Origin of the sequence: Holdemanella sp. MSK.7.32 (assembly GCF_024460475.1) — a bacterium.
Classification (GTDB): domain Bacteria; phylum Bacillota_I; class Bacilli_A; order Erysipelotrichales; family Erysipelotrichaceae; genus Holdemanella.
Map to the genome: position 1 here is coordinate 1 of NZ_JANFYN010000020.1, position 42,165 is coordinate 42,165.

The 42,165-nt window shown below is 29.4% G+C and carries 46 protein-coding genes; 15 read left to right on the forward strand and 31 right to left on the reverse strand.

Features of this window, described 5'->3' with window-relative positions; all coding sequences use genetic code 11:
* The first annotated feature begins 240 nt into the window (after window positions 1-240).
* The 4 genes from NE544_RS06175 to NE544_RS06190 all read left to right on the forward strand — a co-directional run bounded on the left by NE544_RS06175 (window position 241) and on the right by NE544_RS06190 (window position 4,529).
* Window positions 241-666, forward strand: coding sequence for a hypothetical protein (locus tag NE544_RS06175; RefSeq protein WP_256268712.1), 426 nt, complete (start codon window positions 241-243; stop codon window positions 664-666).
* A gap of 633 nt (window positions 667-1,299) precedes the next feature.
* Window positions 1,300-1,653: a hypothetical protein gene (locus NE544_RS06180; RefSeq protein WP_256268713.1), complete on the forward strand. Its 354-nt coding sequence runs from the start codon at window positions 1,300-1,302 to the stop codon at window positions 1,651-1,653.
* Between the two features lie 179 nt (window positions 1,654-1,832).
* Window positions 1,833-2,549, forward strand: coding sequence for an ABC transporter ATP-binding protein (locus NE544_RS06185; RefSeq protein ID WP_256268714.1), 717 nt, complete (start codon window positions 1,833-1,835; stop codon window positions 2,547-2,549).
* A gap of 1,269 nt (window positions 2,550-3,818) precedes the next feature.
* A complete protein-coding gene (locus NE544_RS06190; RefSeq protein WP_256268715.1) occupies window positions 3,819-4,529 on the forward strand; it encodes a hypothetical protein in 711 nt (236 codons plus the stop codon).
* A 340-nt stretch (window positions 4,530-4,869) separates the two neighbouring features.
* Here the strand turns inward: NE544_RS06190 and NE544_RS06195 are convergent, their stop codons facing one another.
* The 3 genes from NE544_RS06195 to NE544_RS06205 form a co-directional block, all read right to left on the reverse strand.
* Entirely contained in the window at window positions 4,870-5,250 is a 381-nt protein-coding gene (locus NE544_RS06195; protein WP_256268749.1) for an ATP-binding cassette domain-containing protein, read from the reverse strand.
* An 18-nt stretch (window positions 5,251-5,268) separates the two neighbouring features.
* Window positions 5,269-5,538: a helix-turn-helix transcriptional regulator gene (locus NE544_RS06200; RefSeq protein WP_256268716.1), complete on the reverse strand. Its 270-nt coding sequence runs from the start codon at window positions 5,536-5,538 to the stop codon at window positions 5,269-5,271.
* A gap of 122 nt (window positions 5,539-5,660) precedes the next feature.
* Window positions 5,661-5,924, reverse strand: a complete 264-nt coding sequence (locus tag NE544_RS06205) for a CHAP domain-containing protein (RefSeq protein ID WP_256268717.1) — start codon at window positions 5,922-5,924, stop codon at window positions 5,661-5,663.
* 366 nt (window positions 5,925-6,290) lie between these two features.
* On the opposite strand from NE544_RS06205, the gene NE544_RS06210 reads away from it, so the two are divergent.
* The 8 genes from NE544_RS06210 to NE544_RS06245 all read left to right on the forward strand — a co-directional run bounded on the left by NE544_RS06210 (window position 6,291) and on the right by NE544_RS06245 (window position 14,158).
* Entirely contained in the window at window positions 6,291-7,706 is a 1,416-nt protein-coding gene (locus NE544_RS06210) for a radical SAM protein (protein ID WP_256268718.1), read from the forward strand.
* Window positions 7,696-8,715, forward strand: a complete 1,020-nt coding sequence (locus tag NE544_RS06215; protein ID WP_256268719.1) for a hypothetical protein — start codon at window positions 7,696-7,698, stop codon at window positions 8,713-8,715. Before NE544_RS06210 ends, NE544_RS06215 begins: the two co-directional genes overlap by 11 nt.
* Window positions 8,705-8,986, forward strand: coding sequence for a hypothetical protein (locus tag NE544_RS06220; RefSeq protein ID WP_256268720.1), 282 nt, complete (start codon window positions 8,705-8,707; stop codon window positions 8,984-8,986). Before NE544_RS06215 ends, NE544_RS06220 begins: the two co-directional genes overlap by 11 nt.
* Window positions 8,970-9,845 (forward strand): ABC transporter ATP-binding protein, encoded by an 876-nt coding sequence (locus NE544_RS06225; protein WP_256268721.1) that lies wholly within the window; start codon window positions 8,970-8,972, stop codon window positions 9,843-9,845. Before NE544_RS06220 ends, NE544_RS06225 begins: the two co-directional genes overlap by 17 nt.
* Window positions 9,842-10,915, forward strand: coding sequence for a hypothetical protein (locus tag NE544_RS06230; protein ID WP_256268722.1), 1,074 nt, complete (start codon window positions 9,842-9,844; stop codon window positions 10,913-10,915). The genes NE544_RS06225 and NE544_RS06230 overlap by 4 nt, the downstream gene beginning before the upstream one ends.
* Window positions 10,916-12,199, forward strand: coding sequence for a hypothetical protein (locus NE544_RS06235; RefSeq protein ID WP_256268723.1), 1,284 nt, complete (start codon window positions 10,916-10,918; stop codon window positions 12,197-12,199).
* A gap of 32 nt (window positions 12,200-12,231) precedes the next feature.
* On the forward strand, window positions 12,232-12,417 hold the full coding sequence (locus NE544_RS06240; RefSeq protein ID WP_256268724.1) for a hypothetical protein: 186 nt from the start codon (window positions 12,232-12,234) through the stop codon (window positions 12,415-12,417).
* A 70-nt stretch (window positions 12,418-12,487) separates the two neighbouring features.
* Window positions 12,488-14,158, forward strand: a complete 1,671-nt coding sequence (locus NE544_RS06245; protein ID WP_256268725.1) for an ABC transporter ATP-binding protein — start codon at window positions 12,488-12,490, stop codon at window positions 14,156-14,158.
* Window positions 14,159-14,546: 388 nt separating this feature from the next.
* Here NE544_RS06245 and NE544_RS06250 read toward each other — a convergent pair whose 3' ends face one another.
* The 3 genes from NE544_RS06250 to NE544_RS06260 form a co-directional block, all read right to left on the reverse strand.
* A complete protein-coding gene (locus NE544_RS06250) occupies window positions 14,547-15,104 on the reverse strand; it encodes a DUF3267 domain-containing protein (RefSeq protein ID WP_256268726.1) in 558 nt (185 codons plus the stop codon).
* 757 nt (window positions 15,105-15,861) lie between these two features.
* Window positions 15,862-16,077, reverse strand: coding sequence for a hypothetical protein (locus NE544_RS06255; RefSeq protein ID WP_256268727.1), 216 nt, complete (start codon window positions 16,075-16,077; stop codon window positions 15,862-15,864).
* 32 nt (window positions 16,078-16,109) lie between these two features.
* Window positions 16,110-16,670 (reverse strand): hypothetical protein, encoded by a 561-nt coding sequence (locus NE544_RS06260; protein WP_256268728.1) that lies wholly within the window; start codon window positions 16,668-16,670, stop codon window positions 16,110-16,112.
* A 702-nt stretch (window positions 16,671-17,372) separates the two neighbouring features.
* Here NE544_RS06260 and NE544_RS06265 point away from each other — a divergent pair.
* Genes NE544_RS06265 through NE544_RS06275 form a run of 3 tightly spaced genes read left to right on the forward strand, consistent with a single transcriptional unit; the run spans window position 17,373 to window position 19,061 of the window.
* A complete protein-coding gene (locus NE544_RS06265) occupies window positions 17,373-17,738 on the forward strand; it encodes a BlaI/MecI/CopY family transcriptional regulator (RefSeq protein WP_256268729.1) in 366 nt (121 codons plus the stop codon).
* Window positions 17,738-18,835 (forward strand): M56 family metallopeptidase, encoded by a 1,098-nt coding sequence (locus tag NE544_RS06270; protein WP_256268730.1) that lies wholly within the window; start codon window positions 17,738-17,740, stop codon window positions 18,833-18,835. Before NE544_RS06265 ends, NE544_RS06270 begins: the two co-directional genes overlap by 1 nt.
* Before the next feature lie 7 nt (window positions 18,836-18,842).
* Complete coding sequence (locus tag NE544_RS06275) at window positions 18,843-19,061, forward strand: hypothetical protein (protein ID WP_117924904.1); 219 nt, start codon at window positions 18,843-18,845, stop codon at window positions 19,059-19,061.
* 643 nt (window positions 19,062-19,704) lie between these two features.
* Here NE544_RS06275 and NE544_RS06280 read toward each other — a convergent pair.
* From NE544_RS06280 to NE544_RS06400, 25 genes are all read right to left on the reverse strand, one after another.
* Window positions 19,705-20,349, reverse strand: coding sequence for a putative bacteriocin export ABC transporter (locus NE544_RS06280; protein ID WP_256268731.1), 645 nt, complete (start codon window positions 20,347-20,349; stop codon window positions 19,705-19,707).
* Between the two features lie 2 nt (window positions 20,350-20,351).
* Window positions 20,352-22,472, reverse strand: coding sequence for a hypothetical protein (locus tag NE544_RS06285; RefSeq protein ID WP_256268732.1), 2,121 nt, complete (start codon window positions 22,470-22,472; stop codon window positions 20,352-20,354).
* Window positions 22,473-22,526: 54 nt separating this feature from the next.
* Entirely contained in the window at window positions 22,527-22,868 is a 342-nt protein-coding gene (locus NE544_RS06290; protein ID WP_256268733.1) for a hypothetical protein, read from the reverse strand.
* A gap of 824 nt (window positions 22,869-23,692) precedes the next feature.
* The gene (locus NE544_RS06295; protein ID WP_256268734.1) at window positions 23,693-25,174 is read right to left on the reverse strand and encodes a lysozyme family protein; all 1,482 of its coding nucleotides are present in this window, start codon (window positions 25,172-25,174) and stop codon (window positions 23,693-23,695) included.
* A gap of 161 nt (window positions 25,175-25,335) precedes the next feature.
* Window positions 25,336-27,672, reverse strand: a complete 2,337-nt coding sequence (locus NE544_RS06300) for a VirB4-like conjugal transfer ATPase, CD1110 family (protein WP_256268735.1) — start codon at window positions 27,670-27,672, stop codon at window positions 25,336-25,338.
* Complete coding sequence (locus tag NE544_RS06305) at window positions 27,614-28,042, reverse strand: PrgI family protein (protein ID WP_117992572.1); 429 nt, start codon at window positions 28,040-28,042, stop codon at window positions 27,614-27,616. The genes NE544_RS06300 and NE544_RS06305 overlap by 59 nt, the downstream gene beginning before the upstream one ends.
* Complete coding sequence (locus NE544_RS06310) at window positions 28,029-28,262, reverse strand: hypothetical protein (protein ID WP_256268736.1); 234 nt, start codon at window positions 28,260-28,262, stop codon at window positions 28,029-28,031. The genes NE544_RS06305 and NE544_RS06310 overlap by 14 nt, the downstream gene beginning before the upstream one ends.
* Window positions 28,263-28,304: 42 nt before the next feature.
* Window positions 28,305-29,084, reverse strand: coding sequence for a hypothetical protein (locus NE544_RS06315; RefSeq protein WP_256268737.1), 780 nt, complete (start codon window positions 29,082-29,084; stop codon window positions 28,305-28,307).
* Complete coding sequence (locus NE544_RS06320; RefSeq protein ID WP_256268738.1) at window positions 29,074-30,189, reverse strand: ATP/GTP-binding protein; 1,116 nt, start codon at window positions 30,187-30,189, stop codon at window positions 29,074-29,076. Before NE544_RS06320 ends, NE544_RS06315 begins: the two co-directional genes overlap by 11 nt.
* A 164-nt stretch (window positions 30,190-30,353) precedes the next feature.
* Entirely contained in the window at window positions 30,354-31,184 is an 831-nt protein-coding gene (locus tag NE544_RS06325; protein ID WP_117924922.1) for a hypothetical protein, read from the reverse strand.
* Between the two features lie 14 nt (window positions 31,185-31,198).
* The gene (locus tag NE544_RS06330) at window positions 31,199-31,504 is read right to left on the reverse strand and encodes a glutamyl-tRNA amidotransferase (RefSeq protein ID WP_117924924.1); all 306 of its coding nucleotides are present in this window, start codon (window positions 31,502-31,504) and stop codon (window positions 31,199-31,201) included.
* Entirely contained in the window at window positions 31,482-33,269 is a 1,788-nt protein-coding gene (locus NE544_RS06335; protein ID WP_256268739.1) for a VirD4-like conjugal transfer protein, CD1115 family, read from the reverse strand. Before NE544_RS06335 ends, NE544_RS06330 begins: the two co-directional genes overlap by 23 nt.
* Window positions 33,256-33,462, reverse strand: coding sequence for a hypothetical protein (locus NE544_RS06340; RefSeq protein ID WP_117924928.1), 207 nt, complete (start codon window positions 33,460-33,462; stop codon window positions 33,256-33,258). The genes NE544_RS06335 and NE544_RS06340 overlap by 14 nt, the downstream gene beginning before the upstream one ends.
* A 5-nt stretch (window positions 33,463-33,467) precedes the next feature.
* The gene (locus NE544_RS06345; protein ID WP_256268740.1) at window positions 33,468-34,190 is read right to left on the reverse strand and encodes a PcfB family protein; all 723 of its coding nucleotides are present in this window, start codon (window positions 34,188-34,190) and stop codon (window positions 33,468-33,470) included.
* On the reverse strand, window positions 34,187-35,524 hold the full coding sequence (locus NE544_RS06350) for a relaxase/mobilization nuclease domain-containing protein (RefSeq protein ID WP_256268741.1): 1,338 nt from the start codon (window positions 35,522-35,524) through the stop codon (window positions 34,187-34,189). The genes NE544_RS06345 and NE544_RS06350 overlap by 4 nt, the downstream gene beginning before the upstream one ends.
* A complete protein-coding gene (locus NE544_RS06355; protein WP_256268742.1) occupies window positions 35,497-35,856 on the reverse strand; it encodes a hypothetical protein in 360 nt (119 codons plus the stop codon). The genes NE544_RS06350 and NE544_RS06355 overlap by 28 nt, the downstream gene beginning before the upstream one ends.
* A gap of 216 nt (window positions 35,857-36,072) precedes the next feature.
* The gene (locus tag NE544_RS06360; RefSeq protein ID WP_256268743.1) at window positions 36,073-36,282 is read right to left on the reverse strand and encodes a hypothetical protein; all 210 of its coding nucleotides are present in this window, start codon (window positions 36,280-36,282) and stop codon (window positions 36,073-36,075) included.
* Between the two features lie 17 nt (window positions 36,283-36,299).
* Window positions 36,300-36,998, reverse strand: coding sequence for a DUF5688 family protein (locus NE544_RS06365; RefSeq protein WP_256268744.1), 699 nt, complete (start codon window positions 36,996-36,998; stop codon window positions 36,300-36,302).
* 86 nt (window positions 36,999-37,084) lie between these two features.
* Complete coding sequence (locus tag NE544_RS06370) at window positions 37,085-37,414, reverse strand: hypothetical protein (protein ID WP_118325428.1); 330 nt, start codon at window positions 37,412-37,414, stop codon at window positions 37,085-37,087.
* Window positions 37,398-37,946, reverse strand: coding sequence for a hypothetical protein (locus tag NE544_RS06375; protein ID WP_117924942.1), 549 nt, complete (start codon window positions 37,944-37,946; stop codon window positions 37,398-37,400). Before NE544_RS06375 ends, NE544_RS06370 begins: the two co-directional genes overlap by 17 nt.
* 65 nt (window positions 37,947-38,011) lie before the next feature.
* On the reverse strand, window positions 38,012-38,326 hold the full coding sequence (locus NE544_RS06380) for a type II toxin-antitoxin system RelE/ParE family toxin (RefSeq protein ID WP_256268745.1): 315 nt from the start codon (window positions 38,324-38,326) through the stop codon (window positions 38,012-38,014).
* Window positions 38,316-38,609 carry a type II toxin-antitoxin system RelB/DinJ family antitoxin gene (locus NE544_RS06385; protein ID WP_117992559.1) on the reverse strand — a complete coding sequence of 98 codons (294 nt, stop codon included), beginning with the start codon at window positions 38,607-38,609 and terminating at the stop codon, window positions 38,316-38,318. The genes NE544_RS06380 and NE544_RS06385 overlap by 11 nt, the downstream gene beginning before the upstream one ends.
* Before the next feature lie 358 nt (window positions 38,610-38,967).
* Window positions 38,968-39,891, reverse strand: a complete 924-nt coding sequence (locus NE544_RS06390) for a DUF3991 and TOPRIM domain-containing protein (RefSeq protein ID WP_256268746.1) — start codon at window positions 39,889-39,891, stop codon at window positions 38,968-38,970.
* Window positions 39,888-41,567, reverse strand: a complete 1,680-nt coding sequence (locus tag NE544_RS06395) for an ArdC-like ssDNA-binding domain-containing protein (RefSeq protein WP_256268747.1) — start codon at window positions 41,565-41,567, stop codon at window positions 39,888-39,890. Before NE544_RS06395 ends, NE544_RS06390 begins: the two co-directional genes overlap by 4 nt.
* A 251-nt stretch (window positions 41,568-41,818) precedes the next feature.
* A complete protein-coding gene (locus tag NE544_RS06400) occupies window positions 41,819-42,127 on the reverse strand; it encodes a hypothetical protein (RefSeq protein ID WP_256268748.1) in 309 nt (102 codons plus the stop codon).
* Between the last annotated feature and the right edge of the window lie 38 nt (window positions 42,128-42,165).

The window sequence follows — 42,165 nt, forward strand, 5'->3', positions numbered from 1 at the left end:
ACTTTTTCTCAGAATAGCCTCTAAACATTCATGGTGCAAACCTCTAAAGACGGGTAAAACCACTAATTGCTAAAACCAATTTACAATTTACTTACTATTAGTATATAATAGTAGTAAATTAAAGTTCTAATTTAAATAATAATCTGTAAAGGCTAATTATTTTTACATTCATATAAAAAAACAATTTATAAGGGCAAAAATGGTTGAAAACTATAATAATATAATAGTAGGAGGACAAATATGAATTTATCATGTTGGAACGATTTGGACTTTGATGATTATTTCATTTTTAAAGATGATTATATTTTATCAAATGAAAATGTTAATATTATAAAGAAAGCATTAGTAACTATAGGCACAGCTCTTTTAATATTAGGCGGAATGCTTATTGTAAGTATGACTTCAGTTACTTTATATAAAACGTATACAGATGGAAAAGCGGTAGAATCAGCTTTGCAATTGGCTAAAAATGAAAATAGGCAAATAGATCTTTACACTTCAAATAAATATACAATGACTGTTAACGTTAATCATAGTAGTTCATTAAGTGTTGCTGGAGAATCATCATCAATTAATAGAATCACAGTTTATCCAAAAAATTATAAAGCTGAAAGAATTATTACTCCAAGCGGACAAATATTAATGCCTTATTCCTTACAAGAATAAATAAATTACATTTTAACCATTTTTGCATTATATACAAAACGAGATAAATTGAGCGTTTTATAAGTCACATAGATGAAATATACCATGTAAAAGCATCTAACTTAAGATTCTTTAAAAGAGAAAACGGCTAATATTGAAAAATTTCCAAACGCATAAGCATATGTTTCATATACAGTGCTTACAATTGGAGAACATTCTAATGGTGACAAAATAACAGAATTGGTATTAAAAGCAAGGAAATACAATGATAAAAAAACTCTACTAGAATACGCTCAGTCTTTAATGAAAGGAGAAATGAAAAAAGGCTTTTAGAAAGACAAACAATCGAGGGGTTAGAAGAACTTCATAAATAATGAAACAGTCTAGTTATTTACAATATAGCTTCTTAAGCAAGAATAATACAAAAATCAAGCATTAGAAGGATTGTAAAAAAACTATTGATTCACAATACGAAATTTTCCAAAACCTGTGCAACAGACCATTAACCTTAGGTGTCCAATCCACAAACAACCTAGCGGTTAACTGTCGACAGCTTTGTTTAAAAATTTTTGTATATCATCAATCTAAAACTGAATATTATTGAATATAAGTTTAATTTTGTCTTGACAAGGGTCACTTCATAGCAGGTGCTTTATGAAAAAAATTAAACATCAAACATTATTTATCAATGTTTTAATATTGTTTTTTACTTTTTTTATGGGATTTATTGGATCAATATTATTATTAAATAAAAGAATTACAGAAACAGTAAAATCATTGATAGATGGTACTATTACTGGAAAGCAGAGTGTTTCTTTATTTGGCCTAAATATAGTAAATTTTGAAAGCATAAAAAACAAAGAAATCTATGACATAAAAATTATAAAAACAGGCATTTATAATTATATTCCTTTTATTGTTGGGATTCTGTTTGTTCTTATTGTTATTTTACTAACTTTAATTTTTAAAAGATTGATTATAAAACTTAAAAAAAAAACCAATAATTAATTGTAAGTACCCATCTAATAACCCCTAGGCATTTTCCTGCTGTCTAGCTATAGCATATTCACTTGATTTACTAACTGTTTATTAACGTTCTTAATGTTAATTTATTAAATGGGGATGTCATGTGGGTACTCACATAATTAATTTGAATTTTTATTAAGTGATTATTCAGGAGAATTAGTATGAATGAAATTATTAACATTAATCATTTTACATTTAGTTATGATACTAAAATAATACTTAATGATATTAATATCCAAGTATTCGAAGGAGAAATTGTTGGATTGTTAGGAGAAAATGGTGCAGGTAAAACAACTTTATTAAATTGTATTTATGGTTTTTTGGGGGAACAAAAGGAAATAAAAATTTTATCCAGTACTCCATGTTTGGATAATGAGATTATCAAAAACAATGTTGGATTTATAGAAGATACACCTGTTTTATTAGATTATTTAACAGCCGATCAATACTTAAGGTTTATTTGTAAAATAGAGAATATTAGTATAGATAATGTACAGAATAAAATCGATGAGCTAATCCTTAAATTCAAATTAAAGGAAGAGTATACAAATAAACTATTAAAAGATTATTCTTTTGGTATGAAGAAAAAAATTCATTTTATAGGTAATTTAATTAAGGATAACAGTATATTACTAATTGATGAGCCAACTAATGGATTAGATATAACTGCAATTATTTATCTAAAACAAATAATCAAAAATCTAAGTCAAAAAAACAAAACAACAATATTAATTTCTAGTCATAATCTTGATTTTATTAATGCCGTATGTAATAGAGTACTGATATTTAATAATGGAAGGATAAACAAAGATTTATCTTTAAATGAAAATATTAATTTAGAGCAAGAGTTTTTGGATACAAAATTGAAAGGAGAGTAAATTTATGCAGCAAATGATTGAGTTAAATAAAATAAGATTTAAAACATTTTTTAACTATATAATTTATAATTTAATCAAAACTCCTAGTCTAATTTCAATTTTTTTTATTATACCAATGTTTCTCTATTTTACAGGCGAATTATTAGTCTCCAGTGAAATTGCACATTATTCTTTAAATCCAAATGTGTGTGAATTAATTAAATCGTACAATGTATTCTTGTTTCGTTTATTATATTATATCATCATCATTTCAGGACCTATATATTTTTTCATGAGCAAAATTAATATAAAAAGCTATTATAAATACTGTCATTATAAAATTTCATTTAAAGACATAAATAATGCAAACTATCATTTGTTTCTTCAATTATTAGATGTTTTTTTTCTTATAGTTTTTTTATTTATTCTTTCACACACTGAGTCCTCGTCATTTTCTATTTTAGTTTTTTTTTGTATGTTTTTTCCATCAGTCAACATATTAATACTAAGTCTATGCTATTTCTATCAACTTACTTTATCATTGCTTTTAAAATGTTTTAAAACTTACATAAATATAAGTGTTTTAGAATTACTTCTAGTTATAAGTTTCACTTATTTTTCAGTTTCTATCATTGAAGGGATATCTTTATCTACTGTCATAAACATACCTATTATATTTATTCTTTTTTCATTGATTTCTGTATTTTTTATTATTAAAGTTTTATATAAAACAATTTATTTAGAAGGATCAGTTACAATCTTCAATCAACGGAAATCGAGATCTAAAGTTATTAATTTTAAAGGTTCAATAAATATTTTGAAAAACTATTTCCTTTTACTTTTTAATATAAAAGAAATTTTTTTAGAATATATATTTTCGTTTTTAATTATTTTTATAATAGTAATTAGAACAGAATTAAAAAGTAGTCCAGAAATTATTTTTCAATTTATAGTTTTATTTTCTTTAATATCAAACGGAGTTATTTACTCATATAAAAGATGGTATTCTTTTCATCCCAAAAAAATTATCAATACTATATTAAAATTAGACACTGTTATTTTTACCATTACCAATATTTTAATTAGCACGACAATTTCTCTGATTGTTTTACATGAATTTAAATTTGACTATATTGCATTTAATTTCATGACTTACATATTATTGACTTTTATTCAAAAAAAGTTGAATTTAGAGTATGTAAACGACGGTAAGTCATCAGTCATATTTATTCTTTTATATGGTGTAATATCATTTGTTTCTTTTATTATTTTACAAAATGGGGTAAGTCTATGTATAAATTATCTAAAGGGATAAAAATATTGAACGAGAATGAAATTATCGATTCTAGGCTTGACATAAAATATAATGATAAAATATTATATAAACTTTTAATGAACATTAAGTTAAATAACTTATTGAATTTAGATAGTTATATAGAAGGTTTGAACATTTCTGAAAAAAACAAAAAATGTTTAAGATTATATTTTGATTTTTGCATAAAGAGAAAACTCATTAGCAAAACTAGCATCATTACAGATGGTATAATATGGAGAAATTCAAGAATAGCCATGGTTTTTGAATATTTTTTTCGCATGCTAATCTGGCTCATTCCAATCTTACCTTTTATTTATATAAATATCTACTACTGTAATCAAAAAATTAGTTTTCTTATTAATTTATATACAATCTATCTTTTCTCAATTACAATACATGAAATAGGACACGCTCTATCCTATTTTCTATTTCAAAAAGATATAAATGGATATTTTAATATTAATCATATTACAACTTCATTCAATTACAGTGAATCTAAACTTAGCCCGCCACAAAGAATCGCAGTTGCTATTAGTGGTTTTTTTGCTTCTATGATTTTTTTACTTTTTGCTCATATTAAAGTTAACGTTAATTGTTATATAATTTTAATTAACATCATATATCAATGCTTTTCATTTATTCTTGGAACAGATGCAGCTATAGTATTAAATGCTTTAAAAAAATAACTGAATATTACGTATGGGAAAGCCCTTCTAATACGATAAAATAAGTCCAGTTGATACGATGGCGAAGTCCATTGAATTAGTATTCCATGGTGGCAGAGCCACCCAATCCATGAAAATAGAGCCACCGAATCCATTTGGACAGAGCCACGCAATCCATTACTGATTCATAAATAAATGGTAAAAATAATTCTTCTTGCAAAGCAAATCTTCAAATGATCCATGTTCTACGAGTTTGACATGTGATAAAGCCAATATATCATCAAATTCCTGTAGCATTTTCTTATGTATCTTATGTGTTACATAAATTATGGTTTTATCAGTCTATTCTATGAATATTACATCAAGTCTTGACAGTATTAATACTATCAAGACTTGATGTAATCTCATCACACAACGATAAATTATGACAATGTAGTTTTGCTCTTGCGATAGATATTCTTTGGATTTGTCCTACTGATAAATTGCCTGCATCTTCAGAAACAAATTGATTCAAATCTAAATCTGAAATATTCGCAAATTCCATCGCACTTGTCAAATCTTCTTCAGAAGAATTTTCTCCTAAACACAAATTTTCTCGAATAGTTCCTGAAAATAAATGTTCTTCCTGCCGGATGATTATCGGTTCTTTATCAAATGAAATGATTCTTCCTTTTTGAATTGAATAATAACCCAAAATCAATTTTAATAAAGTCGACTTTCCTAATCCACTGTCACCAACAATCGCATATTTTTCCCTTTATCAAGTTGGAAAGAAAAAACCTTGAATAGTTTTATTCAACTCTTCTTTTTTTAAATCTGTGTACAAATCATAAATATCATATACACGATCCATTATTAGATTTCTATCCAAATCAAAATTAAATGTTTGCCCACATATTTCTGTAAACAAAGCAATCTTCTCATTTGTTGGTTTATTCTTACCAGTTTCAAATCGTGAAATTGTTGTTTCGCTCACATCCATATTCTGTGCAACTTTTTTTAGGAATCTTTTTCTCCTATCACTACTCATTTTACATTTCATTCAATTCGCAATATTTAATTAAGATAACATAGTCTATTTAGATTATTTGGTAATATATGCTTATTATTTTTCATATCATCTTCAATCGATGTACTTTGAAAATCATACTTTTATTTAGGATTAGCAAACACCACTCCACCATATATAGATCTTAATTGATCTAACGTATATGATTTTGTTTGCCAATCTTTTTTTGCATCTTGAAATGTATTTGTAACACCATCAAGATTCCCTTCTTGAACAGTTATGGTATTATCTTTTACTGCAATGACTATACCAACATGATTATGTCCAATAGCAGAGAATACTGCACCAGCTTTTGGTGAAGAAGATCGTTCAAATTTATCTGGATGTGCTGCCACCAATTTCTTCACACAACTGCTTCCATCACCGCTAAAGCCAGAATCATAACCATATAATTCATAAAATCTTCACCAAGTAAACCATGTACATTGCCCATATAATCCAGCCTGTGCATAAGGATTCCTTGTCACCCAGGCTTCTAGATTATTAAAATTAGGATTTGTGCCTCCTCTAAAAGTAATCCCTACATATCTCATAACGTGATCAACATAAGAAGGATCACCATATCCTGCTGAAACAGAGATCTGTACTAATAAATTATAAATAATTCGGGTAGAGAATAAAAATATTATATTAATAAAATAAATATTGAAAAATGAATAAGTACATGATATATAATATGTAAGTGGTTTCAGAAAATAAGGAGGTGCTTACATATGTTCTATCATTTATTTCAGAACAGAGATAAAAAATATATTTACGATGTTAATAGTAATTTGGTTTCTTATATATCGGATGAACTCTTCACAGATTTGCAAAAACAACATTCGTGTAATGAGCTATGTGAAAAAGAATACGAAATATTATTAGAAAAAGGATTTTTTAAAGATTATCAATTTAAACAACTCTACAATCCTCTTTCAAAGCGAATCGACTATTTGAATGATAGAAATTTATCTTTCTTTATTTTCCAGGTGACTCAAGGTTGTAATTTACGTTGTGCATACTGTCCTTATTCTCAATCTAATGAAAAGATAAGGCATCATAAGAACGTAAATATGACTTGGGAAGTTGCTAAAAAAGGTTTAGATTTTTATTTTCAACATTCAGTAGATTCTAATTTTATTGGAATTGGTTTCTATGGAGGAGAACCGTTACTTAATTTTGAATTGGTAAATCGTATTGTAGATTATTCAAATAGATTATTTGAGGGTAAAGATATTCATTACTCAATAACAACAAATGGCACTTTGTTAACAGATGAAATTATTTCTTTTATGGAAAAAAACAATTTTCAATTGTTAATAAGTTTAGATGGTGATAAAGATTCCACGGATAAAAATAGACATTTTGCAGGTAATGATTTGAGTGTTTTTGATGTAGTTTTGAAAAAGATTAAAATGATTCAAGAAAAACATAAATTACTGTTCAAAAAAATGACAATAAATATGGTGTTGGATCCATCTTTAAACATGGAAGTCTATGAAAAACTATTGGATAAATATCCTTTTTTAGAGAATACAAATCTATATACTGTAAAAATTGATGATTCTTATTCGGACAAGAAAAATATAATAAGTAATGATTTTATAAATTCATACAATTACAAGATATTTCTGTGCTTGTTAGAAACAATTGATAATTTTCATTTTGAAAAAGAAACAAAATTATTTGAGTCACAAAAAAAGTTGTTAAAAGATGAATTTAATAATGGAACTAGAAATAAAGTTGCAGAATATATTGAAAAGGATTTTATTACTTCAGGAATGTGTTTACCAGGTATGACAAAAACATTTGTTTCTGTAAATGGTGATTTTTATCCTTGTGAAAGAGTTAATGAAAAATTAAAAGATATGATTATTGGAAATGTAAAAGATGGATATAATTTAAAGAATATTAACAATTTAATGCATTTTAATAGAAAATTTGGGAACAGATGCATAAATTGTTTTGCTGTTCGTGAGTGTAATTTATGTCCAGAACAGTTTGGTGTAAGTGGTCTAGAAGAGAATGAAGAAAGCTTACAAGTATGCAGAGTGCAACGGGAAAATTTCGTTCAGGCATTAAAAGATAGAATGTCATATAATGAAATACTTTCGTTAATCGATGGAGGAAAGATATATGGCAATTAAAACTACATTGTTTTTCCCTTTTAATGATTATTCATTTTCACTAATTGACTATGTAAAAAAGATAAATGGTGATTTTGTTGTTGCAAGTTGTAAAGGTACTGGACTTATTGGAAGAGACGTTGCTTATTCGGTTAACATGCCAGATATAGGAGTAAATGTGCTAGATATTGCAGATGTTAGTTGGGATCAAATTACAGATTTTGTAATTCTTAATCCTGGTGATAATTTGGCTTTGTATAAGCAAATAAAAAAAGTATACATTTTAGCAAAGGAGAATAAGATAACTATTCACGATTTAACTGGTTATTTTGATACTAAAATAAAGCAAAAAAAAGATAATGAATCTTTTAGTCCTCGTCCAATTAGTCCAATTGAAAAACCAATTATTTATATTTCAGGAATATTTGACTCTATACATAACAGTTTGATTAGTTTGAATTTAAAATTTTATTTAAAAGAAGCAGGATATAATTCAAAAATAATGACTTATAATAAAAATTTAAAATATTCTAATGATATTATTTTTGATTCATCTTTTTTGGAAAAACCAGAAAAGCTTTATTTTACCCAATATAAATTGTATGAGCAAATTAAAAGATTGGATGACGATATGAATGTCGATTTAATTATTGTTCAAGTACCCGGTGGTTTTTCGCAACTCAATAATTATGTATTTAATGATTTTGGGATTTATTTTGCTTTTCTTAACAATTTAATTCGACCTGATTATTTAATAGTGTCTTTACCTTATGATTTTATTGATAGAGATATGGTAAAAGAAATTGAAGATGTTTCAGAGTCAAAATATAATAAGAAAATTGATGCTTTTGTAGTTAATAATGGTTATTGGCGATTCGGAGAAGGAACGACTTTATCTAGTCAACCTAAAGATACATATCTTCCGTTTAGTCTTTTAGATTCAATTAAAGAAGACGATATGTATACTATAAATTATTCTGAACTGGTAGATAGTATTATTAATGTTTTAGGAGAATATGATGATAGATAATTTACAAATATATGGTAAAGTTAAAGGACTTATTAAAGCATATTATGGAATTGAAGAAAATATTATTGATAACAATTATAAAGTATCATTATTTTTAAAACCGTTTGAATTTAGCCCTATAGAGTTGGTAAAGTTATATATTTTGATTAAGCAATCATTTAATATGGACTTTATTGAAGAGGATTTTCTAAATTATAATTTTTTGAGTATTGATTCTATCGTTGTTATGATAAAAAGAAAGTTGGATGAGAAAGATGAAAAATGTAGTTGAGGTGAAGAATGTAGTTAAGAGTTTCAAAGATAAAATTGTATTAAATCATGTTTCTTTTAGTATGAAACCTGGTGAAATAGTTGGCTTTGTTGGACAAAACGGTGCAGGGAAAAGCACACTAATGAAATGTATGTGTAATTTGATAAATATGGACGAAGGAACTATTTCTATTTGTGGAGAAGATGTAGTTAAACAAAGGGAAAAAGCATTATCATATGTTTCGTGTATGATTGAAGGTCCTGGATTATTTGAAAATATGACAGGTAAAGAAAATCTAGAATTAATGGCCACTTTAAATCATGCTTCAAAAGAAAAGCTACATGAAATGATGGTGTTTACTCAGATTGGTTCTCAGCTGAAAACTAAGGCAGTATCCCAATATTCCATGGGCATGAAACAAAGAACAGGTTTAGCTGTGGCTTTAATGAAAGAACCCAAAGTATTGTTACTAGATGAACCAATGAATGGACTGGATGCTACAGGGATTCAAGGCTTACGCGAAGAATTGATACGTTTGGCCAAGGAAAAGAATGTAGCTTTACTAATTTCAAGTCATCAGTTAGGTGAAATTGAAAAGATGGCAGATCGAATCATAGGTATCCATTTTGGGAAAATCAAAGAGATTTCCATGGAAGAAAAAGAAAATGTATATGTATTAGAAACGGATAGAAAAATACCAGATCAATCAGACTTGCAAATCATAGAACAAACAGGAAACACCTATAAATTAGAAGTAAATTCTGTTATGGAAGTACTCTCAAATTTAGAAAAGCAAGGGGTTCAAGTGAAGAATATTACTCAAATACACAAAACATTAGAAGATGTCTACAATGAGTTTATTCAAGAGGCATCATTATGATGTACGAACTTAAAAAGTTTATCTTTAATAAACGAAATGTCGGTGTATTTGGATTTCTAGTATTCTTTCTCGTTTGTTTTATTGGTTATAACGTATATATGGATAAGCATTATAATGAATCTCAAATCAAAATCTACCAAAAGGCCTATCGAATTTCTGAAAACAGAATGGATGAAGCAGGAAGTGAAGAAGAGTCTGAATTTTGGAAAAAGGTTTATCGCAATGCGAGCGGTCTGATCCACTTTTACTACAACAGTGAAAATAAAACAGATGAATTTATAGAATCAAAATTGAGCTGGAATCATTTGATGTTACAGGCAAATAATGAGGGGTATATCATCAATGATTTTGAGAAAAGAGATGTTCAAACTTTGCAGAATGAAACAAAGCAGTTGAAATATCTAAAGAAGAATCATATTAAAATGTTGAATAGTCCATATGAACCTAATACTTTTAATATATTCAATGAACTGTTTAATCAAAAATTGTATTTGGTTGTCATGTTGATCCTATGCATATTATTATGCGATATATTCGGTTTGGAAATGGAAAGTGGGTTTTATAAAAACTTATATGTTTCAAGAATTTCAAAGCAAAAAATACTGTTGAATAAGATAAAGTTTTCATTGTTTGCAGCTATTGTTTTGATAATGGCGATGTTTTTGATTATCGTTCTTTCTGGATTGATTTTTGGAATTGGAAATTGTGATTATCCGTACTTTTACCTTGATCAGATGTATACAGTGAAAGAGATTGTTGCGAAAAGTATTATTCTATTAGTTGTAGAAAATATATTTGTGGTAGGTATATCTGCATTGTTATTTACATTCAGTTTAAATAATGGATTTATTGTAGCTGTAAATCTAATTCTATATGCACTTTGCTTTGTCTTAGGAAATGTAACAGGCTATTCTAGATTCTTTGTGTATATTCCATTTTTACATATTGATTTTGTGAACCTGATTATCCATAAGCAGGTTGTCCTGGCTGCTATTATAAGCTTGATGTATTTTCTGTCTTGTAGTTTGATTTCATTACAATGTTTCAAAAAAAGAGAGTTGGTGAGATAAATGTGGACTTATGTGCTTTTCAATATCAAATCTAATTTAAAAAGAAAAGAAAATCTGATTCTAGTCGTACTATTCATCATTTGTGAGATTGCTTTGTTGTTTATTTTGAATACAAAATCATTTACGGAAAGTCCATATCAAACATCACTAGGCATTAGTATAGCAAGTGTTTCACAAAAGAATGATCCCAAACTTTACCAAGAATTTATGGATGAAGTAAATTTGATACGTCAGGCCATTTATAAGGGTGAGCAGGATGGAAAAGAAAAAAATTGGAAGTCATATTGTGAATATAAAGTAAAGGTGAGTGTGTTGGAAGCACAGTGGTATATGGTGACTTCAAGCATGCCTAATGATTCCTATTTTGAACATGCAGATGTTCTAGAAGAATTAAGGAAGGAATATGGATTACCTGATTTGTCGCAATACGAGAAATTAATTGTACAAAAATCAAATGATATTAATTTATATTTTTGTTCAATGCAGCAGGCTCGTTACTTTGACTACTTGCTAAAACATGATCTTACTCCAATAACATATTCATATGTGGACGCATCCAGTGCTTCACTACAAATAGCTCGATATATATTACCTGTAGTTTTACCTTTGCTGGTTGGACTTCTATTGTTTCAACAAAGAGAAAGACGAGCAAAGACAGAAAAAACAATTCTAACTATTTCTGGAGTAAAGAAAAAATATGTGAGATGGAATTTGATTTCTGACGTGCTTTTTGTTCTATTGGTTGTTTTCATGCCTATTTTAGTTTATATGATAGTTCTTGTACCTTTTAAAGGTGTATCGAATCTGATCTATCCGGTTTTATATTATAAGCCTGGATTTACTGGTTTTCATTATTGGGATACACAAGGATTGGATCATATTGTGCTTGTGGCAAGTGGACTAACGAATATGAGTGTCAATCAGTTTACAACGCCAGGAATGGAATTGATGCCATTGTGGCAATGTACACTATTTGTAGCATTTGGACTTGTGCTATCTACAATATTTTATGTCCTACTCATAACTGTATTATCTAAACTTATGAAAAACAAATACTTATCTTTGCTTGTATTTTTAGTTGTCTTGGGTCTTTGTTCTTTGGCATCGCCATTAGGAAACATGCAGAAGATCAATACATTCAATCCAATGTCATACAGAGATTTTGGAATGAACCTATTAGGTACTAGTTATTTTGGATATTTTGCAGGAATTGTAATTATTGGACTATATAGTGTGATTTTGTATTTAGTTTTGAAGTGGTGTGCTAAGAAAGTGCACGCTTGACATATCATGGAAAATAGAAAGGAGACAGCAAGATGATCAAGTTAAAGAAAACTGTAATCGGAAAAAGTACATTGTCTAGTGTTCAACCTAGAGCTTGCGCATGCCGAAACGTTTGCACAGGTGATGCAACTACAACACCTGGTCAATGGATTAGAAAAGATCAAAATGAGTATATGCGTAATACGGCCAGTGCTGCTGGTGCAGTAACACCAAGATAACATTAAGTTATAAGCAGTTATTCACGGTGAATAACTGCTTACTTGATTGGATAGAATGGATGGAATATATATGAAAAAAATAAAAGTCTTTTACAAAAATGTATTTTATGCAATCAAGTATATATATAAAATAGACAAATCTTATATTTTTCTTGAATTTTTAAATGTCATTTTAACTGCTTTTTCATCAATATTTTCTGTTTATTCATTAAAAGTATTATTGGATGTTTTTGTGCAAAAAAAAATAAATGTATTAACTATTATGTTGTTTATAATCTTTACAATTTCTATAATTGTTGATTATTTGCAAAATAAAATTGAAAAGCAATCGATAGAACTTAAAAAGATAATTATGTCAGAACGCACAAACTTTGATTTATATAATTCAATTTTAAATAAAAATGTTTTAATTTTTGAAGATAAGGAATATTACGATAAGATATATTTGAATATGACACAAGGTTTATCTAATATATTATCTTTACAAAATAACTTGGGTAAATTATTGACCCAAATTTTATCAATTATTGGAATTGGGTCTATTGTCATACAATATGATTTTCGGATTATAGTATTAGTCCTTATTGTTGTTTTATTTAGTGTAATGTTGAACTTTTACCAAGCAAAATTAGATTTCAAAAAAAATATAGATAGCATATATCCATCGCGAATATTTGATTATACTACAAGAACTGTATATCTAAAGCAATATTCAAAAGAATTAAGAAAATTTAAAATATTTGAAGTAATTAAAGCAATGTATAAAAAGTCTGTTGATGATATATATCATATTAATGAGAAATATGCAAAAAAAAGTATTCAAGTAACCATGATGCAAGATATACTGGAATTTATTCTTCAATTTTGTACAATTATTATTTTATTCTTTAAATATATTGTCAATGAAATTTTGATAAGTGATTTTTTAGTTTTATATAATAGCACCATGGATTTATGTTTATATATAAAATCAATATTTAATATTATTCCAGATTTTTACCAAAATTCTTTATATATTTCGGAATTTAAAGAAATCATTGAATCAAAAAAATCAGAATCAGATAATGATTGTCTAAATAATTATCCTTTTTTGTTAGATTCGCTAAAGTTAGAGAACATTTCTTTTTCTTTCAAAAACAGAAGAATTATAGATAATTTTAATTATGAATTTCAAAATAATAAGATATATTTGATACAAGGGAAAAATGGAGCAGGAAAATCTACACTATTAAACATTATATGTGGCTTGTACAAGACAGCTTGTGGTGATATTTATATAAATGGTGTAATAAAAGCTGAACAAAAATGGCTAAAAGAAAATGTAAATGTAATGTTTCAAGATGGTCAACTTTATGCATTACCGTTAATTTATAATATTATCATGCGTCCAATTCAAAATAAGGATGCAGATGAGAAACTTGTATGGGATTTATTAGATAAAGTTGGAATAGCTTCAAAAATACAAAAACTTCCATTGACTATATACACCCCTATTTCTAATGAATTGGATGATTATGGTACATCATTTTCTGGAGGAGAAACGCAAAAAATATTACTTGCACGATCTTTAGCTAATACTAAATTGATCAATATCTATGATGAGGTTTCAAATGCATTGGATGTAGAGTCAAAGAAGGATGCTGTAAAATTAATTAGAAAATACAATAAAAATACAATAACTATCGTCGTATCTCATGATAATGAATGGAATGATTATGTAGATCAGATAGTTAAATTATGAGAAATCTAAAGACGGATTATAAGGATTATCAAATGAAATCATAAATAGTGTATTGCTGCGCTCTAAACAGCAGCCAAAGAATCTATATGTAAAATAGAAAAGATCCATTTGGCAATGACATTGTATCATTTCAAATTGGATCTTTTAATATGGGCTCTATTTGACGCTTACCTCTTCGTGGATTTAGTGGCTCTGAGCAATGGATTGCATGGCTCTGTCCAAATGGATTCGGTGGTTCTATTTTCATGGATTGGGTGGCTCCGCCACCATGGAATACTCAATTTAGGATTAAATAGTTTCTGTTTTTGTAATTATTAATTATATTTTTAGTAAATTCTATAAATTGATATTCCATAATCATATTCTCCTTCACACACTGAAAAAAACTTCATTTTTTTAAAATATAAATCTTATTATCTTCTTGATAAAAAAGTTCGTTATTTCTCATTTTTAACAATATAACAATAAAAAAATATATATCACTTACCGACATTGCTAAGCTTGAAAAGCCAAAAAAAATAAGAAAAGTCATAAGAATCAAATTTTTTATAATGAATGATAAAAAAATAGGAATAATTGCCAAGACAAGCGTCGGAGATATTAACATTATTAGAGTTCTACACTTGCTCATCCTCGCATCACTTTCAACAGATATTATCGGTTGTAAGTTCTTCATTTTGAATATTATTTTTTTTCTACTTTTTTTCGGATATGATAGCAAATGTATATATTCATGTATAATACTAAAAGGAAAAACAGAAATAAGCACAGCTCCAAATGCAGAAAAAAACAAGCCTATATCATTAATATAAAATCTTTTAATCTTTAAAAAAAATACCAATAGTAGCAATGTACATAACACAATGATCAACATACTAATATTTTCTGTTTTTTTGTTTATTTTAAGTATTTTAAAATTTCTATTATCACAAAACTTTTCTACCATACACATAAATCCTCTCTACTCATCTATACGAATTTGGAGCAGCGATTCGAATAGACGTGGGAATACATCCAATTAACTAGCACTGCTCTGGACTAGTAGTAAAATATGAAATAGACACTAATGATACCAAAACAGTCGTAATGATAATGTTAGAAATAGAACATCTGGGTTCTGGATTTCCATCATTACCACCAACAATTGATAATTCATTCAATTCTTCAACGCTAACTTTTCTCTTTGTATTCTATTCTATTCCATGTTTTTTTTCCTTGTTTTCATCATGAACCTATTCCCTAGTACTATTATACAATTCTATGAGTATTTAATCTATCTAAAGACATAAATTATGTCGCAATTTCGCAGATTTGTAAACGTTCACCTTTTTTCGATTACATGTGTAAAATATATCTTTAATTAGTTTATCAAAATGGAACCATTGTAAGACAAATTCATGATTATATTACTATCAATAGGTCTTCCAATAAGTCTTCAAGAAAAGGTTATTAATGTTTACCTAAAATATGAAAAAATTCATCAAACAGTTTAAACATCTCTGCTCCCTAGTTAATAATCCTTTAAACACTCATAGGGTTTTCAACCCTACAATTTTTGAAGCCAACTTTTAGTCGACCCTATCTAATTGCGGATTACCCTTATTTTCTACTTAAACCAAAGTTACGAAAGAGTATCACCGCAACAAGTGATACTCTTTTATTGAGAAATTTAAATTTATACAAAAGAATCAATAATAATTGGATTAATGTGCATCAGGAAAATCATTTTTGAATTTGCCACCATAATGATTGTTCTTATAGTTTCTAATATATAGTAATAAAACCATTATCACTAAAACAATTCCACAGATGGCATACATTGTAGTTGGATTTAAATTATAGAATAAATAACAGATTACTGTCCCAACAATAATTAATAATCCAATAATCACAAGGAATGCATCCACATATTTTTTCATTTTTTACACCCTCTTTCTTATTATAAATAATATTATCGAATTTTAATGGTTGCACCACTATACCAATAACCTCCACCTACTAAACAAGAATATGGATCATTTACAGAAGAACGATAGTTAATACTATGTGTTAAGCTAGAACCACTAATATTGTGCCATTGTGAATTAATAGAAACAGTCCATAATGTAGGCACATATGTAATTGCGGCATTTAAACTAACATTTGAAATTTTCCCGTTATTATATGTATATGCACCCGTTACAGTGACTTTAGCACTTGATACACAACTACCACCTTGATCTTGAATGCGAATACTATATGACTTATTTACATTTATTCTTGATGCAGCGCGGTTTACATCAGATAAAGCAGAAATTTCAGATCCATATAATGGTTCAATCGTTGAGTTATCTTCTAGTAGAATAACTTCACCTTTGTCTGGAATAGGATACATAGTTCCTGCTTCACAGGCGCGTTGTTGAGAATGAACAGGCACATCAATTTCTTTAGCACTCAACATATTTGTGTTAAAAAATACTGACAAAACCATACTAAACACAAGAATCGATAATCGTTTAATTTTTCTATTCATAAGTAAATACACCTCCTAATTTTAACATTAAACAATTGAAATTAAACTCGTCTAAAAACTGCACGTGCGATTTTCCCACATACAGTTCCACTGCTACATTTAAACATTTTTTAATAAATATGGCTTCTTCATCACAATCCATATATCTACATGGATATATGGGTGAATGATTCTTTCCTGCCAAATTTCAAAGAACCTTTCCAATTTAAAACTTTTTTGAACATTTCTACAAATCAGGCTAAATCATTTTTTCATTTCCGACTGATTTTTTAATCCACAATGTAGTAACCCTTCCATGTCTTACTATTGAAATGAGTAAACCCAGAAAATCAAATGTTTCTCTTGTGACACAACATCTTTCAAACTGGAGATTAGTGTACTTTTATGGGAAAGTTATGATTTAAAAAATCCCATTCTTTTAAATACAACTTCATACACTCTTTGTGTATCTCTTTCATATTGAAATATTATCAGGAAAATCATCAACATACTTTACCAAGTATGCTTATCCCTTTTTCAAAGATAGCGCTATCTCTAACTCAAATATAATATAAAACCCATGAAAATACAATATAAATATTCATATCTGCTATATTTTTTTATATTCGTTATATTTAATTATATTCGAATTGAAAAAATAAATATTTATTCATATAATATAAGAGAAGATATACACAAAAAAATTTAAATGGAGGAACGCACATGAAATATATACAATTTACTAAGAAGGAAAATGAGGTCATGGATATCTTATGGAAGCATGATATTGCAATGTCTGCAAACGATATTAAATTAGCTTCCAAAGATTTGAGTATCAATACGATTCAGCAAACGTTACAAAAATTATTGGAGATTAAATATATCAAAGTAGCAGGAATTGGACAGAACAAGAAGGCAATCACAAGATTATATAGACCAGTTATATCCGAAGCTCAATATGTGAATTCATTTATTGGCGAAGATACACGTGCAAAAATTTCAGCTTATTTTGTTGAACACACAAATGATTTAGAAATGATTGAACAATTAAAGAAATTGATTCAAGAAAAAGAGAAAGAGTTAAAATAATGCGATTTTCTGCATCATCTCTTTTCATTACTTTGTGCATCAGTTTTTTATTGATTCTTCTTTTAGACATATTACTTTCATACAAGAAAAGTTATAAATTATTTCGGACAGATTTTATAACAGTGTTAGTTGTTGTTGTCGTAGTAAGAATGTTTGTGCCACTTGAATTCAAATTTACTAAAACCATTATAGTGCCCACAATCATGAATCCAATCATTGTACTGTTACAATATAAGATCTATGCAAATGTGCAAGTATATCAATTCTTATTATTGGTTTGGGCATTAGGCATTATATGGAACCTGATTAAATGGATTCGCGCAATTCAAATTGCCAAAGACATGTACAAACGTATTGAAAATCATTCAGAACATTATCATATAAGCGATTTTATAGATGACTATCAAGAAGAAAATTATGTGGTGTTAAAAACAAACTATGTTTCTTCCCCGATGGTCATGGGCTTTAATAAAACTATATTGATACCAGACGTATACCTTTCACAAGAAAATTTAAAAAATATATTACTTCATGAAACATGGCACATTAAAAATCATGATGTGTGCACTAAACAAATTATCAATCTATTAGTTATCATGTATTGGTGGTTTATTCCAGTATATAGATTAAGAGATAAAATTGATTTATTTTTGGAAATGCGTGTAGACTATCAAACAACAAGTCCATTTTCTAAAGAGGAAGTAATGAAATATATGTATACACTTATAGAAATCCAAAAAAACATTCAAAGTAAAAATGAATTCAAGGGACAATCTACACATTTCATGATTCAAGATAATGCACATGTATTAGAATACCGTATAAATTATTTAATTGATGGAATGTATCGAAAAAAAACGAGCAAAATTCTAATGATTGTCGTATTAACTCTTCCATTACTTACAAACAGCATTATTTTGGAGTCTGCATTTGAACCTCCAAACAATGAAGATATGTATGATCAATCAGATATAGATAAGGGATATATTATTAAACATAAAGATGGAACATATGAATTAGTATTTGGCAAAAAGCGAGTTGAAATATCAAATCCAAAAATTGAATGTTTTAAGGATATTCCGATTATAGAGGAGTAAATAATTTATGAAAAAAATAATGATTATGTTAGTGTTGATCGCATCTATGAATATAGTAACACCTGTTTTAGCAAATGAAACTGAAGTCACTGCAAATATTGATGTTACTATGCCATACAAAGATCAGCTAGTCTGGAAATACAAATTTATAAACGGAAAATTGTATAGAAGATTATGGAATCAAACATTGAATAAATGGGTTGGAGACCATTGGATTCCTTGTTAATAAATTTAAAATAGTCTTTTAATATCTTTGTATAAACGGGAATTGACATAAGTTTACTGCTTATGTATATATTCAAATTGGTATCCCTCTCCGTCTTTAAACAACGGAGTCTTGGATACCTTTTTATTTTTTAATCATATGCATTCAATCCATCACATTTCAAATTATAACTTACTCTGATTGGTAAATGAATCGGATAGTCGAAATCCAACTCACACTAAATTAACTGCAAAATTTTATCAAAAAATTTTAAAAAAAAGATAAAAACCATAGGATTTTATGCATTTTCTTGAATTATTGCACCTTTATATAAAGCAGAAACAACAATATAATCCACTCTAAACAAAAGCGCTTTTCAATTCCGACTGAGACCACCATTTGTCAAAGATTGCACCTAGCATTTGCCAGGTGCTTTTTTTATACCTTATTTCCCACTTAAACCAAAGTTACGAAAGAGTATCACCGCAACAAGTGATACTCTTTTATTGAATATATAAAGAATATATAAAATTGGATAGGGATAAATCTACCTTTAAAAGTCACAGGGATTTTTGCTTTTAGAAAGCAATAACCTTAAAACACTCATAGTATTTTAAACCCTACAACTTTTAATCTAGCTGGTATCTAATTGCGGATTACCATTTTAACTATAACCATTCAAATCTATCACACGATCACATTCTTCAGCTAATTGTATATCATGTGTAACCATTATAATTGTACATCCTTCTTTTTTAAATTCTTTGAGTAATTTTATAACAATTTGTTTATTTTCTTCATCTAGTGATCCGGTTGGCTCATCAGCTAAAATCAATTCACATGGCTTAACTAATAATCTAGCAAGGGCTATACGTTGTTGTTCTCCCCCAGAACATTCATATATGTATTTTTTTGAATATCCATTTAAGCCAACTTTTTTTAACGCGTCTTCAATGTACTTATTTACGGTCTTATTATTTTTTTCATTTATCGCCATCTGTAGATTTTCGTATACAGTTTTATTTTCGATTAATGCAAAATTCTGGAACAAATATCCTATTTTTGATTTTAAGAGTAAAGTGGCTTTCTTTGAAAATGGCTTAATTCCTTTTTCTCCAAACAAAATGATTTCTCCTGAATCTGGACTATCTAATAAGCCAATCATATTTAACAATGTTGATTTACCACACCCGGATTTTCCAATTATTGCAACAAACTCATTTTCATATATGGTACAAGAAAATGAATCAAAGATTACTTTCTCTTTAAATTTCTTTTGAATCGAATCTAATTCTACAATTTTCTTCATAACTATCTGGCTCCTTTCAATGAATCTACACATTCAGCATATTCTTTTTTCTTTAACGTGAAAATGGTAAATATCAAATCTATTCCAAGTATTAAAAAGCCAATTTCAAAAGATTCTAATATTCTTTTAGAATATAATGCATAGAAAATAATCACCGATAGATAAAGAGATATATTTATACTTAAGTATAATGAATATCTTTCGTAGAAAGATTTCCCTAAAAGATATTGAATAGACAAATAGTATCTTTTTTCAAACAAGAAAATGACAATCGCTTGAAGTTGGTAAACAAATAAAATTATGCTTATTAAAACGATTAGTATAGTTAATGAAATCAATTCATATGTTTTTTTGTTCTTGACCTGTGCAAAATAAGAATCACTTAAATAAAAATTTACTTTTTTGTCCATATTGTTCTGAATTAAAAATCTTTTAAAATTTGAAACACTTTTTTTTGTATCGATTGGGATAAAATAATTATCAGATGAAATTCTTGCATTTTCCATCCAATTATGGTCTATAAAAATTACCGGATTTATTTTTTCTAAATCTTTCGTATTTTCTACATAAGGCATATGTCTTACAAACCTAAGATTTGGTTCGATTCGAATTACCTTACAATCTTCATAATTTGAATAATAGCTTATCTGATCTTGATTGAATGAATAATTTTCAGGTATCAGTAAAATAGATTCTTCTATCTGATTAAAATCTAAAGGATTTCCAAATTCATCGCGAATCGTATAATCTTTTAAATAATTATTATTTACAACTATATATGGTATTTCATTTGAAACAGGTATTTCTAAATCACTGTCCATATGATTTTTTAAGAAGTCAATTTGTTTGTTTATATCGAAATCCTCATATATTCCATTATGTTCCTGCATATAATAATACAGTTTATTAACAAGTTCAGATGAATAAAATAAGTCCTCATTTAAAGACATAGATATGCCGTTTGTTATAATTTTATTCGACATTTGACTTTCATTCAAATTCAAAATATAGAGATAGTGTATTGATTCTATCCAATCCGCGCAGTTTGTTAAGAATACAGGAAATAAAACAAAAATCAGAATTCCTTTCAAGACCAATGATAGAACTGTTTTATTTTCTTGAGTACCATTTTGTTTTATATACTTCACTGATTTGACGGTTATCGTTGAAATTAACAAAATAATTCCTATCATAATTAAACTGAAAAGTAGCTTAATTCCCTCATTGATTAGATAGTATAAGAATAAAGAGGCACATGGTCTATAAGGGCCAACAAATAATGCGAATAAAATAATTTCTAAGAAAAGAAATAGACCATATAAGATTGCGATATGTTTTGTATATAGTGATATAAAAATTTTCTTGTTTGAATTTCCTAGCATTTTACGTATCACTATTTCTTTTCTATCTTTCAGAAAAATAAAAGCGAAAATCAATGCAGTCCCTAATATTGCATTCAAAAAAACCATATTCAAAAATTTTTCCTCTTGCATAGAGTAAGGAACAATTTCAACATCTGAGATACCTTGTCCTTGGCTATTTTCAGGGATAAATTCTTTAAAATAATCTTTCATTTGACTTGTAGAAGTTTTATTTGAATTTGAAATAGAGTAAAGTGTAATAATTTCAGAACCTGGAGTGTGATTCAACAAATCATTTAAAGTGTGAAATTCATATATGTCATTATAATCTCCGTAATAGCCTCGATTTAAATAGTCAATATAATTGAACGCATTCTTATCATTTATATTTGTAGAATAATAATTCTTTGAATCCTTTTTGAAATCAATTTGTTTTTGATCATTCCGTATATATAGGGATTTCAAATCCTGTGGATCAGCAGAATAAATATAGATTAAATTCTTTTTTATAAACCCCTCAGTATTTTCATAAACTTCTATAATTCCTGTACTGTTTGTCTCTTCACAATATTCATGAATTGTTGAAACTAAATCTTCATTAAATTGTAGGTTTAATCCTGTTACTTTTTTATTAGTTGTTTGTCCAATTGAAGTGGCAAAAGAATCCATTCTGTTTATCTGATCAGAAGAAAAGGATGAGAATCCGGAATAAAAAATATATACACTTAGGATAGCAACAAGCAAGTATGATAATTTTTTCATAATTCATCTCAACTTTCTAAAAAAGAGTCCCTTATTGATAAGGGACTCTTTTGATTATCTAGTTCTTAATCCTGAAGAGGCAATATGTGAGTGCGAATAAGCTGTTTTTGGATTCCAATTTACACTGAATTCAGTACTAAATTTACCGTTTTGCCCAGATGCCATTATCGAACCATTATAAATAATAGAACCGCCTATATAATTATTAGTATTGTATGCTTTTCCAAATAGCCAATAACTTCCAATTGAATCCAAACACGAAGTTTCAGCAGTTCCGTATTGTAAACTGATTTTGCTATTGTGAGAAATATTTTTAGAATCCGCTAATATTGAAAATGGGAAAGCAAGTGCGATTATAGAAAGCATGATTATAGAAAGTCTCTGTAGTTTTTTCATTTTCTCCTCCTGTTATTCTTTCTTTAGTTTGTATTACATAATCAATAGACAAAAATTCACCATTAAGTTCTTATTTAAGTATCTTCTGCTTATTTTGATGATTAAATTAGTTGATTCTGATTCTATTATGTTTTCTATACTTTACCTATATCTGGCACGCTATAACGATAATAAACTCAGAAGATACGATATATTTTGAGACTGAAAAATATATCTACTGATTTTATATCAATCGTAATAATCTTTATAAAACCAAGCCTACTTCTTAACACTGGTAAGCAGTGGAATTTTAATACCAATTTTTTGGACCAATGACTACATTCTGAGATAAACTATTCCTCATATAAATCTTTCGTTTTATACAAGCAGTACAGTTTTATAGTCATAAATTAGTTGATACACAAATAAGCTACAATCATAAAAAATATTAATACATAAAATTTTATTGCTTTCTGCTCAATAATCTATATTCTTTTAAATTATTATGAGAATGCTAGATAACGTTATCTTTACATTAATTTTCACATAGATATGCTAATAATGTCAAGATAAAAAGCATTAAAATGAATCATTTTTGGGAGTTTAACATTCCAATAGTAAAATAGTCAAACGTTGTTTAGATAAGGCTTTTTTTACGTTTTTGATTTTAGATAGTTGAGTACGAAGTGCAAAACAACAAAAGCATCAGCTATGTGGTGAATATAACGGATGGGCAAACCCATCCGTTATATTCAAAATGTTAATAATTTTAGTAACAATAGTTTTTCATCATTTAAAATATACTTGTAAATAAAATATTTGGAGATGATAATTCCCCTCCACTTTTACTTTGGGTTAGCAAACACCACTCCACCATATATAGATCTTAATTGATCTAACGTATATGATTTTGTTTGCCAATCTTTTTTTGCATCTTGAAATGTATTTGTAACACCATCAAGATTCCCTTCTTGAACAGTTATGGTATTATCTTTTACTGCAATGACTATACCAACATGATTATGTCCAATAGCAGAGAACACTGCACCGGCTTTTGGCGAAGAAGATCGTTCGAATTTATCAGGATGTGCTGCTATCAATTCCCTAACACAACTGCTTCCATCACCGCTAAAACCTGGATCATAACCATATAATTCATAGAATCTTCCCCAAGCAAACCATGTACATTGTCCATATAATCCGGCCTGTGCGTATGGATTCCTTGTCACCCAGGCTTCTAGATTATTAAAATTAGGATTTGTGCCTCCTCTAAAAGTAATCCCTACATATCTCATAACATGATCAACATAAGAAGGATCCCCATAGCCGGATACATTTAACTCTTGTTTTTTATTATCAGAAAACTGTTGTGCATTATATTTAGAATATCCACCAAAATTACGAATTGCCCATTCAATATAGCCAGAGCCATAATTATATCCTTGCAAAGCCAAATATATGCGTTCCGTATCGGATGAATCCTTTACTTTTGCTTTCTTTAAACAATCAGAAAAAGTGTGTGTTCCTACTTCAATAGAATACTCAGGATCCGTAATTCCATTAGGTACTCTAGGATATTTTGTATTATACCCTGACTCGCTTGCCTGCATTGGATCATTGCCTTTCCCTCCTGACTCCTGCATCATAATTGCCTGTAATAATGTGACATAATCCTCAATATCATATTCTTTTGCATATTTTCGAATTGTATCTTCATACGCAATGACTTCTTCACTTAAAGAAACAATTTCACTACTTGATCCACCATCCTGTGCCAGCACACTAAATGTTCCAATAAATAGAGTAACAACAAGTAATAAAATCAATCCTGTTCCAAAAGAAAAAAGTGTATTCATCGCTGATACACTCTTCTTAACCACTTCTATTGATGTTTTTATTGCTCTATTTGTACTCTTAACAGCCGGTTGTGTTACTACTTTATCCGTTGTTTGTTTAATCTTAGAAGTATTTATTTTATTTACGACATGATGCTTTGCCTTAGATACATAAGTAATTCTTTGATGGCTCACCGGTATTGATTCACTTAATGCCTTCTTATCTGTAGTTTTGAACTTATGCTCTCTATGCTTATGTTTAATAAATTTTGTAGCACGCTGCTTTGATTCTATAAACGTCTGCTTAGCAACTTCACTAACGTTATTTGTAGCTTGTACATTCGGATTTGTTTTAACAGACTGTTCTACCTTTTTGTCTTCTTCCTTATTTCTTGTATGAATCGTTTGCTGCTTAATAAAATGATTCACATTCCCTTTAACATCCTTTGTTTTTATGGATAGTACTTTCTGTTTTGTCTTTATATCTTTCATCTACATCAACTCCTTTAACATCTTTAATACTTACTTACTTTAATTGTCCCAAAACTTAGTTGATGTATTCGAAAATATCTTGTTCTGAATTAGCTGATACCTCAACATTTTATACATAAACAAGACTCATTAAATCTAATTTTTTAATGAGTCTTTTGTATTTATTGGGCAATTATTTTTTTATCTCCTGGCCTTGTAGTATTTAAATCATACAATAGTCCTTTTGGCATCTTATTTACAAATGGAACTATAGATCCACCATACTTAATCAATCCACATCCGGTAGGAGCATTTGTTATATAGCTCATCTGTTCTTCTGAAATATTCAATAATTTTGCTAAATCCTCTCTATCATTTGCCGATTGATTCAACATGACAATAAACTCAGAATTGGATAACATACTAATTCCTTGCTGAGACGATAATAGATACTTAACATTCTGGGTAATTCCTGTAGGATATGCATCTCTTTTACGGAATTGTCTCCATGCCGAAGCAAAGAACGTAGCACTTTCTTCATTCTCAAAAATAACATGAATCTCGTCAATGAAGATATGAGTGCGTTTTCCCTTTCTCCAGTTTTCATTTACACGATTGATAATGGCATCTGTAATTACCAATAGACCTAATGTTTTTAATTGTTTTCCTAGATTGAAAATATTAAAAGATAAAATTCTAGACTTGATATCTACATTCGTTTCATGGGCAAATATATTTAATGATCCATTTGTAAATAATTCTAGTTTAATAGCTAAAGATTTAGCTTCTGGTTCATTTTGTTCTAATAACTTTTTATAAAGATGTTTTAACGTTGGTACATAGCCATTGGTTTTGGCTTCCTGGTAAACTAACGTTACACATCTATCGATAATAGATCTGTCAATTGGTGTAATACCTCCATGATTGGCATCTAAATTTTCAAATACAGACATTAAGAATTGAGATTTATCGGCAATTGAGTTTCCACTATCACCATATCCCTCTACCATTTCCATTGCATTAATATAATCCGTACTATTTGTACCAATACGAATGATTTGGCCACCTAAAGCATTGATTATGGAATCATATTCTCCTTCTGGATCTGCAATGATAATATCGTCATCTGTGGATAAGATTAAAAATTCAATTTCTTCTTTTGTTAAGAATGATTTTCCAGATCCTGGAATACCAAAAAAGAAAGAGTTTGGATTTTGAAGCAAAGCCTTGTTACAAAGAATAGGATTGTTCGTAATCGCATTTTGGCCAAACCAAACTCCACCCTTTTGCATAATCTCATGTGCTCTAAAAGGAATAAACACAGCCGCACTTTCTGTTAATAAAGTACGCGTGATATTTAATTTATTGACTCCTATTGGCAATACTGTTTGTAGACCATCTAATTGCCTTTTTGAAAAATACAACGTTTCCAGTTCACAAACATATTTACGGGCTACAGCCTTCAATGTTTCTGTATCCTTATTTAATTCATCAATAGAATCAGCTAAATGCACAACCGTAATGTTACAAAGCATCATTCTTTGATCTCTTACAATCAAATCATCTAGGAATTCCTTGCACTCTTTACGTTGCAATTCCATATCATATGGAATGATTGCTGAGAAGTTGTTATTACGATTCTGCTTCATTTGCCAATCTGTAATATTCTTTTCAACACCAAGGAATTTATTTTCCACTTCTCGGACTGCTTCATCTGTTGGCACAGTAATAATATCCATTGAATACATCAAGTTTTTATTCAAATCACACAACTCCGATACAAATTCATCTTTCAAAAAACCAGGATAATTATTTAAATAAAGAACACGACCATATTTACCGTCAAATTCAAAATACTTATTGTGGTATTTGCACATTCTTGGCGTAATTAAATCTTTAAAAGAATGTCCTTTCCTAGCTAAATCGGATAGATCTAATTGAAATTCCTCCGTTTCACTTCGATAAAAATCATGTAATATCTTCAAACGTTCTTCTGCATCCAATTCAACACAAGAACTTCCTAGTCTAGAAAATAAAGTTGAAAATTCTGCAGTTATACGAGAAAAAGTAAATCTGGCTTCTTCTATATTACTTTTAAAAACTGTAACAGTAATATATTTTTCCTGGATAATATCATCACCTTCAGCTAATTTGGACAATAACATATCGTTGTACTCAACTCTATACTTATCCAAACCATCTTCCTTTAATGGAATTAAAATATCTTCTTTAAATTTCTTTATATCCACTTTTCGATTGTTAATGGTAATTTTCGTCATTACAGATGGATCAAATGAATTTAGTAGATCACTATATGTTAAAAATAAATTGTTTTTATCTTCACCAGATGCAATCTTATAGTTAATATCCAAAAACCTATAACTCTTTGTGTATCTGTTTCCAGAACGTAAAATACCATCCTTATAGACCGAATCTACTGGGATGGTATCCTGCACTGTCCTAGGCACTCTTATTCTTTCTTTGTTCTGCTTTTTCAATCTTTCGTAACTTTTTATCATGTACAATTGACTCCTTTCTTGATTGTTTAATCATTGGCTCAAAAACCTCATCATACAAGTTAAATGGTTTATTGATTAAATCTCTAGATGATAATAACAATGAATTAAATACCGTCTTAACAATATCTTCTGTATACATACCCTGAAATCTTATAAATCCAAAAGCAGCAAATGGCGCTGCTCCAAGCATACATAGCCAGCTAGTTATTTCAGTTCCTAGCGTATCATTCAATAAAAAGAAAATACCACAAGCTATCCCACAAGCAATAATAGAGAATATGCTCTGTCGAAGGGATAAGCCAAAAAATATACTCTCCGTATAATCCCGTATTTCCTTATTGATCTTAATTTCAAAATTAGACTTCATCATCAAAATCCTCATGAATAATGTCCAATGGGATAGATGATGAAAACATAATATTCTCCATTGGAATCACCATCTTCCCATTTCCTCTAACAATTACAACTCGATCCTGTTCATGTTGTAACTTATACATAACCCTATCTTTCATAGGTAAAGTTGAAGGTTCAACTATTTCAATTGAATCTCCTGTTTTTAGTACAATTGTATTTAATATATATTCTTTCATGTTATTTTCCTTTCCTCCAAAATGGCATAATAAAAGCAGAGATTAACTCTGCTCGATATAGGGTAATTTAAATGATGTTTCATGTTTTGTGATTTGATCAAAGAAATTTTTTGGTTTGTAGTCAATTAGAATTAAAATACATGTATTAACTATCCAAATAAAATTGTTTTTCAAGTTTTCATATTGAATATCAAATATTTTTGCATAATTTAAATGATCATAATCATCCATTGCCGGTGCTCGATTCTCTTTATTTTGAATGAATAATAGTTTAGTTAAATGATGGAATGCTAAACTTACGAATGTTGTGTAATCGTATGTTGAAATATCGTTATTAAAACTTTCATTTGATACTATTTCTTTATAGTGTTTAAAATCTTGTTTATACAATCTAGTCTGCCAAAAAGCATTATCAGGTAAGGCTTTTAAATGTCTATAAGACTGCATCATTGGATAGTTAATGAATAGCTTTCCTCTTTCATCAGATTGATTGAAGTACCGAATCATTTTTTGAATCGTATCAAAATGCAAATCTGGATGCTGGGGCTCGAAGTCGAATATTAGAAATACATCTGTATATTTTAAGTCAAAGATTTTTTTATATTTTGTTTCGTAAGACTTTAAAAATAGCAATATATCTAATTCATCTTCTTCAAAATCAAAATAATCATTTTCTAACCTGCTTGCAAGCATATGCAAATTTGCTTCATAGGAATATATTTTAAAGTTTGATGCTGGATAACATTTTGATAAAAGTTGCTCAATAAATCGTGGCTCATCATTCTTACCTTCGACTATAAATAATATATTTTTAGTCTTCATCAAACTCACCATTCATATACAATTTACCAAGATTATGACCTTCTCTTAACTCACGATCCGTTGCTTTGCATAACGGTGTTAATTTTCCACTTGTTGAAAGTATGAACAATGTATCAGGACGCATAATTTTATTACTCATTAAATTTGTGTTGTGCGTAGTAAAGATAACCAAAGAATCTTTATATTTTTCTTTAATATATTGGATGATTTTTTCAGATAATTCAAAATGAAAAAAGGCATCAAATTCATCAAAATAAAGAATAGAACTTTCTTTATGTGGCATTAAAAACCGAATATAAAAATTAAACAATGACAATGTTCCACTAGATGCATTCTCTAAAAAGGCTACTTTTCTATTTTTAAATACAAAATAAAGCTCTTTACTACCATCTGGCAGTTTTTCCATAGACAATTTACATTCAATACCCATATAATTCAAAAAATCTTCTAAATCATTCACATTACGATCAAGTTCGTCTAATTCATTTCTTGATAATTGAATCAATGCAGTTGTAGGAGTAAATATTTGTGTTATTTTTACTGCATACTCATACATCTTGTTAAAAACCGAACTCTTTTCTACAACACCATTATTTACTAACCAGCGTACAAATGGTAATGATGGATTAGTATTTTTTTGATAAATTGAAAAAATATCTGAATTATGAAAATAGTCTTCGCTTTTTTCTATAAATCTATTCTTATTAAAATCATAAGAATAGATGATTTTTCCATTTATATTTAATACTTCATTGGTTAAATTGAATAAATCTGTTTTTTGATATTCATATACCACTTTGTCTTTCTTATTATTGAATAGGAAGGTATAAGTAAAAGTCGTAATCTCGTTATTAGAGTTCGCATTTGAAATAAAAGAATGGTTTGATTTCATATCATTAGACATCGTTAATGTTTCTTTTAAATCACAAAGAGCTTTACTTAAATTTGTTTTACCACTTCCATTTTTACCATAAATAATCATTTTTCCAATCAAATCATTAGTAATACAATCTTGAGAAAACTTATATCCATTCACATCTGAAAAATCAATATCTAAGTCATCTTTAAAATTCTTAAAATTATTAACTCTAAAATGTTTAAGCATTGGTATCACCTCAGCTTCATTATAACCGTAATTTTTTTACGGTCAATAGATACTGTAATTTTTTTACAGATCAGATTCATTCTCAATTTAGAGTATTTGGTATCTTCTTCTGAATAGATTTCTTCACAATTTCATTTATATCTTAATTATTAAGAAGTAAAAAATCACAAACCCATCATTTCTTTGACTATACGATCACTCATTTTAATAGAACCAACTAAAACCAGCATATTAAATATCAGTTCACCGACATAGCTCCATACCATAGATACACTAGATGCTGTAGTATCAACTACTGGTGCACTAGACGCAAAAGCTGAAAAAATAATACAAGCAAGAACAATGATAGCTCCTTCTAAACATACTCCTGCATAGCTTTTAATAAACGTAAATGCAGTATTTTGTGTGCTTTCCCCTGCAGCTGCCGCAAGTGGGATTGGTGATATAGCTGTGTACATATACAATTTAAAGAATCTTCCATATACAGTTAAAATCATCACAAACGATAATATTGTTATAAATATAGATCCTAATAGTGTAACTGCCCATAAGGGAATAGATTCCAAAAATCCTGTATTACTTACTGCATCAATGATTTCTTGTGGCAATACAGTTTCACTTGATACACCTAATCCTGCAGTTTCAGTGATTGCTTGAATAATGCCTTGTACTATCTCAAATATCTTTGTCATTAATTCCATTCCATACATCACCATTCCCCTGGCAATAATAAATCTCAAAAACAATTTAAAGGCTTGTTCCGGCCTTTTTACATCCTGCCAACTTGTACAGGTTCTAATCAATCCCCAAACAAAGAATAGCACAAGAAGTGCTAATCCAATTGCTTGAAGTGCTCCATGTATTTTAACTATGATTTGCCAAATATCACCACCTTTGAATGTTTCAGGTGATTCTGTTAACAATAGCCATATTTCAGCTAATTTAGAATTCCAGGTATTGATGGCACTAGTTAGGTTATCTATGATTCCACTCACTAGAAATCACCATCCTATCCAACAATAATATTCAAAATCTCTTTAGCAAACGTAATAACGATTCCTCCGGCTACCGTCATAAAGCCATTCGCTCTTTGACTTGGATCATGACTTTTCAAAGAAAGTCCTACCTGTACAATTCCAAAGCCTAATAAAATCATTCCAATCGCTCGAATAAGTCCAAACATAAATTCACTGAAGTTATTTACAACAGTAACTGGATCATTCGCTGCATAAATTGGTGTTGCAAAGTTTCCTACAATCACCAATGCAATATACGCAAAGAATAATACTTTTCTAATCATTTTTATTTTCTTCATCTTCTTCAATCTCCTTTAAATAGTTTTCTGTTTCTTCTACATCCAATAATTCATACTCATTATTGCTAAGAAGAATATTTTGCCAATCCTCAATAAAATGATTCACTTGTCCATGAATGTACGGTTCACGACCTCCATCCATTGTTTGTTTAATACGAGGATGTTTTAACAAATTAAATTTTCTATCTCGAACAGGCCTTTCACCTTTCAAAAATAGAACAGCATAATTATTGTCCAGTAAACGAACTTCATCCGAAGTTAACAATTCCCTTCCAGTTCTCTGAGAATTTGTTGTGAAACTTCCACTTCTACCTTCTGATTTACCATACGTATTTGTATCAATCGTTGCCTTTCCAAGCTCCTTACTTATATATTCATGTGTACTTTGTTCATTTCCACCTAAATACAATTTAGAATCACAGTTTCCCATAATCGACTCCCAAGTATCCTTATATAATGCTTTGATCTGTGCTAAATTCTGTAAAATAATGGATACAAAAATAAGTCGTGATCGCATTGTCGAAAGCAACTTATCAAACTCGTCTGGTAAAGCAACATTGGCAAATTCATCCATAATAAAATGTACTGGCACTGGAAGCTGGCCACCATGAACAAAATCTGCTTGATAATATAACATTTGAAATAACTGAGTATACAACATACCGATGACAAAATTAAATGTTGAATCATTATCAGGAATAATCGCAAATAAGGCTGTTTTCCTTTCGCCTATCTGCTCTAACTCCATCTCATCATATCTAGTAAGTGATGCAAGTTCTTCCAAGTTAAAAGCAGCAAGTCTTACACCGACTGAAATCAAAATAGATTTAGCGGTCTTACCTGCTGCCTGTTTATATATTTTATATTGTTTAAGTGCTAAAGAATTACTATCTATCGTTTCTAGACGCTTAAATAACTCATCCAACGGACTCTCATAATCATCTTCATCTTCTTTTACTTCAGCATAATTCAGCATCTCCATTACCATCGTAAAGTTTTGCTCGTCTTCCGGTGCATAATGATATAAATATAACATCAATGCTTCAAGTAATGCTGTTTCACTTTTTTCCCAAAATGGATCGTTTGTGGAAGATCCTTTTGGAGTTGTATTACGAATTAGATTTGTGATTAATTTCAATACATCCTTGTCACTTTGAATATAATGAAATGGATTATATCCCAATGATTTAGACATATCAATTAAATCAATAACTTTGATTTCATATCCCTCATCTTCAAGCATATAACCTACACTCTTGATAATTTCTCCCTTTGGGTCTAATACTACATAGCTCGTATTGCACTGCATAATGTTAGGCTTAGCATAATATCGAGTTTTACCAGCACCAGAACCACCAATCACAACCGTATGAAGATTTACATTTTTAATTTTTCCATGAATATCCATTCGTGTTTTTTGCGTAAATAACTTATTTTCAAAGAAATCCTTATTCGAATGTTTCTTTACTAAAGAGCGTATATATCCCCATCTAGCTGATCCATACTCTTCTTTTTGTCTGTAATTCTTTTCGTTGGATAAGTAAATACCAATTCCTAAAACATAGATAACCAGGAATATTCCAATCGTTTTTAAAGAATTATCACACCATTGAAATTGAAAAGGATGATTTAATGCTTCACTTAGATAAGGTAGTGCATGAATGAGTCCTTGATCCATATATGGTGCAATCAAAACTGCAAACCATATTGTAGGAATGATTAATAAGCCTAGAAATAAATATTCGTCGTTCTTAGCATCTCTCATAGTGATCTTTTATTGATGGATGGTCTGCATCACAAACCTTTACAATAAGAGAATCTAAAAAATCATAGTTCTTATGAGCTAATCGCTGTTTATCTCTTAAATCAGCTAATGCCCTAACAATAATTCTTCTCTCTGTATCATCTACCTGAATTTCAATTATTTCGTCATCATTTTTCTTAAACCATTTTCTCATAATCGTTATCTCACTTTCTTTTTTGATTTTTTCTTAACTGGATACTTAGGTGCAGAAGATTTTAGGCTTTGCTGCTGTTTTATGTCCTTCAACTCCTTGCGAACAGAAGGCCTATCCGTAGTAGCTGTTGACCTTTTTCTTTCGACGGTTTTCTTCTTGTTTTCTTTCTTCGATGTTTTTGAAGATGGCTCGAACGGAGTACCGTCCTTGCTTGTCCGAGCTTTGTTGGGGTTTTCTTTATCATCCATTAACTTTGACAATAAAGCATCATGCTCTTCATCACTAAGTGGTTTAGCATCATCTATACTCTGTTGTGATAATACAGATTCACGAATTGCTTTTGTGTCGATAGTAGCTAAATCAAACTTGTCTACCATCCTTGAGATTTTAGAAGCATCTTCTGCTTTTACCATAACATCCACAATTCCATCTGTATTATTCTTTTCTTTCAATACAGAATATAAAACTCCATAATGTTTTGCTTCTTCACAAAACTTTTTTAAATCCGAATGATGAATAGCAAAGACCTTTAACTCTTTATCCGACTTTAACAAGTTATTTAAATTGGTTTTTCCTTTCACTTTTTTATTGTCTTTTAAAATAGCATATAAAGTGACAGCCAAAGATCTTGCTGCCATGCCACCTGCTTTTAAACCAACTTCAGCAGCAACCTGTATACCTTCTAAGGTCATCTTCATCATTTGATCTGCAGTATCTGCACTGTTCATAAATTCAAGCTCCTTTCATATTCTTTTTGTGTTTGAATACGCTCATCTTCTAATGTATTCACCATTTTTAATTTATCTTGAATATCAGGAACTCTCTTTTCTATATCTTCACATATTTTGATTTCCTTTTTCCCATGTGCAATTTTAGAAGTTAACGTATCCCGATCCATTTCTAATTGCTTTTTCAAATTTGGATCACGCGTTCTTTTAATTTTATTGTAGATAGATCTTCTTTGATTCATCCAAGATTCTATTTCTTTATTTAGAGATACTTTAAAGGCAAGCACATCTTCGATTGTTTCTAGATTATGCTTACCTACAAAAGTATTTTCATTTGTAATTTTATCCATGTATATCAAATCCTTTCTTAACTGTGGACTTGGATATTTCTGTCTTTTTCCTTTAGGTCGTATGATTCCTAATTCAAAACAATATCTAATATATAAAGCCTTGATTCCTTTTAATTTTGTATGATCACCATGATATTCTTTACATGGCACAATATCCTTAACTGGCTGCATTGGAAATAAATAATTGTTGTTGATTCGTTCCATGATATGTTCCTCATCATATCGGCCATCACGAGCAAGTTTATAGAATCGAAACTTTCTTTGCGACTGTGGATGTTTTAAAGTCCAGTGCTTGCCAGTTAAATCAACTACGTACCCAATATCTTCAAGCCCTGATTTCATTTGATCTAAAGTTCTAGCATACGCTAATACAGAATCCACATCATAACGAATAATCTTTCTAAAATAGATGCCGTCCTTTTTTTCTGCATTCCACTCTCCATAATTCATGGCTTTTCCTTCTGGTTTTTCAATAACATTCAAACCATGCTGTTTACATATTGCATCATTCAATTCTCGAAAATGATCAATATCTTTTTTCCGGTTATCATACTTCATGCCATCTACCCAGGAAACTGAATTCACAACAAAGTGATTATGCAAATGGTCTTTATCTAAATGTGTAGATACAACGACTTCAAATCGATTTCCCCACATTTGTTTCGCCAATTGCACACCTAATGAATGACATTCTTCTGGCGTTACTTCACCTGGTTTAAAAGATTGGACTGCATGAAAGGCAAGTCTTCCATCCATCTTGTTGTAGGAAAGCTTTGTATTCATCATTTGCTTTAGTGATGTACTAGGTTCGCAATTAATTCCAGTAATATATTCTTTCTCATTTGTTTTATATCCCTGGGTTGTATATGCCAACACTTCTTTTAATCCATCGCTTAATTCTTCTTTTGTCTTATCCGAATTTTCAATATAGTTTAAAACTCTTCTCAAATCATCCTTTACTGCCCATATTTTTGTGATTGCCATACTTCCTCCATATTGATAGGTTGCCGAATCAAAAGCATAATTTCGTTAATTTGTTTTTGAAGCGCCTCATAATTTTCCATATAAACTGAATCATCCATTTTATTTTGTGTATAAACTGCTCCAGCTATTCCGTTAATACTCTCTGCAATTTGTCTTAATACTTGGGTTACTTCTACAAGCTCGACACTAGGTGCTGGCCTAGGAACCAAGCCATTTATACACATACGTAAATAAGATTCTCTTGATTGTCCTGAATATTTCACCAATTCATTAAGATGATTCCATTCACTATCCGATAAACGAATGACAAATTGTTTATTTCTTTTCCGCATCTTTATAAAAAGCACCTTGTATAAACAAAATATAGAAAACTCCAATAATCAAACCACCCAGGAAACTTAATAAACTTATCGTTACTGTACTCATATTTAATATTCACCTCCGCAAAAAAGAGCTACCAACTCTTTTGATAGCTCAGGGTCTTAGGGATGTTCCCTAAATACTTGTCTTTGGATATCCAAAGACGTTGCTTGCTACAACTGTAGACATTAATTGTCTGCAGTCTTTTTCTTATCAGGTATAAGATCTGCTAGATCCTGATTCATTTTTTCTAACATTTCTTTTTTCTGATTTAGTAATTTTAAATTTGAAGATAAGGTATTATTTTCTTCTATTAGAAATTTTATCTTTTCCTCATTTTTAGTTTTCCTTTTTTCAATAAACGAAATTCGCTTAACGATATCTTCGTATTTAATCATTTTCAATTCTCCAAATCTTAATGAAGTAATTGTGAATATCTCTGCTTATTGATTCTCTTTTCATAATCATCTGATTTTTCTAAAACATGATTATCCTTATCATAATGATATAAAATATCAGATAGCTTTTTATCTTGATCCATAAAACTAGGACCATTCATAAGTAAAAGCATTTCTTTCAATCGATCCGTATTCAATGTTGGAGAATCACATAAAGCTAAACATTCATCTGTTGAAGAAGGAACAATATAAAGATCATGTCCTAATTTTTCAGCTAGATCATTCAAAACTCCGGAATAAAAAATTGTTGCTGCTCCATCCGTTCTATGTTCATTTGTCAAAACTACAAAATGCCTATCTTCATGTTGCCATGCTTCTTGTTCTGGAACTCCAGTCAGTAATGTTTCAAGTGGAATAATTTCTGGTTTCATCATATTTGGTGATGAAATCAATGCATCATTGTGCAACTGCGATACATCAATGCCATAATGATCAAGCATTTCATTTGTAACTCTAGCTGAGCAAAATTGATCATCAGTTGTTTTAATCATCACTCTATATACAATCGCTAAATCTCCAATAACTGTATGTGGCTCCATAGATAATTCTTCTTTATTAGTTTCTGCATTAATTACATTCATGAATAAGAAATCTTTAACTGAATTGTAATCAAGTAATGCATTTACATCTTCTAAAACTTTATCATTGTGAATCATATTATTCGTCCTCTCCTTCTTCTAATTTTTCAAAATAAAAAGCCAATCTTTCAAGATTGACTGTATTAAAATCACACGTTTCTAAATCATTCATTATCAATATCCTCAACTTCTTGATACAAGCCAAAAAGCGGATCCTGTGTATCAACTTCGTCCACATCTTCTTCATAACTGTCAATTGCGTAAACAATATATTCTACAATATCACTAAACATATTTTGTTGTACTTGTTCTAAAGCTTTAATTCCTTCTTCATAAGAAACTGCATCCAAAATATTTGTAGAAGATTCTCTACGATACATATATTCTGTAATTGTGTCTTCTACAGTTTCAAACATTAACAATTGTGCCTGAACAATTTGTTTGTCTTCAGATTTTAAATTTGAATAATTATAAATTCTAGTGTTGTAAGTCATTCTTTTTTCCTCCTTTTGACTTAGGTTTTTCCATTTCCATCTCATCTAATTCAACAGAATAAACACGATCATTTTGTTGCTCTCCAAATATCTGAGCCATCAATTCACTATCATTCTTTGTTGCTTCGTATGAATCCAAATATGCATTATCCACTAAATGGAATTTTTTCTTTTGTGTTTTCTCACTTTCCACTAATTCTGTGGCCGTTATCTTTAATGCTGCTTCTTCATTTAGTTCCAAGCTATCTGGAGTCTTATTCAAATCCATCAACAACAGTGTTTCATTAAACAAGATGGGTTCTTCCTCTTTTAATGTTTTCATTTGTTTAAACATAATATTTAAAAATTGTTTTTTCACTTGATCATTAACCAATACTTCTACCGGCTGATCTAAAATATCTTTATAATGCTTTGATGGCACTACGGTTGGTTGTTTTGTGTCTGGATTGATATATGCATAAGTCATACGACTAATATTTTCACAGACCTCTTTGATCTTCATTTTTTGAAATAAATCAAATTGTTTATTCAAATTAATCCACCTCTTTCTAAATTTGTGTAATAAAAAAGAGAAAGCGTAAACTTTCTCAAAAAGAATTATTTAATTTTATTTTCGTAATCTTGTAATTGATGATAAATACCATCTATAAAAACTATTGAATTTTCAATGCGATACAACAAGAAATATTTAGTTTTATCTAAATTTAATCTTCGATACCCCTTGCTTCGAAGTCTAGAATTCAAACACAGTTGAAATGACTCAGCAGAATTACTTAATACGAACTTTCCATTTTCAACAGAATCGATAAAATGACTTGCCGCTTGTTTATTACGCAAGTGAAAAAGAAGATATTCTACAATAGAATCCATATCTTCTAAAGCATTTTCAGTAAATATTACTTTATAATCCATATTTATTTCTAATGCTATCTATTGCTATATCTGCATCTATTACTTTGCCTTCTCTAGATTGAACTCTAGAAGAAGCAAGTCTATCCAAAAACTCATCTTCTGTCATAATTTTCATTTCTTTTGTTTTATTGAATTTTTTAATTTCAAAAGGAATTCCATCATAAGCAACTGCTTGAGTTAAAAACATACGAATTGCACTCGTTGTATCTGTACCTAATTCCTTAAATAATGCATCTGCCTTAGATTTTAAATCATCATCCACTCTTACTTGAATAGTAGACATACAGCATCACCTCCATATTTAAATTATATGCAATTTCATTGCTATTGTATATAAAAAACATTACTTATTAATCACAATTACATTATTTTGTATCCTCATTATCTTCAAAAAGTAATAAATGTTTTGAAGATATTTTGTAACGAAAAATCCTTCACCTAATGGCGAAGGATTTTACTTTCAACCCAACCATTTATATTCCGCATATTGGTCAGCGGTAAACTTTCAACCCAACCATTTATACCCCGCATATTAGTCAGCGGCAAACTTTCATACTAACTAACTAATTAGCTAGTAATGTACTTCTTTTTACAACTCTATCTTAGCAAGCGTACAAGTGATAGTCAATTTGAATGCTGATTCATATTTTTATACTTACTAATTCCTCATTTACATCTTTAAAGTTCACAGGATGATTATCAAAACATTGGTAGTTGCATCTCGCAATCATCATAATCTTTTGTGTTGCACCTCTACCTACTTCATCATTATCCAAATGAAAAACAATAATTTGAACATTTGGATTTCTTTCTAAAAAGGCATTTAATGCAATCGGCATATCAGCTTCATTTTTTTCTGCTATCTTTTCACAAGCTCCACCTAAAGATAAATAATTAAAAGACCTGTAATCAATATCCTCCATTTTTAATAGTGTCATATAAGACAATAAATCAATAGCTGCTTCAAAAATATGAAGAACATTGCTTTCTTTATTTTGATAATTAAAACTAAACGCCTTATTACTTCCTGTATGTTCTAATTTAAAATCTTTAAATATATTTCGCTTAAATGCATAAGCTGGCATATCACCATCATATCCAACAAACACAGCGTTTCGAAAATTTGCTGACTGATAAAGCATCCCTTTAGATATAAAATAATCAACAATTTCTCTATCTATTTTTCGCGTTTCACACAAATAACGAATCACTAAATTATTGTTTTTATCTTTCTCAGGAAGCTCAAATGGTTTAGTTTCTTTTTTATGATAATACGTTACAACCGGATCACTAATGTTCATTAAACTTGCCAAATAGTTACACGCTTCTTTAAAATCATATCCTTCTACAGCAATCAAATAATCCAATGCAGTCGTACCACCTACACCTTGCGACCACCAATACCACTTGCCGTTTGAAAAGTGCAATGAATCATGTTCTCTATGATAGTAATCCTTCTTTCCATTTTTTACTAATAGTGAAGGATGATAGTTATTTAAATAGTCAAATGCCGATAGTGTCCTAACTTTTTCAAGAACCGATTTCCGAATAAACTTTTTGCTCATTTTTCCAACTCCTTTAGTTTAGGTGCCATCATTCCAATACCATTCTGTTTACAAAAGCTTCTTACAGCATTTGGATTTTCTTTGATAGAAAGTTCTTTGTCTTCCGTATAAATAGTTTGCACTTTATACTTTTGATCAACAACATTTGTGAGCCATTCATGCATAAAATGATTCAGTTCTCGAGCACGAGTTGAATCCCCATCTACTCTTTCAAAGTATTGAAGTGAATCCTGCTGATAGGTCTGTGGATATAGCATCCTGTTCTTTTTATCAACAGTAAATTCAACATCTGGATCAGCCATCACATCACCATTTAAAACATAGTTATGGGCCATAGCCAATCGATCATCCCCAATAATTTCGATATTTAAATCCATATAATTAGGTGTTCCATATTTCATATAATATGCACTGTTTGTTAATAAAGGATTAGCTATTTTTTCGAATAGCTCATAGTTTCTTCTTTCAATCGAATGATCCATAAACCAGGATTGTTTTTGATCAAATTCTTCATTCATAAATGCATCATAACAAGCACTATGCAAAGCAAATTGATAGACTTCATTATTCTGATACAAATGATCTTGTACTCTATATTCTTTATTATCTGTCAATAGATTTGATATTTCTTGATCAATCGTTTCATGAATATCTGAAGTTGTAATATTTGAATCCGACAACACTTCTTTATACTTGTCCATCACGGATGCAATTTTAAGTACAATATCATGATTCAATTCTTCCATTTCTACTGGAGTAATATATTGATTTTCCTTTTCTAGCATATGCAAATTCTCCTTAAACACCGGTTCTATTAGTTCAATCATTTCGTGTGCTTTACTCTGAATATTCACTAAAATAGATTTCAACTCACTGTAATCCTTGTTCGCATAAGATGCGATATAGCCAAATGAATATTCAGAAGTATCAATTCCAAAATGATCACAAATAACAAAAGCCAACGATTCTGCTTCAATTTCTCGTTGGCTTTGATTTTTATCAGTTGCTTTATGAAGTATACTGTGAGCATACTCATGTATTAATGTTTTTGCGGTTTGTAAATCCTCTAAATCTTTATTAATGACAATCTTATCTTTCCTTGGCGAATAATATCCTTTAGCTCCAGTCATAAAACTAAGATCTTCAGTTTCTGTTTTAAATTCAATTGGTATTGTGCATACAGACTGAATAGTTTGAATAATTGCTTTCACTCCATTACTAGAACCTGTCAAATCATGAACTAAAGATGGAAGAGGATCTCCTGAAGTTTGTGAAATATCAAAGACTGTCGTTGTTTTAAAATGTGTCAGATTAACTACACGCATTTCCTGGACTGGATTTCCAGACTCATCTAAAATCACATTTCCATTCTCGTCGTGTTTATTCATTAATCTATCCTCTTTCGTTGTAACTGGAGCTAGAATCATCAATCCTTTTTCACCCTTATTTACATGACGATTAAAATTTGTCTGCCAGGCACGATAACCAGCTACCAAACTAGCCTCCGGCTTCTGTGACAATATTAATAAAGTGTTATTCAAAGAATAACTATGAAACTTACTTAAACAAGATAGATACTGTTTAAAAGATTCAGAAGAATAAACATCCTTTACTCCTTGCTCAATCATTGAAAAAGCCTGTTTAGTTTTCTCATCTTGAGATTTAAATTCTGCCATAACATCACCATCCTTTCTAAATCAGGCAAAAAGAAAAGCACTAGCTGAAGTGCTAATGCTTATCGAAGCTCAGGTAAACCTAAACTGTTAATTGTTTTTATAATGATAGACCAGGTTGTTTCATCACAAATATCTAAATCATCATAGTTTTCATTCCATTCTTTAATGTAGAATATATATTATGGATAAACTTCTTATATTCCTTTTCAGTTAAATCAATATTTGTTTCACACTCTAAATTAGTAAGAGAATCAATATAAGTTGCGATGAATCGATTTTCTTTCTTCTCGACAATGATTTTTTTGATAACCTTGATGAAATTCACCAATTTTAAATTCAACACAAGTAGTTTCAGCTTCATCAACAGGCAAGAATGAATAATAAACATCTTGATTACAATAGAAACAATGACGAGATGCAGGAGGAATCATCTTTTCGCAACCTGCAAGATATACTCTCTGTTCATCAATATCTTTTTGAAGTTTGTCATCCATTACAGGAAAGCCATAAATGATTTGTGCTGTTTCATGTCCACAATGAGGGCAACGTATATGTGTCAAATAAAATCACTTCTTTCTAGGAAACTATTTAATTTTCC

What these genes read in the sequence shown, in the direction of transcription:
- NE544_RS06175 (WP_256268712.1), top strand. Translation starts at nt 241, where the DNA reads ATGAATTTATCATGTTGGAACGATTTGGACTTTGATGATTATTTCATT.
- NE544_RS06180 (WP_256268713.1), top strand. Translation starts at nt 1,300, where the DNA reads ATGAAAAAAATTAAACATCAAACATTATTTATCAATGTTTTAATATTG.
- NE544_RS06185 (WP_256268714.1), top strand. Translation starts at nt 1,833, where the DNA reads ATGAATGAAATTATTAACATTAATCATTTTACATTTAGTTATGATACT.
- NE544_RS06190 (WP_256268715.1), top strand. Translation starts at nt 3,819, where the DNA reads ATGTATAAATTATCTAAAGGGATAAAAATATTGAACGAGAATGAAATT.
- NE544_RS06200 (WP_256268716.1), bottom strand. Translation starts at nt 5,538, where the DNA reads ATGAGTAGTGATAGGAGAAAAAGATTCCTAAAAAAAGTTGCACAGAAT.
- NE544_RS06210 (WP_256268718.1), top strand. Translation starts at nt 6,291, where the DNA reads ATGTTCTATCATTTATTTCAGAACAGAGATAAAAAATATATTTACGAT.
- NE544_RS06215 (WP_256268719.1), top strand. Translation starts at nt 7,696, where the DNA reads ATGGCAATTAAAACTACATTGTTTTTCCCTTTTAATGATTATTCATTT.
- NE544_RS06220 (WP_256268720.1), top strand. Translation starts at nt 8,705, where the DNA reads ATGATAGATAATTTACAAATATATGGTAAAGTTAAAGGACTTATTAAA.
- NE544_RS06225 (WP_256268721.1), top strand. Translation starts at nt 8,970, where the DNA reads ATGAAAAATGTAGTTGAGGTGAAGAATGTAGTTAAGAGTTTCAAAGAT.
- NE544_RS06230 (WP_256268722.1), top strand. Translation starts at nt 9,842, where the DNA reads ATGATGTACGAACTTAAAAAGTTTATCTTTAATAAACGAAATGTCGGT.
- NE544_RS06235 (WP_256268723.1), top strand. Translation starts at nt 10,916, where the DNA reads ATGTGGACTTATGTGCTTTTCAATATCAAATCTAATTTAAAAAGAAAA.
- NE544_RS06240 (WP_256268724.1), top strand. Translation starts at nt 12,232, where the DNA reads ATGATCAAGTTAAAGAAAACTGTAATCGGAAAAAGTACATTGTCTAGT.
- NE544_RS06245 (WP_256268725.1), top strand. Translation starts at nt 12,488, where the DNA reads ATGAAAAAAATAAAAGTCTTTTACAAAAATGTATTTTATGCAATCAAG.
- NE544_RS06250 (WP_256268726.1), bottom strand. Translation starts at nt 15,104, where the DNA reads ATGGTAGAAAAGTTTTGTGATAATAGAAATTTTAAAATACTTAAAATA.
- NE544_RS06255 (WP_256268727.1), bottom strand. Translation starts at nt 16,077, where the DNA reads ATGAAAAAATATGTGGATGCATTCCTTGTGATTATTGGATTATTAATT.
- NE544_RS06260 (WP_256268728.1), bottom strand. Translation starts at nt 16,670, where the DNA reads ATGAATAGAAAAATTAAACGATTATCGATTCTTGTGTTTAGTATGGTT.
- NE544_RS06265 (WP_256268729.1), top strand. Translation starts at nt 17,373, where the DNA reads ATGAAATATATACAATTTACTAAGAAGGAAAATGAGGTCATGGATATC.
- NE544_RS06270 (WP_256268730.1), top strand. Translation starts at nt 17,738, where the DNA reads ATGCGATTTTCTGCATCATCTCTTTTCATTACTTTGTGCATCAGTTTT.
- NE544_RS06275 (WP_117924904.1), top strand. Translation starts at nt 18,843, where the DNA reads ATGAAAAAAATAATGATTATGTTAGTGTTGATCGCATCTATGAATATA.
- NE544_RS06280 (WP_256268731.1), bottom strand. Translation starts at nt 20,349, where the DNA reads ATGAAGAAAATTGTAGAATTAGATTCGATTCAAAAGAAATTTAAAGAG.
- NE544_RS06285 (WP_256268732.1), bottom strand. Translation starts at nt 22,472, where the DNA reads ATGAAAAAATTATCATACTTGCTTGTTGCTATCCTAAGTGTATATATT.
- NE544_RS06290 (WP_256268733.1), bottom strand. Translation starts at nt 22,868, where the DNA reads ATGAAAAAACTACAGAGACTTTCTATAATCATGCTTTCTATAATCGCA.
- NE544_RS06295 (WP_256268734.1), bottom strand. Translation starts at nt 25,174, where the DNA reads ATGAAAGATATAAAGACAAAACAGAAAGTACTATCCATAAAAACAAAG.
- NE544_RS06300 (WP_256268735.1), bottom strand. Translation starts at nt 27,672, where the DNA reads ATGATAAAAAGTTACGAAAGATTGAAAAAGCAGAACAAAGAAAGAATA.
- NE544_RS06305 (WP_117992572.1), bottom strand. Translation starts at nt 28,042, where the DNA reads ATGATGAAGTCTAATTTTGAAATTAAGATCAATAAGGAAATACGGGAT.
- NE544_RS06310 (WP_256268736.1), bottom strand. Translation starts at nt 28,262, where the DNA reads ATGAAAGAATATATATTAAATACAATTGTACTAAAAACAGGAGATTCA.
- NE544_RS06315 (WP_256268737.1), bottom strand. Translation starts at nt 29,084, where the DNA reads ATGAAGACTAAAAATATATTATTTATAGTCGAAGGTAAGAATGATGAG.
- NE544_RS06320 (WP_256268738.1), bottom strand. Translation starts at nt 30,189, where the DNA reads ATGCTTAAACATTTTAGAGTTAATAATTTTAAGAATTTTAAAGATGAC.
- NE544_RS06330 (WP_117924924.1), bottom strand. Translation starts at nt 31,504, where the DNA reads ATGAAGAAAATAAAAATGATTAGAAAAGTATTATTCTTTGCGTATATT.
- NE544_RS06335 (WP_256268739.1), bottom strand. Translation starts at nt 33,269, where the DNA reads ATGAGAGATGCTAAGAACGACGAATATTTATTTCTAGGCTTATTAATC.
- NE544_RS06340 (WP_117924928.1), bottom strand. Translation starts at nt 33,462, where the DNA reads ATGAGAAAATGGTTTAAGAAAAATGATGACGAAATAATTGAAATTCAG.
- NE544_RS06345 (WP_256268740.1), bottom strand. Translation starts at nt 34,190, where the DNA reads ATGAACAGTGCAGATACTGCAGATCAAATGATGAAGATGACCTTAGAA.
- NE544_RS06350 (WP_256268741.1), bottom strand. Translation starts at nt 35,524, where the DNA reads ATGGCAATCACAAAAATATGGGCAGTAAAGGATGATTTGAGAAGAGTT.
- NE544_RS06355 (WP_256268742.1), bottom strand. Translation starts at nt 35,856, where the DNA reads ATGCGGAAAAGAAATAAACAATTTGTCATTCGTTTATCGGATAGTGAA.
- NE544_RS06360 (WP_256268743.1), bottom strand. Translation starts at nt 36,282, where the DNA reads ATGATTAAATACGAAGATATCGTTAAGCGAATTTCGTTTATTGAAAAA.
- NE544_RS06365 (WP_256268744.1), bottom strand. Translation starts at nt 36,998, where the DNA reads ATGATTCACAATGATAAAGTTTTAGAAGATGTAAATGCATTACTTGAT.
- NE544_RS06370 (WP_118325428.1), bottom strand. Translation starts at nt 37,414, where the DNA reads ATGACTTACAACACTAGAATTTATAATTATTCAAATTTAAAATCTGAA.
- NE544_RS06380 (WP_256268745.1), bottom strand. Translation starts at nt 38,326, where the DNA reads ATGGATTATAAAGTAATATTTACTGAAAATGCTTTAGAAGATATGGAT.
- NE544_RS06385 (WP_117992559.1), bottom strand. Translation starts at nt 38,609, where the DNA reads ATGTCTACTATTCAAGTAAGAGTGGATGATGATTTAAAATCTAAGGCA.
- NE544_RS06390 (WP_256268746.1), bottom strand. Translation starts at nt 39,891, where the DNA reads ATGAGCAAAAAGTTTATTCGGAAATCGGTTCTTGAAAAAGTTAGGACA.
- NE544_RS06395 (WP_256268747.1), bottom strand. Translation starts at nt 41,567, where the DNA reads ATGGCAGAATTTAAATCTCAAGATGAGAAAACTAAACAGGCTTTTTCA.